The sequence below is a fragment of the Pelagerythrobacter aerophilus genome, assembly GCF_003581645.1.
GTDB classification, from domain to species: domain Bacteria; phylum Pseudomonadota; class Alphaproteobacteria; order Sphingomonadales; family Sphingomonadaceae; genus Pelagerythrobacter; species Pelagerythrobacter aerophilus.
Map to the genome: position 1 here is coordinate 1 of NZ_QXFK01000011.1, position 54780 is coordinate 54780.

General features: G+C 64.4%; 59 protein-coding genes and 1 other annotated feature (1 of these 60 only partly in view). Of the genes, 37 read left to right on the forward strand and 22 right to left on the reverse strand.

What is annotated here, in order from left to right; genetic code table 11:
- Window positions 1-39 precede the first annotated feature (39 nt).
- A protein-coding gene (locus D2V04_RS02675) for an IS3 family transposase (protein WP_119511571.1) occupies window positions 40-1268 on the reverse strand; the annotation gives its coding sequence in 2 pieces (ribosomal slippage) (window positions 40-980 and window positions 980-1268; 1230 coding nt in all).
- Window positions 871-987: a sequence feature (AL1L pseudoknot), on the reverse strand. (Overlaps the previous gene by 117 nt.)
- Before the next feature lie 50 nt (window positions 1269-1318).
- Window positions 1319-1972 carry a hypothetical protein gene (locus D2V04_RS02680; protein WP_119511815.1) on the reverse strand — a complete coding sequence of 218 codons (654 nt, stop codon included), beginning with the start codon at window positions 1970-1972 and terminating at the stop codon, window positions 1319-1321.
- A gap of 300 nt (window positions 1973-2272) precedes the next feature.
- Between D2V04_RS02680 and D2V04_RS02685 the strand changes: the two genes are divergently transcribed.
- From D2V04_RS02685 to D2V04_RS02765, 17 genes are all read left to right on the forward strand, one after another.
- Window positions 2273-2881 (forward strand): hypothetical protein, encoded by a 609-nt coding sequence (locus D2V04_RS02685; protein ID WP_119511816.1) that lies wholly within the window; start codon window positions 2273-2275, stop codon window positions 2879-2881.
- Window positions 2874-3929: a phosphoadenosine phosphosulfate reductase domain-containing protein gene (locus D2V04_RS02690; protein WP_119511817.1), complete on the forward strand. Its 1056-nt coding sequence runs from the start codon at window positions 2874-2876 to the stop codon at window positions 3927-3929. Before D2V04_RS02685 ends, D2V04_RS02690 begins: the two co-directional genes overlap by 8 nt.
- Window positions 3930-4175: 246 nt before the next feature.
- Window positions 4176-5192 carry a hypothetical protein gene (locus D2V04_RS02695; RefSeq protein WP_119511818.1) on the forward strand — a complete coding sequence of 339 codons (1017 nt, stop codon included), beginning with the start codon at window positions 4176-4178 and terminating at the stop codon, window positions 5190-5192.
- A 508-nt stretch (window positions 5193-5700) separates the two neighbouring features.
- The gene (gene trbB / locus D2V04_RS02700) at window positions 5701-6681 is read left to right on the forward strand and encodes a P-type conjugative transfer ATPase TrbB (RefSeq protein WP_119511819.1); all 981 of its coding nucleotides are present in this window, start codon (window positions 5701-5703) and stop codon (window positions 6679-6681) included.
- Window positions 6682-6689: 8 nt separating this feature from the next.
- Window positions 6690-7010, forward strand: a complete 321-nt coding sequence (locus D2V04_RS02705) for a TrbC/VirB2 family protein (RefSeq protein ID WP_267463443.1) — start codon at window positions 6690-6692, stop codon at window positions 7008-7010.
- Window positions 7010-7285, forward strand: coding sequence for a VirB3 family type IV secretion system protein (locus D2V04_RS02710; RefSeq protein WP_119511821.1), 276 nt, complete (start codon window positions 7010-7012; stop codon window positions 7283-7285). The genes D2V04_RS02705 and D2V04_RS02710 overlap by 1 nt, the downstream gene beginning before the upstream one ends.
- Before the next feature lies 1 nt (window position 7286).
- Complete coding sequence (gene trbE, locus D2V04_RS02715) at window positions 7287-9767, forward strand: conjugal transfer protein TrbE (RefSeq protein ID WP_119511822.1); 2481 nt, start codon at window positions 7287-7289, stop codon at window positions 9765-9767.
- Window positions 9745-10491: a P-type conjugative transfer protein TrbJ gene (trbJ, locus tag D2V04_RS02720; protein WP_119511823.1), complete on the forward strand. Its 747-nt coding sequence runs from the start codon at window positions 9745-9747 to the stop codon at window positions 10489-10491. Before trbE ends, trbJ begins: the two co-directional genes overlap by 23 nt.
- 6 nt (window positions 10492-10497) lie before the next feature.
- Window positions 10498-10833 (forward strand): putative entry exclusion protein TrbK-alt, encoded by a 336-nt coding sequence (gene trbK-alt / locus D2V04_RS02725; protein ID WP_119511824.1) that lies wholly within the window; start codon window positions 10498-10500, stop codon window positions 10831-10833.
- Window position 10834: 1 nt separating this feature from the next.
- Window positions 10835-12157 carry a P-type conjugative transfer protein TrbL gene (trbL, locus tag D2V04_RS02730; RefSeq protein WP_119511825.1) on the forward strand — a complete coding sequence of 441 codons (1323 nt, stop codon included), beginning with the start codon at window positions 10835-10837 and terminating at the stop codon, window positions 12155-12157.
- Between the two features lie 6 nt (window positions 12158-12163).
- On the forward strand, window positions 12164-12844 hold the full coding sequence (gene trbF, locus D2V04_RS02735; RefSeq protein WP_119511826.1) for a conjugal transfer protein TrbF: 681 nt from the start codon (window positions 12164-12166) through the stop codon (window positions 12842-12844).
- A complete protein-coding gene (trbG, locus tag D2V04_RS02740) occupies window positions 12844-13842 on the forward strand; it encodes a P-type conjugative transfer protein TrbG (protein WP_228766218.1) in 999 nt (332 codons plus the stop codon). Before trbF ends, trbG begins: the two co-directional genes overlap by 1 nt.
- Window positions 13839-15011, forward strand: a complete 1173-nt coding sequence (locus D2V04_RS02745) for a TrbI/VirB10 family protein (protein WP_119511828.1) — start codon at window positions 13839-13841, stop codon at window positions 15009-15011. Before trbG ends, D2V04_RS02745 begins: the two co-directional genes overlap by 4 nt.
- Window positions 15008-15244 carry a DUF2274 domain-containing protein gene (locus tag D2V04_RS02750; RefSeq protein ID WP_119511829.1) on the forward strand — a complete coding sequence of 79 codons (237 nt, stop codon included), beginning with the start codon at window positions 15008-15010 and terminating at the stop codon, window positions 15242-15244. Before D2V04_RS02745 ends, D2V04_RS02750 begins: the two co-directional genes overlap by 4 nt.
- A 317-nt stretch (window positions 15245-15561) precedes the next feature.
- Window positions 15562-15699, forward strand: a complete 138-nt coding sequence (locus tag D2V04_RS02755) for a benenodin family lasso peptide (RefSeq protein WP_119511830.1) — start codon at window positions 15562-15564, stop codon at window positions 15697-15699.
- A 62-nt stretch (window positions 15700-15761) separates the two neighbouring features.
- Window positions 15762-16358, forward strand: coding sequence for a lasso peptide biosynthesis B2 protein (locus tag D2V04_RS02760; protein WP_119511831.1), 597 nt, complete (start codon window positions 15762-15764; stop codon window positions 16356-16358).
- The gene (locus D2V04_RS02765; protein WP_119511832.1) at window positions 16355-18070 is read left to right on the forward strand and encodes an asparagine synthase-related protein; all 1716 of its coding nucleotides are present in this window, start codon (window positions 16355-16357) and stop codon (window positions 18068-18070) included. Before D2V04_RS02760 ends, D2V04_RS02765 begins: the two co-directional genes overlap by 4 nt.
- Here D2V04_RS02765 and D2V04_RS02770 read toward each other — a convergent pair.
- The 3 genes from D2V04_RS02770 to D2V04_RS02780 form a co-directional block, all read right to left on the reverse strand.
- Window positions 18012-20204: an Atxe2 family lasso peptide isopeptidase gene (locus tag D2V04_RS02770; protein WP_182849635.1), complete on the reverse strand. Its 2193-nt coding sequence runs from the start codon at window positions 20202-20204 to the stop codon at window positions 18012-18014. The genes D2V04_RS02765 and D2V04_RS02770 overlap by 59 nt on opposite strands.
- A complete protein-coding gene (locus D2V04_RS02775) occupies window positions 20201-22546 on the reverse strand; it encodes a TonB-dependent receptor domain-containing protein (RefSeq protein ID WP_182849636.1) in 2346 nt (781 codons plus the stop codon). Before D2V04_RS02775 ends, D2V04_RS02770 begins: the two co-directional genes overlap by 4 nt.
- 110 nt (window positions 22547-22656) lie before the next feature.
- Window positions 22657-23241 (reverse strand): sigma-70 family RNA polymerase sigma factor, encoded by a 585-nt coding sequence (locus tag D2V04_RS02780; RefSeq protein WP_082836098.1) that lies wholly within the window; start codon window positions 23239-23241, stop codon window positions 22657-22659.
- Between the two features lie 391 nt (window positions 23242-23632).
- Here D2V04_RS02780 and D2V04_RS18105 point away from each other — a divergent pair, with 391 nt between their 5' ends.
- The 6 genes from D2V04_RS18105 to D2V04_RS02810 all read left to right on the forward strand — a co-directional run bounded on the left by D2V04_RS18105 (window position 23633) and on the right by D2V04_RS02810 (window position 27640).
- Window positions 23633-23959 carry a transcriptional regulator domain-containing protein gene (locus D2V04_RS18105; protein WP_228766219.1) on the forward strand — a complete coding sequence of 109 codons (327 nt, stop codon included), beginning with the start codon at window positions 23633-23635 and terminating at the stop codon, window positions 23957-23959.
- Entirely contained in the window at window positions 23940-24455 is a 516-nt protein-coding gene (locus D2V04_RS18110; protein WP_066558423.1) for a DNA -binding domain-containing protein, read from the forward strand. Before D2V04_RS18105 ends, D2V04_RS18110 begins: the two co-directional genes overlap by 20 nt.
- Before the next feature lie 243 nt (window positions 24456-24698).
- On the forward strand, window positions 24699-25451 hold the full coding sequence (locus D2V04_RS02795) for a LuxR family transcriptional regulator (RefSeq protein ID WP_066558421.1): 753 nt from the start codon (window positions 24699-24701) through the stop codon (window positions 25449-25451).
- Between the two features lie 124 nt (window positions 25452-25575).
- A complete protein-coding gene (locus tag D2V04_RS02800) occupies window positions 25576-26187 on the forward strand; it encodes an acyl-homoserine-lactone synthase (RefSeq protein ID WP_119511835.1) in 612 nt (203 codons plus the stop codon).
- Window positions 26184-27050 carry a phytanoyl-CoA dioxygenase family protein gene (locus D2V04_RS02805; protein WP_066558412.1) on the forward strand — a complete coding sequence of 289 codons (867 nt, stop codon included), beginning with the start codon at window positions 26184-26186 and terminating at the stop codon, window positions 27048-27050. Before D2V04_RS02800 ends, D2V04_RS02805 begins: the two co-directional genes overlap by 4 nt.
- Window positions 27047-27640: a GntR family transcriptional regulator gene (locus D2V04_RS02810; RefSeq protein ID WP_066558410.1), complete on the forward strand. Its 594-nt coding sequence runs from the start codon at window positions 27047-27049 to the stop codon at window positions 27638-27640. Before D2V04_RS02805 ends, D2V04_RS02810 begins: the two co-directional genes overlap by 4 nt.
- Window positions 27641-27668: 28 nt before the next feature.
- Here the strand turns inward: D2V04_RS02810 and D2V04_RS18275 are convergent, their stop codons facing one another.
- Genes D2V04_RS18275 through D2V04_RS02830 form a run of 5 tightly spaced genes read right to left on the reverse strand, consistent with a single transcriptional unit; the run spans window position 27669 to window position 29962 of the window.
- Window positions 27669-27791 (reverse strand): hypothetical protein, encoded by a 123-nt coding sequence (locus tag D2V04_RS18275; RefSeq protein WP_267463441.1) that lies wholly within the window; start codon window positions 27789-27791, stop codon window positions 27669-27671.
- Window positions 27792-27799: 8 nt separating this feature from the next.
- The gene (locus D2V04_RS02815) at window positions 27800-28234 is read right to left on the reverse strand and encodes a DUF6691 family protein (protein WP_119511836.1); all 435 of its coding nucleotides are present in this window, start codon (window positions 28232-28234) and stop codon (window positions 27800-27802) included.
- On the reverse strand, window positions 28231-28677 hold the full coding sequence (locus D2V04_RS02820) for a YeeE/YedE family protein (protein WP_066558405.1): 447 nt from the start codon (window positions 28675-28677) through the stop codon (window positions 28231-28233). Before D2V04_RS02820 ends, D2V04_RS02815 begins: the two co-directional genes overlap by 4 nt.
- Window positions 28677-29606 carry an MBL fold metallo-hydrolase gene (locus D2V04_RS02825; RefSeq protein ID WP_066558403.1) on the reverse strand — a complete coding sequence of 310 codons (930 nt, stop codon included), beginning with the start codon at window positions 29604-29606 and terminating at the stop codon, window positions 28677-28679. Before D2V04_RS02825 ends, D2V04_RS02820 begins: the two co-directional genes overlap by 1 nt.
- Window positions 29603-29962 (reverse strand): ArsR/SmtB family transcription factor, encoded by a 360-nt coding sequence (locus D2V04_RS02830; RefSeq protein WP_066558399.1) that lies wholly within the window; start codon window positions 29960-29962, stop codon window positions 29603-29605. Before D2V04_RS02830 ends, D2V04_RS02825 begins: the two co-directional genes overlap by 4 nt.
- A gap of 204 nt (window positions 29963-30166) precedes the next feature.
- Between D2V04_RS02830 and D2V04_RS02835 the strand changes: the two genes are divergently transcribed.
- The gene (locus D2V04_RS02835; RefSeq protein ID WP_324186838.1) at window positions 30167-31507 is read left to right on the forward strand and encodes a dihydrolipoyl dehydrogenase family protein; all 1341 of its coding nucleotides are present in this window, start codon (window positions 30167-30169) and stop codon (window positions 31505-31507) included.
- Here the strand turns inward: D2V04_RS02835 and D2V04_RS02840 are convergent.
- Entirely contained in the window at window positions 31504-31908 is a 405-nt protein-coding gene (locus D2V04_RS02840; protein ID WP_119082088.1) for a MerR family transcriptional regulator, read from the reverse strand. The two genes, D2V04_RS02835 and D2V04_RS02840, sit on opposite strands and share 4 nt — an antisense overlap.
- A gap of 67 nt (window positions 31909-31975) precedes the next feature.
- Between D2V04_RS02840 and D2V04_RS02845 the strand changes: the two genes are divergently transcribed.
- Both D2V04_RS02845 and D2V04_RS18340 read left to right on the forward strand, forming a co-directional pair.
- Window positions 31976-32371, forward strand: coding sequence for a hypothetical protein (locus D2V04_RS02845; protein WP_119511837.1), 396 nt, complete (start codon window positions 31976-31978; stop codon window positions 32369-32371).
- Window positions 32371-32598: a GDCCVxC domain-containing (seleno)protein gene (locus D2V04_RS18340; RefSeq protein WP_119511838.1), complete on the forward strand. Its 228-nt coding sequence runs from the start codon at window positions 32371-32373 to the stop codon at window positions 32596-32598. Before D2V04_RS02845 ends, D2V04_RS18340 begins: the two co-directional genes overlap by 1 nt.
- On the opposite strand, the gene D2V04_RS02855 is transcribed toward D2V04_RS18340, so the two are convergent.
- The 3 genes from D2V04_RS02855 to D2V04_RS02865 all read right to left on the reverse strand — a co-directional run bounded on the left by D2V04_RS02855 (window position 32576) and on the right by D2V04_RS02865 (window position 35439).
- Window positions 32576-33805 carry a tyrosine-type recombinase/integrase gene (locus D2V04_RS02855; RefSeq protein WP_066558389.1) on the reverse strand — a complete coding sequence of 410 codons (1230 nt, stop codon included), beginning with the start codon at window positions 33803-33805 and terminating at the stop codon, window positions 32576-32578. The genes D2V04_RS18340 and D2V04_RS02855 overlap by 23 nt on opposite strands.
- 127 nt (window positions 33806-33932) lie before the next feature.
- Window positions 33933-34634, reverse strand: coding sequence for a tRNA (guanine(46)-N(7))-methyltransferase TrmB (gene trmB / locus D2V04_RS02860; protein ID WP_119511839.1), 702 nt, complete (start codon window positions 34632-34634; stop codon window positions 33933-33935).
- Between the two features lie 40 nt (window positions 34635-34674).
- Entirely contained in the window at window positions 34675-35439 is a 765-nt protein-coding gene (locus tag D2V04_RS02865) for a sulfite exporter TauE/SafE family protein (protein WP_119511840.1), read from the reverse strand.
- Window positions 35440-35726: 287 nt separating this feature from the next.
- On the opposite strand from D2V04_RS02865, the gene D2V04_RS02870 reads away from it, so the two are divergent.
- The gene (locus D2V04_RS02870) at window positions 35727-36551 is read left to right on the forward strand and encodes a helix-turn-helix domain-containing protein (RefSeq protein ID WP_119511841.1); all 825 of its coding nucleotides are present in this window, start codon (window positions 35727-35729) and stop codon (window positions 36549-36551) included.
- A 134-nt stretch (window positions 36552-36685) separates the two neighbouring features.
- Here D2V04_RS02870 and ctrA read toward each other — a convergent pair whose 3' ends face one another.
- The 3 genes from ctrA to lptB all read right to left on the reverse strand — a co-directional run bounded on the left by ctrA (window position 36686) and on the right by lptB (window position 39787).
- Complete coding sequence (ctrA, locus tag D2V04_RS02875; protein WP_119511842.1) at window positions 36686-37381, reverse strand: response regulator transcription factor CtrA; 696 nt, start codon at window positions 37379-37381, stop codon at window positions 36686-36688.
- 127 nt (window positions 37382-37508) lie between these two features.
- A complete protein-coding gene (gene rpoN / locus D2V04_RS02880; protein ID WP_119511843.1) occupies window positions 37509-38972 on the reverse strand; it encodes an RNA polymerase factor sigma-54 in 1464 nt (487 codons plus the stop codon).
- A 26-nt stretch (window positions 38973-38998) separates the two neighbouring features.
- On the reverse strand, window positions 38999-39787 hold the full coding sequence (gene lptB, locus D2V04_RS02885; RefSeq protein WP_119511844.1) for an LPS export ABC transporter ATP-binding protein: 789 nt from the start codon (window positions 39785-39787) through the stop codon (window positions 38999-39001).
- A gap of 173 nt (window positions 39788-39960) precedes the next feature.
- Between lptB and D2V04_RS02890 the strand changes: the two genes are divergently transcribed.
- From D2V04_RS02890 to D2V04_RS02900, 3 genes are all read left to right on the forward strand, one after another.
- Complete coding sequence (locus D2V04_RS02890; protein WP_324186839.1) at window positions 39961-40356, forward strand: hypothetical protein; 396 nt, start codon at window positions 39961-39963, stop codon at window positions 40354-40356.
- Between the two features lie 66 nt (window positions 40357-40422).
- Window positions 40423-41766, forward strand: a complete 1344-nt coding sequence (locus D2V04_RS02895) for a TldD/PmbA family protein (protein ID WP_119511845.1) — start codon at window positions 40423-40425, stop codon at window positions 41764-41766.
- Window positions 41767-41771: 5 nt separating this feature from the next.
- A complete protein-coding gene (locus D2V04_RS02900; RefSeq protein WP_119511846.1) occupies window positions 41772-43148 on the forward strand; it encodes a mechanosensitive ion channel family protein in 1377 nt (458 codons plus the stop codon).
- Window positions 43149-43242: 94 nt separating this feature from the next.
- Here the strand turns inward: D2V04_RS02900 and ppa are convergent, their stop codons facing one another.
- Entirely contained in the window at window positions 43243-43770 is a 528-nt protein-coding gene (gene ppa, locus D2V04_RS02905) for an inorganic diphosphatase (protein ID WP_119511847.1), read from the reverse strand.
- Window positions 43771-43879: 109 nt separating this feature from the next.
- Here ppa and hisS point away from each other — a divergent pair, with 109 nt between their 5' ends.
- From hisS to metK, 6 genes are all read left to right on the forward strand, one after another.
- Complete coding sequence (hisS, locus tag D2V04_RS02910) at window positions 43880-45202, forward strand: histidine--tRNA ligase (protein WP_119511848.1); 1323 nt, start codon at window positions 43880-43882, stop codon at window positions 45200-45202.
- Entirely contained in the window at window positions 45199-46269 is a 1071-nt protein-coding gene (gene prfA, locus D2V04_RS02915; protein ID WP_119511849.1) for a peptide chain release factor 1, read from the forward strand. The genes hisS and prfA overlap by 4 nt, the downstream gene beginning before the upstream one ends.
- The gene (prmC, locus tag D2V04_RS02920) at window positions 46262-47098 is read left to right on the forward strand and encodes a peptide chain release factor N(5)-glutamine methyltransferase (protein ID WP_119511850.1); all 837 of its coding nucleotides are present in this window, start codon (window positions 46262-46264) and stop codon (window positions 47096-47098) included. Before prfA ends, prmC begins: the two co-directional genes overlap by 8 nt.
- A 234-nt stretch (window positions 47099-47332) precedes the next feature.
- Window positions 47333-48001 carry a DUF4167 domain-containing protein gene (locus D2V04_RS02925; protein WP_119511851.1) on the forward strand — a complete coding sequence of 223 codons (669 nt, stop codon included), beginning with the start codon at window positions 47333-47335 and terminating at the stop codon, window positions 47999-48001.
- A gap of 48 nt (window positions 48002-48049) precedes the next feature.
- The gene (gene lnt / locus D2V04_RS02930; protein WP_119511852.1) at window positions 48050-49624 is read left to right on the forward strand and encodes an apolipoprotein N-acyltransferase; all 1575 of its coding nucleotides are present in this window, start codon (window positions 48050-48052) and stop codon (window positions 49622-49624) included.
- Window positions 49625-49673: 49 nt separating this feature from the next.
- The gene (gene metK, locus D2V04_RS02935) at window positions 49674-50882 is read left to right on the forward strand and encodes a methionine adenosyltransferase (RefSeq protein WP_119511853.1); all 1209 of its coding nucleotides are present in this window, start codon (window positions 49674-49676) and stop codon (window positions 50880-50882) included.
- On the opposite strand, the gene D2V04_RS02940 is transcribed toward metK, so the two are convergent.
- Genes D2V04_RS02940 through D2V04_RS02955 form a run of 4 tightly spaced genes read right to left on the reverse strand, consistent with a single transcriptional unit; the run spans window position 50863 to window position 53754 of the window.
- Complete coding sequence (locus D2V04_RS02940) at window positions 50863-51567, reverse strand: ferritin-like domain-containing protein (protein ID WP_119511854.1); 705 nt, start codon at window positions 51565-51567, stop codon at window positions 50863-50865. The genes metK and D2V04_RS02940 overlap by 20 nt on opposite strands.
- A gap of 41 nt (window positions 51568-51608) precedes the next feature.
- Window positions 51609-52244: a CoA transferase subunit B gene (locus D2V04_RS02945; RefSeq protein WP_119511855.1), complete on the reverse strand. Its 636-nt coding sequence runs from the start codon at window positions 52242-52244 to the stop codon at window positions 51609-51611.
- Window positions 52245-52246: 2 nt separating this feature from the next.
- The gene (locus D2V04_RS02950; RefSeq protein ID WP_119511856.1) at window positions 52247-53050 is read right to left on the reverse strand and encodes an HAD family hydrolase; all 804 of its coding nucleotides are present in this window, start codon (window positions 53048-53050) and stop codon (window positions 52247-52249) included.
- A complete protein-coding gene (locus D2V04_RS02955; protein ID WP_119511857.1) occupies window positions 53047-53754 on the reverse strand; it encodes a CoA transferase subunit A in 708 nt (235 codons plus the stop codon). The genes D2V04_RS02950 and D2V04_RS02955 overlap by 4 nt, the downstream gene beginning before the upstream one ends.
- 408 nt (window positions 53755-54162) lie before the next feature.
- On the opposite strand from D2V04_RS02955, the gene D2V04_RS02960 reads away from it, so the two are divergent.
- A protein-coding gene (locus D2V04_RS02960) for a CDC48 family AAA ATPase (protein ID WP_119511858.1) crosses the window boundary here: on the forward strand, window positions 54163-54780 show its 5' portion. 1689 nt of this gene lie beyond the right edge of the window; 618 of the gene's 2307 nt are visible here — the first part of the coding sequence; its start codon is at window positions 54163-54165; the stop codon falls past the right edge of the window.

Genomic DNA, 54780 nt, shown 5'->3' on the forward strand with positions numbered 1-54780 from the left:
TGAACCGCCCCGGGATTGCCGGAGGCCATTCGGTTTAAATTATGCCGCCATGGGCGTGTCGTCCAGCATGGCGTAGTATCGTGCTTCAGCTTCGGCAGGCGGGATATTGCCGATGGGCGCGAGCAGGCGCCGGTTGTTGAACCAGTCGACCCATTCGAGCGTGGCGTATTCCACGGCTTCAAATGATCGCCACGGACCTCGGCGGTGGATGACCTCGGCCTTGTAAAGGCCGTTGATCGTTTCGGCCAAGGCGTTGTCGTAGCTGTCGCCAACACTGCCGACCGATGGTTCGATCCCGGCTTCGGCAAGACGCTCGGTATACTTGATCGAGACATATTGGCTGCCACGATCACTGTGGTGGATCAGGCCGCCACGGTGAACAGGCCGTCGGTCATGGATCGCCTGCTCCAGGGCATCGAGTACAAAGCTGGCATGCGCCGTTCTGCTCACCCGCCAGCCCACGATATAGCGGGCGTAAACGTCGATCACGAAGGCGACATAGACGAACCCGGACCACGTCGCGACGTAGGTGAAGTCCGAGACCCACAGCATGTTGGGTGCCGGTGCATGGAACTGGCGGTTGACCTGATCGAGCGGACATGGCGCTGCCTTGTCGCTCATCGTCGTCTTCACCGGCTTCCCCCGGATCACGCCCTGCAGGCCCAGCTCACGCATCAGCCGTTCCACCGTGCAGCGGGCAATATCGAAGCCCTCGCGCTGCATCTGCCGCCACACCTTGCGATACCCGTAGACCTTGAAGTTGGCATCGAACACGCGCTGAACCTCGGGCTTCATTGCTTCGTCGCGCTGGGCGCGTGGTGACAGGCGCGACGGATCGCGGCGCTGTGCGACACGCTCGTGGTAGGTTGATGGGGCGATCGGCAGAACCCGGCAGATCGGCTCGACCCCATACTCACCCCGATGCTCATCAATGAAGCTGGTCATCGCTTGAACGGGCGGTCGAGCTCCGCCTGGGCAAAATATGCAGAGGCCTTGCGCAGGATCTCGTTGGCCTGGCGCAGCTCGCGGTTCTCGCGTTCCAGCGCCTTCAGCTTGTCTGCAACCTCCACCGGTACGCCGGCACGCTTGCCGCTGTTCACCTCGGCTTTCTTCACCCACTCCAGCAACGTGTGCCCTGAACAGCCAATCATCGCCGCTATGGATGTGATCGCTGCCCACCGGGATGGATGCTCGCTCTCTTGGTCCAGAACCAGGCGGACTGCCCGCTCGCGAACTTCCGGTGCAAACTTGTTCGTCGTCTTGCTCATCGTAGACCCCTCCTCTCAGGAGTTAGGGCCTCCGACAATCCCGGGGCGGTTCACCCGTCTGGATGTGGCCAGTTCTTCTGAGTAGCCCATAACTGGAGCTGCTTCTGAAACAGTGCCCAGCCAGCGCGGTCTGTGTCAGATGAGATGCGCGTCCATAGGATGGCGTCGAGATCCTCAAGAACGGGCTGGGAATGAACAAAGTCAAAGTTGGAAAAGAACTTTTGAGCTGTGCCCGTCGATCCAAGCTGCGAGACGATCCGCTTGCGGATGTTCGCTGGGATTTTTGAGTAGCTGACGCGGCTACCCTTCAACGCTTTAGAAAACTCCGCATCGGGCTTCCGGTCAGTTTTTAGACTGGCACTCGCTAGCAATCCGGAATTCGCATGCGCAGTGACTGGCCCAGCCCAGTGCTGAAGGAGAGACTTACCCTTGGGCTTTTTGGCGAGAAGCCAATCCCAATCGAGGGCTGTCGTGGGGTTGTCCGGATCGACAGCAAATTTGACTTGGGTAAGTTCGAAGCGCCCGTCGGCCCGGCACGCAACCACGTCATCCACGGCACGAAAAGACGGGTCGGATGCTTCCACCTGAACCCACTGATATTTGTTCGGGTATCGATAGAATTCGAGAAGCGTCTCGGCGGCGACTAAGTCCTGATAGGCGAAGCCAACCCGTGTGATCGCTTTTGGTTTGTAGTTGTGCCTCATGCGTCGCTTACCTCCGAAGCGAGGCTTCTCTCCGACACTCGCGCAAGTTGGAACTATGGCATCGATCTTGCTCGGATTCCAAGCGATTTGGTTTTTCTATCGGCCTTAACATTGTAGAGGCTGAACACGACGGCCTCCTTGACCAGTGGCCCGTGGGCAAAAGCTTCGCCGCGACCGAAGTGGGCGATTGCCTTGTACCATCGTCATTCTGGACGAGGCCCACTTATCAAGTCGCTTCGGAAAAAACTCGAGTTCGCTTATAGATCGTCGGATGGGGAGGTCATCGTGTCGCGATCTACATTGCGCTTCATTCGCTTCTTCGCGCCCGCCGTCATTCTGGTGGTGCTCGCTTATGCGACAGCCAAGATTTTGAGGCTTACATCGGAAGACGTGCCGTTCAGCGTCAACGATCTCGGCTACAATCTCAGCTATCTCATCATCGCCGCGATCTATCAGTATCTTCCGGTCCGCGACTGGGCCTACCGACCGTTCCGCGAAGATATCGACGAACGCATTCGTACTCGGCTCGTCGCCATCTCAGGACTGCCCGACGACCTGACGAAATTTTCGTGGAAGCGGGTGGGGAACGTCTTCTACGCTTTGGTCGATAACGACAAATCGCTCGAAAAGCGCTCCGAGGACGTAATGTTCAACGGAGCGATGATGACATCGTTCGCTGACCTGACAGCCATCTCGGCGATTTTCCTCGCGGGCAACCTGATCGCTTGGATTTGCGGCGTAGGAGCCTGGCGCGCCGTGGCGATCCTTGCCAGCCTGCTTATCGTTTCGATTGGTATGCAGTGGGCCGCGAAAGTGCGGCACATCAGCCTCGGCACCTACCAACTCGACTACATCGAGCAGCAGCTCAAACAGCAGGTTGTCGACAAGATGACAGCTCTCAATGCGTGATGCGGTCCTCCACGCGATCGACATGTGCGTCAAAGCGCTCGAGCAGCGTGCCGATGCACATTGGGTCATCGCCTTTTCCGGCGGCAAGGACTCGTCTGCGGTCCTGAAGATTTTTCTATCGGCCTATCGCCGCGCCAGAGTGCGCCCGAGGGCCGCGACGCTAATCTACTGCGATACCGGCGTCGAAAATCCGATCCTCGATGCCTACGTCAAGACCCTGCTCATGCGCATGCGTGCCGAGTTCGAATCCGCCGAGCTACCAATCGGTGTCCGTATTTTGAAAGCGCCGGTCCAAGACCGCTTTTTTGTTCGGCTCATTGGTCGAGGCTATCCGCCACCGACCAACTCGTTCCGTTGGTGCACGACAGGCCTGCGCATCCGGCCCGTATCTCAATTCATCCGAGGACATCGGCCCGAGGACACCGTCCTAGCGCTCGGGCTGCGCCGGTCAGAAAGTCGCCAACGCGATCGCTCGCTGCAGCGCTCAGCCGATCTCTATTGGCAGAAGCAGCGCGAGGGCGTCGGCGAATATGATTTGTTCCTGCCGATAGTCGAAATGGACGTGCCCGAAGTTTGGGACGCCGTGTTTGGCTTGTCTGAACCGCGCTGCTTGAAGCCGCAGGCGCTCGAGGACTTGTACCGCGACGCTTCGGGCGAGTGTCCTGTCATCAAGGCGCCAGAGGCGCCGCCATGCGCCTCGGGTAGGTTCGGTTGTTGGACGTGCACGGTCGTGCGCAAGGACCGGTCAGGCGCCGAGCTTATCCGGTCAGGGCATCACGAACTGATCCCCTATTTTAAGTTTCGACAGTGGCTGACCGAGATACGCAACGATCCGTCGCGGCGCTGGCCCAGACGACGGAGCGGTCAGGAGGGCATGGGGCCACTGACGATCGAGGCGCGCCGCGAGGTACTCGAACGGATCGAGGAGCTGGAATTTGCAACTTCGAGCGAAATTCTCGACGCGGATGAGCGCGGGCTGATCGCCAGCTTGTGGCGCATCGACGACATCCCGCGCCTAAGCTTTCCGCTAAATGGGCCACGTGCCTGAATCCGAGTTGTTCCCAAAGTCAGCCGTCCAGGGCCGCGCGGCGAGCGAAATGAACGAATCGCCGCTTTGGGGGGCGGTGATCTAAGCGGTGAATGGCGGCTTTGTCGGCGAAATGCGTCGGCACTGACATCCTGGTCACTCCAGGACTGACTTAATTTACTACCTCTTGGCTCTCTCGCTGGACCGTTCCACTCAAGGCAGACCGGTGGTATATCCGCAGAACACTCGCGGTCGCTGGGGAACGTCATGCGTGACTGGCGGAAGATTTCGATTGCATCGTTGCTGGGCGCGGTCGCTTGCATCGGGTCTTCGACCCTAGCGCAGACGGCGACCCCGCGTCCGGCGCTTACGAACGAACAAGCAATCCAGCTGTTCGAGGAAGCAGGTTTCAGCGTCACATCAGGGCGGCCAGTAAACCGCTGCGGCGGCGCATCCAATCCGCGGATCGCCTTTGTCGATCTGAACGGCGATGGTCGCGCCGAGGTGCACTTGGCTGACGTCGATCCCCGATGTTACAGAAAGCCGGGCGCCTACTTCGCAATCATGGCCCAGCAGCCCGATGGAAGCTGGAAGCGGTTGATCGCTGAGGATGGTATTGTTGGCTTCGACGCCGCACGCACGTCCGGATGGAACAACCTGCTTCTGGCGGATCCCGATTCCGCCTGTCCCGGCGTACGTCGCTTCGCGGGTACGGACTATGGCCCGCCAAACCGGTGCAGCCCGTTTGCCGCGAGTGAACTGACGGCCGCATCACCGCCTTCGCCGCGCGGCATGGCCGGCACTCCCATATCGCAAACGAAACTGTTTGACTGGACGGAGGATCAAACTTCCGACGCAAGGAATCTGCCTGCCTTGAAACGTGCAGCCATATTCCAGGCGGCAGGCGTCCAGGCGGTTGGCGGAGGACGATGGACTAGCTGCACCGATGATGCATCTGGCCGTTCGGAAGCACAATTGGCGATGATCGAAGACATCAACGGCGATGGCCGCCCCGAAGCGATGATCCGCGACAGCGGCTCTTACTGCAACGGCTCCGTGGGCGTAGCTTCGAGCGTCTTGACGCAAACCTCCACGGGAGCGTGGTCCGTGATGCTCTCCACACAAGGCTTCATCAACTTCCTCGAAAGCCGGGGCGCGGACAACTATCCGGACATCGAGGTGGGTCTGCCGGGCTTCTGCTTTCCTTATCGGAGATGGGACGGCACCGAATACGCCATCGCGGCGCGTTGGGACCGTGAGGGCAAGCCCTGCCACCCGGGCTGACCGCAGCGGTTAGCTGATCCGCCTTGGCGGCTTCGATCTCGCCGATCGTTTCGTGCGAGGCCCCGTGTGGGTGCATTGTCGCCAACGGCGACTCCAAGCCCCAGGTCCAATCCGCCTAGTCGGAATAGCCGCTACTGCTTCTGCTTGGTCAGCAATTGCCGGGGCCGTTTACGGGCCCCTCCTCGCCACTGACTCATCATCATGAATGTGGGGCAGCTTTTGGCGTGTTCATTTGTGCCGGCGAGTGTCAACTATGTCGGCGGCAGCCGACCGTGTCATTGTCTTCCCGGACGTCAGCTTCTCAACTGCGCCTAGAACTCCGCACCCGGGCCCCGACCGGTTGACCACTTGTCTTGGGATCGCCACGCTCCGCCTTCTACGCCCGGCCTCCCTTTTCTGCGCCATCATTCGACGCCTGCCAGTTCCTGTTGCCGGGCTTTAAAATCATGTCTTCTTGATGTGCCTCAGAACGCGACCGGACGTCGGCCGCGGTGGTCCGAGGCAAGGCATGAGCGTGGTCCCGATCCGGTCAGAAGCATCGTCGCGCGGCGCGCGCATGCTGCGCACAGCTCTGGGGCGGGAGATCGCGTCCTGGCTTGAAGACCCGTCGGTGATCGAGGTCATGCTCAACCCGGACGGGCGCCTCTGGATCGATCGGTTGGGAGAAGGTCTTGGAGCAACCGGGCGGACAATGACTGCCGCCGATGGCGAGCGGATTATTCGGCTGGTCGCGCACCATGTAGGGGCCGAGGTGCATGGCGGAGCGCCACGCGTGTCCGCTGAGCTGCCCGAAGGCGGCGAACGCTTCGAGGGTTTGCTGCCACCGGTGGTGTCGTCGCCGAGCTTCGCCATTCGCAAGCCCGCCGTCGCCGTGTTCACGCTCGATGATTATGTGGTGGCCGGCGTCATGGCTCCCTGGCAAGCCGAGGCGCTTGCCACTGCGGTTGCCGAGCGCAAGAATATCCTTGTCGCGGGCGGCACTTCGACCGGCAAGACGACGCTCACCAACGCCCTGCTTGCCGAAGTCGCGTCGTCGGCCGACCGCGTGGTCCTGATCGAGGACACGCGCGAGTTGCAGTGCGCTGCACCCAATCTCGTGTCACTGCGGACCAAGGACGGCGTGGCTTCGCTGTCCGATCTCGTCCGTTCGGCACTCCGGCTGCGGCCCGATCGCATTCCGATCGGCGAGGTCCGCGGCGCAGAAGCGCTCGATCTGCTGAAGGCCTGGGGAACCGGACATCCGGGCGGGATCGGTACGATCCATGCCGGGACCGCGCTCGGCACACTGCGGCGGCTCGAGCAGCTGATCCAGGAGAGCGTGGTCACCGTACCGCGCGCGCTCATCGCCGAGACCATCGACGTGATCGCGGTGCTGGTCCGCGACGCAGCGGGCCGACGCCTCGCCGAACTGGTCGAGGTCCGTCCGCTCGATGCGCGAGGCGAGTACGTTCTCGTACCCCTCTGCCCAACCCAAGGAGATTCCCTGTGACCTACGCCTTGTTTCGGGCGCGTTCGCGCCTGCCTGCCTTTGTCGCGGTTGGTTGTGCCGCGCTGGCGCTCGCAGCCCCCGCTCATGCTGCCGGCTCTTCGATGCCCTGGGAAGCGCCGTTGCAGGCGATCCTTGAATCGATCCAGGGGCCGGTCGCCAAGATCGTCGCTGTGATTATCATCATCGCGACTGGCCTTGCGCTGGCCTTCGGCGACACCTCGGGCGGCTTCCGGCGGCTGATCCAGATCGTCTTCGGCCTCTCCATCGCCTTCGCCGCATCCTCCTTCTTCCTATCGTTCTTTTCCTTCGGCGGCGGAGCGCTGGTCTGATGGAAAGCAGTGCATCCGGCCTGCCGCCCGGCTTCGCCGTTCCCGTTCACCGGGCATTGACCGAGCATATCCTGCTTGGCGGCGCGCCGCGCGGGCTCGCCATCGCCAATGCGACGCTGGCAGGCGCCATCGGGCTCGGCCTGCAATTGTGGGTTACTGGTCTCGCAGTCTTCGGTGTGGGCCACTTGATCGCGGTCTGGGCGGCGCGGCGCGATCCGCAGTTCGTCGATGTCGCGCGGCGGCACCTGCGCTTTCCCGCCTGTTTCGGGGTCTGAGATGCTCTCGCTTCGCGAATACCGGAACAAGGCCGACCGGCTCAGCGATTTCCTGCCCTGGGCGGCGCTGGTTGCGCCGGGCATCGTCCTCAACAAGGACGGCAGCTTCCAGCGCACGGCACGCTTTCGGGGCCCGGACCTCGACAGCGCAACCCCGGCCGAGCTCGTTGCCACGACGGCGCGGCTCAATAGCGCGCTGCGCCGGCTGGGCTCGGGCTGGGCCATCTTCGTCGAAGCGGTGCGCCGTCCCGCGCTCGGCTATCCGGTGTGCGATTTTCCCGATGCGGCATCCGCCCTGGTCGAGCGCGAGCGGGCGGCTCAGTTCGCCGAGGAAGGCGCGCATTTCGAAAGCCGCTATTTCCTGACCTTCGTGTGGCTGCCGCCCCCCGAAGACGCGGCGCGCGCCGAAAGCTGGCTCTACGAAGGCAAGACGGAGAAGGGTATTGATCCGCGCGAACTACGCGATGGATTTGCCGATCGCACCGACCGCCTGCTCCGGCTGTTTGAGGGATTCTTCCCCGAGATCGCCTGGCTCGATGATGGCGAGACGCTGAGCTACCTGCATGGCTGTATCTCGACGCGCAGGCAGGAAGTGCGCGTCCCTGAGACCCCGATGCATCTCGACGCGCTGCTCGCCGACGAGCCGCTTGTTGGCGGTCTCGAGCCGCGCCTCGGCAGGGCGCATCTCCGCACCCTGACCGTAATCGGCTTCCCGAGCGCCACCTTTCCCGGCCTGCTGGACGAACTCAACGCGCAGGGCTTTGCCTATCGCTGGTCGACGCGCGCGATCATGCTCGACAAGACCGACGCGACCAGGTTGCTCGGCAAGATCCGCCGCCAGTGGTTCGCCAAGCGCAAGTCGGTCGCCGCCATCCTCAAGGAGGTGATGACCAACGAGGCCTCGGTGCTGGTCGACAGCGATGCGGCCAACAAGGCCGAGGATGCCGATTCGGCATTGCAGGAACTGGGCGCCGACCATGTCGGCATGGCGCTGGTCACCGCGACGGTCACGGTGTGGGACGAGGAGGCGGCACTCGCCGCGGAAAAGCTGCGCCTGGCCGAGAAGGTCATCCAGGGCCGGGACTTCACCTGCGTCACCGAGGGCATGAATGCGATCGAGGCGTGGCTCGGCTCGCTCCCGGGACATGTCTACGCGAACGTCCGGCAACCGCCGCTCTCGACGCTCAATCTGGCGCACATGATCCCGCTGTCCGCCACCTGGGCGGGGCCGGAGCGTGACGACCACTTCGATGCGCCGCCGCTGTTCTACGCCAGGACCGAGGGCACGACCCCGTTCCGCTTTGCGCTCCATGTCGGCGATGTCGGCCACAGTCTCGTCGTCGGACCGACCGGTGCGGGCAAGTCGGTGTTGCTCGCCTTCATGGCGATGCAGTTCCGCCGCTATGCCGGGGCGCAGATATTCGCGTTCGATTTCGGCGGTTCGATTCGCGCCGCTGCGCTCGCCTGCGGCGGCGACTGGCAGGATCTCGGTTCCAGCCTTTCCCAAGACAGCGACGAAGGCGTGTCGCTGCAGCCGCTGGCCCGCATCGACGAGCCCGCGGAGCTGGGCTGGGCAGCGCAGTGGCTACAGGCGATCCTTGCCTCCGAAGGTGTCCCGGTCGATCCCGCCACCAAGGAGCATCTCTGGTCGGCGCTGACCTCGCTTGGCACGGCGCCGGTGGCCGAGCGCACGCTGACCGGCCTCGCCGTCCTGCTGCAGTCGCAGCCGCTCAAGCAGGCACTCTCGCCCTATTGCATTGGTGGCCCGTTCGGGCGGCTGCTCGATGCGGAATGCGAGCGGCTCGGCGACGCGCGCTTTCAGGCCTTCGAGACCGAAGGCCTGACCGGCTCGGCCGCTGCGGCGGCAGTGCTCCCCTATCTCTTTCACCGCATCGAGGGACGGCTCGACGGTTCGCCGACGCTGATCATCATCGACGAGGGTTGGCTGGTGCTCGACAGTCCCGGCTTCGCCGGCCAGCTGCGCGAGTGGCTCAAGACCCTGCGCAAGAAGAACGCCAGCGTCGTCTTCGCCACCCAGAGCCTCGCCGATATCGAGAGCTCGGCGATCGCGCCCGCGATCATCGAGAGCTGTCCGACCCGCATCTTCCTGCCCAACGAGCGCGCGATCGAGCCGCAGATCCTGAGCATCTACCGGCGGTTCGGATTGAACGACCGCCAGATCGAGATCCTCAGCCGGGCAACGCCCAAGCGTGACTATTACTGCCAGTCCGCGAGGGGCAACCGGCTGTTCGAACTCGGCATGGGCGAGGTCGCACTCGCTTTTGCCGGAGCGTCCTCGAAGAGCGACCAGCTCGCCATCGCCCGCATCGCCCAAAGCGCTGGTCGCTCCGGCTTTGCCGCCGCCTGGCTACGGCATCGCGGCCTCGACTGGGCTGCCGAGCTGCTCGCGGGCGACGTCTCCCGAACCTTGCAACCCGGCGACCCGAAGGAGCCTTCCCATGATCGTGTCCAGGTACCTTAGAACCCTTGCCGCAAGCACGGCGCTCGCTGCCGCCGGTTGCGCAGCGGTCATATCGGCGCCGGCGCAGGCGCAGTTCGGCGGGATCGTCTACGATCCGTCCAACTACGCCCAGAACGTGCTCACCGCAGCGCGGACGCTCGAGCAGATCAACAACCAGATCCGCATGCTGCAGAACCAGGCGACGTCGCTGATCAACCAGGCAAAGAATCTTCAGCGTCTGCCGACGAGCATCCTCCAGCCATTGCAGGACCAGATCCGGCAGACGCAGCGATTGCTGAGTCAGGCCCAGCGCATCGCCTATGACGTGCGCGAGATCGAGACGGCCTTTGCATCACAATATAGGAATGTGCCGCTGAACGCTTCCCAGGAGGCGATGGTCGCAGGTGCCGAGGCGCGCTGGCAGAACAGCATTGCCGGCTTCGAGGACGCGCTGAAGGTGCAGGCGGGCGCGGTCGCCAACATCGAAGGCTCGCGCGAAGCGATCGGCCGTCTCGTCGGGGCGAGCCAATCCGCTACCGGCGCACTGCAGGCGGTCCAGGCGGGCAACCAGTTGCTCGCGCTGCAGGCACGCCAGCTTGCCGATCTGACGGCGACGCTTGCAGCCTCGAACCGCGCGCAGGCGCTCGACGCCGCCGACCGCGCGGCGGCAAAGCGCCAGGCGCGTGAGCAGCTCGGCCGTTTTCTCGCTGACCGCCCCCGCTATGTGCCCGGCGGATCGGACTGATCCGTGATGGACGGCAAGCTCCTTGCGCGGATCGGTGCTGCCGCTTTTGTCGGCATCGCGATCGCCATGACGCTCGTGCAGCTGCGCGAGGAGCCCGAGCCGCGCGTCGAGCCGGCCGCGCCCGCTCGGATTCCCGAGGGCGATTCACTGCCCGCCCGGCTCAGGGCATGTTCGCAAATGGGCGAGCTGGCGCTGTCTTCGTCCGACTGCCGGGAGGCCTGGGCCGAGAAGCGGCGACGCTTCTTCGGCGTCGAGCATTCCGATGCCTATTCGGAGCTGAACAAGGGATCGGTCTCGTCCGCTCCCGTCATTCCTTCGCCCCCCATGCGCGGGGAGCGCTGACATGGGCGGGACCGGCGTCGTCGATCGCTTCCTGGCGATATTTTCCCGCTACATCGACAGCGGCTTCGGCCTGCTTTCGGGCGAGGTTGCCTTCATCGCGACCACGCTGATCGTGATCGATGTGACGCTGGCTGCCCTGTTCTGGAGCTGGGGCGAACAGGACGACATCATCGCCCGCCTGGTCAAGAAGACGCTCTTCGTCGGGATCTTCGCCTACATCATCGGCAACTGGAGCGCGCTGGCCAACGTCGTCTTCAACAGCTTTGCCGGGCTCGGTCTCAAGGCCAGCGGCTCCGGGCTCGGCGCTGCCGACCTCCTGCAGCCGGGCCGGGTCGCGCAGGTCGGCATCGATGCCGCCTGGCCGCTGCTCGAATCCATGGAAGATCTGCTCGGCTATGTGAGCTTCTTCGAAAACTTTCTGCAGATCGTCATCCTGCTCGTCGCCTGGGCGGTGGTCATCATCGCCTTCTTCATCCTCGCAATCCAGCTCTTCGTCACCCTGATCGAGTTCAAGCTGACGACGCTTGCGGGTTTCGTGCTCATTCCTTTCGGCCTGTTCGGCAAGACAGCATTCATGGCCGAGCGCGTGCTCGGCAACGTGGTCTCCTCAGGCATCAAGGTGCTCGTCCTGGCCGTTATCATCGGCATCGGCTCGACCCTCTTTGCCGAATTTACCGGTGCCATTCCGGGCGAGCCGACGATCGAGGATGCCCTGGCCATTGTCCTTGCCAGCCTGACGCTGCTGGGACTGGGCATCTTCGGCCCCGGTATTGCCAACGGGATCGTCGCAGGCGGGCCGCAACTGGGCGCCGGCGCTGCCGCAGGCACCGCGCTTCTGGCAGGCGGGGCTGCGGTCGGCGGTGTCGCCGGCGCCAGGCTGGCGAGCGGCGCGGTCGCGAGCGCCGCGTCTTCGGTCGCTCGCGGCACGTCGCGCGCCGCCGGCGGTGCGACCATGGCCTATGCCGCGGGTTCAGCGGGCAAGAGCGGCGGTGCAGCCGTCGCAGGCGGCATGGCCGGTGTCGGCCGCGCTGCGGGAGGCGCGGCGATATCCCCGCTGCGCGCGGCAACCGACAGCGCCCGCGGCAACTTCCGCGAGGGTGCGCGCTCGGCGGTCGCTCACATGGGCGGACGTATCAAGCCGGGCCCCGGACCCTCGACCTCCGATAACGGACAGGCAGTGGCTTCTGACGGCCCGCCATCCTGGGCGAGATCCATGAAGCAGCGCCAGAGCCTCGGCCATTCGGCCTCGCTCGCCGCCCACACCGTGCGGGCCGGCGACGGACACGGCGCAGGCGCGTCGATCGACACACGAGAAAAGGACTGACGGCAAATGTTCAAGCGCCCTTCGATCCGGTACGGCAAGACGCCGCAGCCCGAGACCCCTTATCAGCGCGCGGCGCAGGCCTGGGACGAACGTATCGGCTCGGCGCGGGTCCAGGCGAAGAGTTGGCGTTACGCGTTTTTTGGAGCGCTCGGCCTTTCGGCGATCCTGACAGGCGGTCTGCTGTGGCAGAATGCGCGCGGGACGATCGTTCCCTGGGTCGTCGAGGTCGACAAGCTGGGCGAAGCGCGCAGCGTTGCTCCCGCCGATGCCGACTTTTCTCCCGGCGATACCCAGATCGCTTTCCATCTCGCGCGCTTCATCGAGCACGTCCGGTCCATTCCCGACGACGCGATCGTCGTGCGCGAGAACTGGCTGCGGGCGTACGATTTTGCGAGCGATCGCGGTGCGCTGACGCTCAATGAATATGCCCGCGCCAACGATCCGTTCGCCGTGGTCGGCCGCGAACAGGTGGCGGTCGAGGTCACCAGCGTCATCCGCGCTTCGCCGAAGAGTTTCCGCGTCGCCTGGGTCGAGCGGCGTTACCGCGATGGCGCGCTTGCCGAGACGAGCCGCTGGACCGCGATCCTCGGCATCGCCGTGCAGCCACCGCACGATCCCGATGCGCTGACCCGCAATCCGCTCGGAATTTTCGTCACCTCCATCAACTGGTCAAAGGAGCTCGGCTGATGTCGTTCTCGCAAGTCACGCCTCGTTCGTGCCTCGTCGCCCTCTGCGCGCTTGGTCTCGCCTCGCCGGTCGTCGCCACGCCCGTTCCCCAGGCACGGGCCGCATTGGCGGCGCTGAACGCCATCCTTCAAGCACCTCCTCACGTGAGCCACCATCTCCCCGGCGCACGCGTCCTTCTTTCGCGGCAGGCTTCCCCCGCTGCCGCGCGCCGCTCCCCTGCCTCTGAGCCTGCCCCTGATCCCCAGCGGCAAGTGGGAGCGGCGAACGATGCTGCCCGGGTCCAGCCCCGTGATGCCGCGTTCCAGAACGCCATCCAGCGCTATGCCTATAGCGAAGGCGCCCTGTTCCAGGTCTACACCAAGCCCGGGCAGGTGACCGACATCGCATTGCAGGAGGGCGAGACTCTGGTCGGGCCAGGGCCGGTTGCGGCGGGCGATACGGTGCGCTGGATGATCGGCGATACGATCAGCGGCAGCGGTGCAAATGCGCGCGTGCACATTCTCGTCAAACCGACCCGTCCCGATATTACGACCAATCTCGTGATCAATACCGACCGGCGCACCTACCACCTCGAGTTGCGCGCCAATCCGCGGATCTACATGGCCTCGGTGAGCTGGATCTATCCGCAGGACGAGCTGATCGCGTTGCGCAAGGCCGAGGCTGAAGCTGCACGGGTCGCGCCGGTCGCCGATGGATTTGCGCTCGAAGACCTGAACTTCGCCTATCGCTTGTCCGGCGATCATCCAGACTGGCGACCGGTGCGCGTCTTCGACGACGGACGGCGCACGCTGATCGAGTTTCCGCCCGACATCGCGCAGGGGGAAATGCCGCCCTTCTTCATTGTCGGCGAAGACGACGAGGCCGAGCTCGCCAACTACCGGGTCTCGGGCCGATACATCATCGTCGATCGCCTGTTCGACAAGGCCGAATTGCGTCTGGGCGCCGGTCGCAAACAGGTGCGGGTCAAGATCACCAACCGTGCGCGGAAGCCGTCATGAGCGAGGATGCTCCCGACCGGAAGCCGCAAGATGCGGAGTCGATCGTGAGGCTTCGCGGGGAAGGGCCGCGTGTAGTGCGGCTGTCACGCAAGGCGATCGGCATCGCCAGCGCCGCCGGTCTGGCCCTCGTGGGCGGCGCCTTCCTCTTTGCGCTCCGGCCGGCGTCGCACGAACAAGACGAGGAATTGGTGAATACTGAAAGCACGGCTGTCGCAGACGGCCTCGCGTCGGCGCCCCGGGACTACACGCAGGTGCCCAGGCTCGGGCGGCCGTTGCCCGGCGATCTCGGCAAGCCAATCCTCGATGCGCAGGACCGCGGCGCTGTCGCCGCGCTTCCGCCGGTAGGCGTTCAGCCCGCTTCCCGATCGCAAGCGATCAGCGCACGGGAGGCAGCGCGTCAGCGCATCGCGCAGGAGCGCGAAGCGGCACGAGGCAGCCGCCTGTTCTTCGGCGGCGGGGCGCAGCCCGCCAGCGTGACGGAACCGGGAGCCGCCACCGGGTTGGGAGCTGTTCCGGGAACCAGTATAACCGCGCCACCGGCCCAGACCGCGTTTCTCGACCGGCCGGCCGAACGAAGGACGGCTTCCACCCAGCGGCTCGAAGAGGCACCGTCGAGCGCTGTCCTGCAGGCGGGTTCGATCATTCCCGCGGCGCTCATTACCGGCATCCGGTCCGACCAGCCCGGGCTCGTGACCGCGCAGGTGACGCAGAATGTCTATGACAGCGTCACGGGGCGGCGCTTGCTCATTGAGCAGGGCGCGCGGTTGATCGGAGATTACCAATCCGAGGTCGGCTTTGGCCAGCGCCGGGTGCTGCTGGCCTGGAACCGCCTGATCCTCTCCGATGGCCGCTCGATCGTGCTCGAACGCCAGCCTGCCGCCGATCCCGCCGGCTACGCCGGGCTCGAAGACGAGGTGGATTACCACTGGGGCGGAGTGGTGAAAGCCGCATTGGTCTCGACCCTGCTCGGTATTGGCAGCGAACTGGGCGGCGGCGGGGACAGTAGGCTGGTTCGCGCGCTGCGCCGCGGAAGCCAGGACAGCATAGACCGGGCTGGCGAACAGGTCGTATCTCGCGAACTCAACGTTCGCCCGACACTCACCATCCGGCCTGGCTACCCGGTGAGTGTGCTGGTGACGCGCGACATCGTTCTGGAGAGCGGATCGTGACCCGTCTGAAGCTGTCCGACATCACCGACGAGAAGCCTGTCCGCTTGTCGATCGAGATCCCTGCCCGCCTCCATCGCCGGCTGGTCGATTACGCCATCGTGCTCAACGGCGGAGTCTCCAAGGACGCGCCGAAGCCAGGTGAACTCGTTGCCCCCATGCTCGAGCGCTTCATCGCCAGCGACCGCGATTTTTCCAGAGCCCGGCGACGCGTCGCCGACCGCGAGGGAGAATAGAAGGCTCACCAGCATTCACCTGCGGTTTCTCGATACTGCACATACACCTCTTGTGAACAAGTTCGTTGCTTTGGCGGTTGTTTCGCTCATATATCTCTACCGGGAATCGAAATTCCCTGCGACCGGGCGTCGATACGTATGTCCAGGCATCACGCTAAAGGTATCGCGGCATTCGCCAACGAGTGTTTCCATCGCCCGGTCGCGCTTCTGGATCGGGCATAGATTATAATTACATTATAAGTTGGCGTGATTGTCTTCGCCATTCCAGTCTTGGTCTGCGGCAAGTGGAGTCGCGAACCAACTGACAGGAGAGCGTGATGAAGGACTTCGAAACCATCGACAGCGAGGTCATCGACCTCGGACAGGCTTCCGTCGAGACGAAGGGTGACGCGATTTTCGAGATCGACGTCGATGCCGGGCAGCTCCGGTACGTCCCCGGCCTCATCGAAGAGTGAGACCATCGGGGGCGCGGAGCTTCTGGCTCCGCGCCCTCGTGTCGTCTGAGGTTAAAATCCGCATGGAAGACAGCCTCGCCTGGTGCGAATGCGATGGCCGCCTGGTATTTCTCGACGTGAGAGCCGATCGATATTTGCAGCTTTCGTCCGACAGAGAAATGGCATTTCGCCAAGCTCTCGATAGCCCCGAAGAGCAGCGTCGCCACCAGCCGTCGATGTTTCCCCTCAGGGCCGCCTGGCGTACGCCAAGGCACGCTTCCCGGGCTATCGGCGCTTTCAATCTGGCGGACATCGCGGCGGCGATCTGGTGGCAAAGGAGGGTCGAGCGCCGTCTGATCAGCGGATCCCTTTATCAAACGCTGCTGGCGCTACGGGATGCGCAGCGCAGAGTCGCAACCGGGGTGCAAAGCTCTGAAAAACGCGATCGCACCCTGAGAGCATTCCAGCACGCCCGCGTGCTGCGCACCGCCGCGGACCGCTGCCTGCCCCGATCCATCGCATTGGCACTGCGACTTGCCCGAGACGGCCTGGCAGCGCAGCTCGTCATAGGGGTGAGGACCAATCCGTTCGGCGCGCACAGTTGGGCCCAACACGAGGACGAAGTCCTCAACGACAGTGTGGAGGAAGTTCTGCGCTTCACGCCGATCCTGATCGTATGACGGGAGCTCAATTCATTCTGGCGCTGCCGTGCGGAAGCTTGGCGGTACCTGGCCGCGCGCTACGGATTGAACCCGAACCGTGCCGGCTTCTGGCCGACGGTCCGCGGCTCTGGATCGGCGAGGACACGCCCACGGTGGACCTGGGCGAAGCCGGTCACGCTATCGGCATTCTCTTTCGGCGGGATGGCGCCCAGCAGGTGAGGGATGGGCTTGAAACCGTGGCCTGCTCGGGACTCGAGGCCGCCTCTCAGCTCGTTGGGGAGTTCTGGGGCGCCTATGTCGCCATCCTTCGAATGCCCGGCGATGAACTTGCCCTTCTGAGCGATCCGAGCGGACTTTTCCCCGTCTATTACAGCCGATCCCCGACTCACTTTGTTGCGACCTCCGACCCGCGCCTCTTCGAGCGTGTAACGGGCAAATCGAGCTCCATAGCGTGGAGCGCGCTCCGGCGCTTCCTTGCCCATCCGGAGCTGCGAACGCAGGAAACCTGTCTTTCCGGCGTCGAGGAACTCGTCCCCGGAACATTGCACTTCCCGCATGAGAATCGAACTCAGCAGATCTGGCGTCCATCCACATTTATTTCGCGCGCACCATACCCCCGCCTTGAAGATGCTGCTCATGAATTGCGCGAAATCGCGATCGAAGTAACGGGTGCCTGGGCGGATGCGCTTGGTTCCGTTGCCGTGGCCGCGTCGGGAGGCGTCGATTCCTCTCTCATCTGCGCAGCGCTGTCCGAGGGCGCGAAGGACTTCAGCTGCGCAACGCTCTCGACTGCCGACCGCAGCGGGGACGAGCGCGCCTATGTCGCGCTGCTAGCAAACAGCTTGGGTGTGAACTGGACCGAACGTATTTACGATCCGACCGGCTTCGATCCGATATCGCCTGCATCGCAAGGCTTGCCACGCCCCAGCCGCAGATCGTTCGTCCGCAGCATCGATGCCTTGCTTGCCGACTGCGCGCATGAGCTGGGAGCCGATTTCGTCTTCGATGGAAACGGGGGCGACAACATGTTCTGCTTCCTGCACTCGGCCGCCCCGGTTGTCGATCGGCTGTACGCCGAGGGGCCCGGGCGGGGCGTTCTCGAGACGCTCGTCGCCATGTGCCGGGCTACCGAGGCCGATCTCTCGACTATGGTGCGCGCAAGCATACGGCGCCTGCGCCGCGGTGTGGGGGGCGAGCGTCCGGCTGACACCCGCCTCCTCCTCGCGGACGGATCCGCGCATGCCGGTTCAGATCTCATGCTTTCCTGGCGCGAGCTCGATTTCGGCCGGCAGTCCGGTAAGCGTGATCACTTCGAGCTGATCATGCGCACCCGGAATCGCATCCATGGGTTGGGAATGGGACCGCGTCGCTTTTCGCCGCTCATGAGTCAGCCGATCCTCGAATTCTGTCTCGGCATGCCGACCTGGCTGTGGTTCGAAGGGGGAATCAACCGCGCGATCGTCCGGACCGCACTCTCAGGCGTCCTGCCGCCGGAACTGCTTGCCCGCACGTCCAAAGCCGGACCGGACAGCTTCATCCGGCGCGCGTTCGATTACCATCGAACCATACTTCGCGAACGCCTCCTGGACGGCCTTCTCGAGCGCCACGGCATCATCGACAGGAAGGAGGTGGAGCAGGCTCTCGCAACCGATATCGCCTCCAGAGATTCGATCATCTACCGCCTGCTCGATCTCGCCGAGGCCGAGAACTGGGCGCGATCGTGGACCTGAGCGGGCGTCGACATACAAGGTTCTCGGGCGCCGGTGCGCCCGCCATGGCCTTCCAGCGCCGGTACTGCTCTTCCTTCCCGGGGTCGCAGTCCATTCTGTGCATCAGCCAGAATTCGAACCAGTCCACCGAGCGCAGGTAGATGGCCTGCCTGTGGGCGGGCTGCCACTTGACGTGAGTTTCGTCGTTCAGCACGAAGAGCTCCATCGGGCGCCCCCGCAGCGCGTATGTCGTTACTACGTCGAGACCGCTCTGGTATTCACTGTCGGCAGCCTGGATCAGGATCGGCGTATGGATCTTGTCGACGTTCAGGATGAGCGACATCGGTTTCCAATCCTTTTTCGAGCCGGTCTCGAAGAACCGGTAGCCGGGAGTACGGATCAGCTGTCCGAAGCGCGGGCCGGCGGCATAGGCGAAAGAGAACAGGTCTTCACAGCACGATCCCATGGTGGCGGCCTTGAACAGCGATGAATTGATCAGTGCCCACTGGACTGTCGACGAGCCATCGCTGAAGCCACTGATGCCCATCCTTTCGGGATCGACCGCACCGGATCGGACCGCAAGGTCGACTGCCGCCTCCAGGGATGCCTGCACCACCCGTCGCGATAGCCAGTCCACGCGACTGGTCCTGACGAGTTCCTCGTTGGTCTTGGCCGTTGCCGCGGGCTGCCGAGGATAGGGTCTGGCGAAACTCAGGACCGCGAATCCGCGGTTCGCCAATACGTGGATCGGGACTTCATCCCCGGTGCCGCCACGCAGGAACCCGTCGGACCGGTACTGGACCACGACCAGCGGGTGCTTTTCGCCAGGCCGGTGATCGGGCGGAAGCACGAGGTCGGCCAGGCCTTCGAGGCCATTAGGGTCGGTGAAGCGCAGCCGCTGCACCTGCCCGAAGGTCTTTCCAAGCAGCTGCGGGTTGGGATCGAAGACCACGCGATCGGCTCCCGAGCCGGCATCGATCGCGACGAGGCGTCTCGGCCGGTCGGCACCTTCGCGCGCGCAGAGGATTTCAACGCCCGCAGGCATGCACCCGATGAGCATGTCGTCGGTCAGGAGAATTCGGTGGGGCCGGGGCTCGGTAACATCCCACCGCAGGAGCGCGGTCTGGCTCGTCGCCCATCCGGTCCATTGCATGCCGAGCAGGGATTGGCCGTCTGCCGACCACCACAGACTCCGTATTCCTTCGCAGTCTTTGGCATCGCACGCCATGCGACCGCCGTCTGGCTTGGCAATCACCAGCCGCGTCGTGCTCAGCAGTTGCTCGGAATTTTTCGGTTCGATCCACGCACCGTAGCCGTCCTGGCTCTCGGCATAGACACGGGCGTCGCGGGGTGCGCTGGCCGGTAGTTCCGGATGGAGACGAGCAGCCTCTTCAGGTGTCGCCGACCGCGGGCGCCCGTCTGCAAGCGAAACCACCTGGTACTCGGTCGCGATGTCGCCGGTCGGGATCGGTCGGCGGGCCAGATTCGGCGAGAAACGCTCGTCGAAGAGGAACCCGTCCGGCGCCTCTCTTGCAATCGCTTCCGCCTTGAGCCGGATGCCCGGGCGCGTTCCGACCACCAGCCCGTTGCCGTCCGATGTCCAGGCGACACTGTCGACGTCGTCGGGAAGGAAGGACACTTGGCGCGCGGGTGTCTTGCCATCTGCCGCCACCATCCAGGCCTGCGTGGAACCGTCTATCCGCTTGAGGAAGGCGATACGCGTTCCATCGGGAGACCAGCGTGGAGGATTGGACCGGTCGTAGCCCGCCTTGACGTAGGAGAAGTCGCGCAGCTTGAAATCGCCGCGGATGAATTCTCCGCCGCGATCGAGCTCGCGCAAAATTCCGCTGCCATCCATCCCTACGACGACCAGCCTGAGACAATAGCGGTTGGTCTCCGGATCGGCGCTCTTCAGATTCACCGCTACGCTTGTCCCGTCCGGAGAGAGAGTGAAATGCGCACGGGCCCCGCGCGGATCCTGCCGGCCGATGTCGACTAGCCGGACCTGGTCATCGAGCGTGAATCGCGCGTCTTCTGTCTCACCTCTGTCTTGGGCCGCATCGACGAAGGCACACGGATCGCCCGCCACCGGCGGCAGGTCTACCACCGGGACGATGCCGCTGGCGAGCGCGGCCGCCGCGAACAGCGCGCTCACCATTGCCTCCGGATGCCGAAGGACACGAACCGCCCGATTGGCGAATAATTGGTGGAGTCGTAGGGCGTATCGGTGGGACCGGTCTGCCCGATGAGCGGCGGTTCGTCGTTGAACAGGTTCTGGATGTTGACCGCGATACTCAAGCGCGGATCCCTGCCGTCGCCCCTGATGATGTCGTAGCTGAGACCCAAGTCGAAGGTGGCGCCCGGCTCGACACGCTGCTCGGCAGCAAAGCGGCGATCGACCAAGGCTCCGGAGTAGTTCGCGGCCAGGGTGGCGGTGAAGCCGCCCGCAACGATCCGACCCGATGCCCGGGCACGAAATTCGGGCGGATTGAAGACCACTCCTGCGAGCTGGACGTCGGGCAGGTCCGCGGTCAGCTGCTGCTTGCTGTCGAGCCAGCTAGCCGAAACCTCGACACCCCATGATCGGTCTTTGTCCAGCGGCTGGTTCCATGAGAGACGCGCGTCGATCCCCTCGACCGCCCAGACGGCCACGTTGATGTTCCGGTTGTCGATGAACGCGATCACGCTTGCAGGATTGTATGGGCCACCCGAGAAGTTCTCGAGCCCGAATAACGATCCCGCGATCAGCCCCTCGAGGTGTGCCGGGTCGGGCGAGAAGTCGATGAGATCCGCGAACCCGGGGTCTTGGAATGCGGCGGCAATCGATCCGGCGATCGGAGAAACCACCCGATCCTTGTAGCGGATATCGTACCACGTCGCCGACATCGTCAGTTCGGGAAGCGCCGGTGGCCCGATGTCGAGTCCCGCCGTCCAGCTGCGCGCGCGTTCGGACGTCACGTCAGGATTGCCGCCGCTGGTGAAGAGAACGGTTCCAGGGCCGGCGCCGAACGCGGCGGCCGGAAGCAGGATCGTCTGGTAGGGAATGAACCGCTGGTAAAGCGTCGGGGTCTTGAAAGACCGCGCCCAGGTGGCACGCAATTTGAAACCGTCCAAGGGCGCGTAGACCAACCCCAGCCGCGGGGTTGTGAGCCGGTCGAGCCCTGGGTAGTCCTCGTAGCGCGCGGCCGCGGACAGGCTCAGCTCTTCGACGCCTGCCATGGCATTGGTCGGCGACACGACGGGCACGAATAGCTCGCCATAGGCGAATCTGGCGCGCTGCACTTCGTCGAAGGCGAGGATCACATCGCCCCCCGAGACGCGGGTGAAATCGAGCCTGTTGCTTCGCAGCCCCACGCCTACCGCAAGTCGGACCTGGCCGCCCGGTAGGTCGAGGAGCGGGCCTTCGGCGCCGGCCTCGAGCGAATACATTTCGTTGCAGAAACAGCCTTCGGTGACGCTGACTGGCACGCCCGGTCGAGTAAAGGCAGTGCGGTAATTCGTGCGATCACGCCCGAACACGCCGACCACCGACGCACGCCAACCCGACCACAGATCGAACTTGACCGAGGGCGCGAGCGTGTAGGACTCGACCTTCGGCTCGCCGACCGACCGCAATGTAGGGCTCGCGGCAACCTGGGTCGAGCGCCGGTTGGAATAAAGCGCGTCGAGCGCGATCTCGACCCCGTTGGCGAATACGTGATGACCCGAGATCGTGACTGCGTGTCGGCGCTGGGCCGGGTAGAGCGTCGTATCGGGATCCAGCGAAGCGGCATATGACCGGTCGGCGGCCTCAATCCCGGAGTTGCTGGCGAAATCGTACGCGATGAAAGCGCCGCCACTCGACCACCGCGTTCCACCGATGATGTCGGCCTGCTGGCGAAAATTGCCGCCAGAGGTGCTTGCGCCAAGTTGCCCCGACGTCACTATGCCTTCGAAGTCACGGCGCAGGACGACGTTGACCACGCCGGCGACAGCGTCAGAACCGTAAAGCGCCGAGGCGCCGTCGGGCACGACTTCGATCCGGTCGACCGCGGCAAGCGGAATGGCCGAGATATCGACGCCCGCAAAAGCGGAATCGTAGGGCAGGCGGTGACCATTAAGCAGAGTCAGAGTCGCATCGGCCCCGAGACCGCGCAGATTTGCGCTGGATGCGGAATTGACGTTGCTGTTGGCGAGGCCGGCGCCCGAGCCTACCCCGGGATTCTGACCGCCCGAGAAATTCTGCGGCAGCGAGCGGATCGCTTCGCCTAGATCGATCTGGCCGGCTTCCACTATCGCCTCCCGATCAACGGACACGGCCTCGCCGACCACCCGCGCACCGCGAATGCGGGTACCCGTGACGACTATGGTGTTTCCTTCATTCTCGCCTTGCGAGGCTTCCGCGTCGTCGGGCGCGGGGCCGGGCTGTTCGCCCGCCTGTGCACGAAGCGGTGTGGCAAATACGACGAGAGCCGTCCCCGCGAGGAGGGCTGGCAGCCCTCTTGATTTCAGCATCATCCTGATCTCCCTGTTCAATCGCGACATGCCGTTCTGGCTTCGCCGTTGCAGGGGTTGACGCATGGGTGGGCTGGCACCCTAGTTGCACATGAAATTAAATTGACCGGGACTCAGACGTCCTCGGCGGCCAGCTCGCGCCGCAGGTGAGCGAGAGCTCTCGTCATGTGGTATTCGACCGTCGACAACCCGACACCGAGTTCGAGATGAATTTCCCTGTAGGATTTCTTCTCGAAGCGGCTCATCGCGAACACCCGGGCGGTCTTCGCCGGGAGTTCGGCCAGCGCTTCCTCGAGAAGCTGTTTGGTCTCCGCCGCGTGTAACCGGTCTTCCTGGCAAGGTAGACTGGTGCCATCGCCATTCTCGGTGAGCGACAGGGTTACGATCCGGCACCGACTCCTCCGGGCGAAGTCGATTGCCAGGTTCCTCGCGATACAATGCAGGAAACCGCCCGGATTGCGCAGTTCATTCAGTTGCGCGCTCCCAGCGGCACGCAGGAAGACCTCCTGCGCAAGATCGCTGGCGTGCTCGTGACCGACCTTGCGCTTCAGGTAAGCCAGCACTCCGGCACGCTCATCCCGGTAGAGAGCTTCGAGCAGGCGGCTGCGCGGAAGCGATGCCCGCGTGGTTTGCGGTGACGAGGGCGAGGAAAGCGATTGTGTAGCGTGGTGCCGGGATCCGGCAGCGAAATCGGTCATGCTCAGGGGGAGCAGGCGACCGCACTCGTCGGCTCGTCAGCATGAGCCGGATGCGGAGTCCAGGTCTTTGCCGCCGTTCGGGACGCCGCGACGTCCCTTGACCGGATCGGCCGCCGGGCCTTGGCCGGACCGGCGTGCATGATGTCTGGCGGAACTGTCCACGCGTCCGTTGCCAGCAATTCGGTGCGCGCCAACCAATCGTGCCCAAACGCGATTGATCATGCAAGGCGCAACTACTCCATACCGGAGGTGTCCGCAGGCAAGCTCTGCGCGTCCGACCTTCCTCAAACGTCGTGCCCGCATCACCATTTCTGGGGAGGCGGCTGCCCGGATAGGAGAATGCCGGGCGCAAAACCGTTGCGGTAGCAGGACCATCGAAAGGAGGGGCTCCATGGTCCGCATCCCCGAATGGCAAAGGCGCTTCGACGGTTTCGATTTTTCGGACTTCGCGCAGGAATTCCTGCGGCGCAATCCGGACTATCGTGCCCAGTTCGCCCGCTTCCGCCGTGCGGGTGACGGCAAAACGCAAGCTCTCGCCGGCCGGCGAAGCGCGCGTTCATGGGGCCTCGAATTTCCTCGTGGATCCCGCATCCGGAGCCGATGTCTGTCCGGCATTATGGCGCCCCGAAGACAATCCGAGCGTCGTTGTGGTCGCATCTTCAGCCGTGTGTCGGACGGAGCTCGCGTCCGCGTTTCACATGCGATCGCTGCTGGTTGAAGCGGAAGCCGGCGCAGATCGGCACCTGGTGCTGGCGGGAAAACACACGCGCCACCGTCTCGTGGTGACCCCGCCGGCCGCTCGCGATGGCTATATCGTCCCGGCCGATCACTCGATGTCCGTTCGACTGGCGGCGCTCAGCGCGCTTCATGAGCATCCGCGCAGTCGGCAGGCCATTGCAGCTCGCGCTGCGCTGACACCCTCACCCTATCTCAGACATCGGCTGGTTCTCCTGCTCGCGATTCTCGACAGGCTCGACCCAGCTTCAGGTGAACCCGCAACGGTTCGGCAGATCGCGCGCGATCTGACCTTTCCCGGTCGGGATTACGATCGCGCGATTGAATGGAAGTCATCTTCCGACCGGCGCCAGACCCAGCGTCTTGTCGCCGAAGCGCGGCGCATGACAACGACGGGCTATCGTGATCTCCTGAGCGGCTCCACGCGGCTGGCCTCGCGCACTGAGCGCTGCGACGGAAGCGATGAGGGCCGCGATTAGCAATCGACCGGAGGCCCTTTCGAAGGGCGTGGGCATTCCCGCTACTTTCCAATCTTACTGTTTAAGCTATCGTTTTCTGCGGTGCCGGGTCTTGTGTTCGGTATCGCCACAAACCGAACCTTCAGGGGGGCGCGCAACAGCAACTGCCGGTGCCGATGGCATGGAACCATTGGTGAGGCATACAGCAGGCGATCGAGCGGCGGTGTGTTGGATTGCACCCTCGTCGGTCGAACAGGCCGGACTATGTATGCCTACTTCGCAGAGGAGTTCGCTACTGAACTCATAAATGTACAATCGGACACCGAACTGAGTGGGGCTCTTGCCGAGGTATCGCGGCGCCTCGGTTTCGACCATTTTGCCCTTAGTCTCGAATTGCGCTCGGGATCGCGCGAGGCGCCGGGCTTGCTTCTGCACGATTATCCCGATGAGTGGGCAAAGGTCTATGTGGCGTTTGATCTGGCGGGCCAGGATCCCGTCCGGCGCGCTTGCGACAAGAGTTTTATCGGCTTTGCATGGGATATGCTGGAGGAGATGATTCCGCTTACCCGCGGGGACCGGCAGATGCTCGCCGTCGGGAAGGAATGCGGAATCGGCGACGGCTATACAGTGCCACGACACCTGCCCGGGCTCGCGCGCGGAACTTGCACCTTTGCCGTGTGTCCGGACAGGGATCTGCCCCGTTGTCGCCTGGCCCTTGCCGAGATCGTCGGCACGCTCGCGCTCAGTTGCGCCCTTGCCCTTGGTCCCTCTCGTAGCACGGAAACCGTTCCCGTGCTTAGCGATCGCCAGCGCGAGTGTCTGTTGTGGACCGCGCGCGGCAAGACCGCCGCCGAGACCGCGATCATACTGGGTATCGGCACCGAAACCGTCATCCAGCATCTCAAAATGGCCCGCGAACGCTATCAGGTTCATTGCAAGCAGTCGCTCGTGGTCGCAGCTCTTTTCGATGGGCTGATCGGATTTGCCGACATTATCCGGTGGCGAGACACGGGCTGAATTCCGCCCATGCAGTTGGGACGCTTCGCAATTCCGCGGAAGCTTACATCCCCTGTTCTTGGTATGTCGAAGCGGAACCAGATCGATCAGTTGCTACCTGTCTTTTCAATCACAGGCAGCAACAATGCAGAACCATACCAGTCCCGCCGATCCGGTGCTCCGGACCATGTTCGCGGCCCGTAAGCGGGTCTTCGTCGATCTCCTCAAATGGGATGTCCCCGTGCTCGAAGGAGTCTACGAAATCGACCAGTTCGATACGAGCGAAGCGTCCTATGTCATTCTCACCGATGACAAGGACAGTCACCGCGCATCTGCGCGGCTGCTCAAGACCGACAGGGCGCATATTCTCGGCGAGCTGTTTCCATCTCTTTGCGATGGCCCCGTCCCGGTGCGCGAGGACTTTCGCGAGATCACCCGCTTCTGCATCGAGCCGACACTCTCGCGTCTGGAACGCCGGGCCGCGCGGGACGAACTTGTAACCGCGCTCGCGGATCACGCGCTGATCGCCGGAATCGCCGCGTATACCGCGGTCGCTACGCTGAACTGGTTCCGCCAGATTGCGAAATTTGGCTGGCGATGCCGAGCACTCGGCCCCGGCAGCCGAATCGGCGGTGAAAACCTTATCGCGCTCCAGATCGATATCGATGCGCAAACGCCTGCGGATCTCGCCTGCGGTGGTATCTACCGCCAGGGATCCTATCGCGTGGCCGACTACGAGCTGGAGATCGCGGCATGACTGGCGCAGCGCATTCGCCCTGGCTCGACCAGATCAGAAAGCAGGGTTATTGCATCATCCCCAACGCTCTGCCGAGTGCAATCCTCGCAGCGCTCGATACGGACCTCCAGCAGACCTACGCAAAGACGCCTTTCGGTGATGGCGAGTTCTATGGCTACAAGACGAAGCGGTTTGGGAGTTTGCTGCGCCGATCGCGCTGGGCGGGAGACCTGGTCCTTCAACCGCTCATCCTCGCGCTTGCCCGTGAAATTCTGGGCAAAGCCTGCGAACGCATCCAGCTAAATGTCGCGCAGGCGATTGCAGTCCATCCCGGCGAGATCGAGCAGTTCCCGCATTGCGACCACGACATGTGGGCAGGGGAGAAGGGCACGCATGAATATCTGCTCAATGTCATGTGGCCCCTGACCGAATTTACGGCGTCCAACGGCGCGACGCGAATATATCCCGGCACCCACAGGCAGAAAATTGAATCGCTAGACCAGCTCGGCACGCCAATCGCGGCCGAGTGTCAGCCTGGCGATGCCATTTGCTTTCTCGGATCGACGGTGCACGGAGCGGGACCTAATCTGACCAGGCACGTGCGCCGTGCGGTGGTGATCGGTTACAGTCTTGGCTGGCTCAAGCCCTACGAGAATCTTTGGCTCGCCTATCCGCCAGAAGTCGCGCGGGAATTTCCCGCAGAACTTGCCGAGCTTGCGGGCTATTGTCAGCACCGGCCCAATCTTGGCAATTACGAAGGCCAGTGCCCATCTATCTTGCTGCGCGACGATATTGCCGAGTTTCCGCGGGCGACCGATGCGCTTCGCGACGACCAGAAAGCCGCGGTGCGCGAATTTGCCGAGGCGCAGCGCGGCGAAAAGTGAGCCCTGCCCACGTCCTTGAGCCCACCTATCAACGCCTCAAGCGTGCGCTGATGGAGGGAACCTGGGCCAATGGGGCCAAGCTCGAGGCAATGCGGCTTGCCGACGATTTCGGCGTCAGCATGACACCGGTGAGGGACAGCCTGAACCAGCTGGTTGGCGAGGGGCTGGTCGACCTCACCCCTGGCGACGGCTTTCGGGTGCCGGTTCTGACCGAACAGGGTTTGCGGGATGTCCTCCGCGTAAATGCGGTTTTGCTTGAAACAGCGAGCGATGAAGTTTGGCGAATCCCGAACGCGCGCGATCTCGAAGACTGGCCTGACGATTATGCTGGCCGCATGGCAGCGGTGTTTTTGGTACTTGCAGCCGGGTCGGGCAACCGGTGCCTGGCGGTCCTGATCGATCGGATCAGTGATCGGCTGCACCGGGTCCGGATCCATGAACCCGACGTATTGCCCGACGCTGCAGAAATCCTCGCTGAAATCGAGGCGAGTCTGCGAGGCTCGCGTAACGAACGGCTGCGCGCCTTGCGGCGTTACCATCGCAGATGCGAGGAGCGGGTTCCGCAATTGGTCAGTCGCCTGTCGGGATAGTTTTCCGAAACTCAATTCTGTGCCGCTTTCAACGTGCCCATCGAACCGAATGCACCGCCGCCCCGAGATCGTTCGTCAGAACCGAGCCATTGTAGGTTCGTCCCCATCCGAGAATGGGAAGATAGCGCGCAAGCAGGCTGGGCTCGGCCATAGCTTCGACTACTCCTGCAGCGCTTTATGACTGGGGTCCATCAAGCGAAAGATCAGCATTCCGGCCAGCATAGCCATCACGAAGACTGCTGCCTTTGCAGGCTCGATGACGAGCGCTGCAAAGCCCGGCCCGGGACACAGGCCTGCAATCCCCCAACCGGTGCCGAACAGCGCCGCGCCGCCGATCAGGCGGGGGGTCAGGTCGGTCCGGTCGGGAAGAGCGAATGTCGTGCCAATCAAAGGCTGCGCCATGCGCGCCTGAATCCGCCAGGCGATCGCCATCACGATAACCGCGCCGCCCATCACAAACGCGAGGGTGGGGTCCCAGTCCCCGAATATGTCGAGAAAGCCGCGCACACGCGCTGGGTCGACCATGCCGCCCAGTGCCAGCCCGGCACCGAACAGGCTGCCTGACAGGAGAGCCACTAGCCACGAGCGGGTCATGACAGCACTTCCAGCCCCAATGCATTCATGATGGCGACGGTTGCGATACCAGCTGCCATGAAGGTTGCCGTGGCGACGATCGAGCGCTGCGAAAGCCGGCTGACACCGCATACGCCGTGGCCGCTGGTGCAGCCGCTGCCGATGCGCGTGCCGATGCCGACCAGGAGGCCCGCCGCCACAAGTGGAAGGTACCCGGCAAAGCTGGCCTCGATACCGCCGGTAGTCCAGGCAACCAGCAAGGCGCCGAGTGGCAGGCCTACAACAAACGCCCACGCACCGGACCGGGGCATACCGTCGCCGCTGATACCGAAGGCGCGCGCGGCGATGCCGGACACGCCGGCAATTCGTCCTGCACCCAGCAACATCAGCGCGGCGGCCAGGCCGATCAGCACTCCACCAAGCAATCCGGCGAGCGGGGCGGCATCGGGAAATCCGGGAAGCATCACAGCTTGTTGACCGGCATCTTGAGGTAAGACGTGCCGTCGCTTTCGGGCGGCGGCAGATGGCCGCCGCGCATATTCACCTGGATGGCGGGCAGGATCAGGCGCGGCATTTCCAATGTCGCATCGCGCTGGGTGCGCATCTCGACGAACTGGTCCTCATCCACATCTTCGTGAAGATGCACATTGGCTGTGCGCTGCGCGAGCATGGTGGTCTCCCATACGAATTCCGTGCGATTGGGCGCCTTGTAATCATGGCACAGGAACACCCGCGTCTTGTCCGGCAGGCGCATCAGCCGGCGGACCGAGCGGTACAGCTTGCGCGCATTGCCGCCCGGAAAATCGGCCCGGGCGGAGCCATAATCGGGCATGAACATCGTATCGCCGATAAAGGCCGCATCGCCGATGATATAGGCCATGTCCGCTGGGGTATGGCCGGGCACGTGAAGAGCGATCAGCGGAATATCGCCGATCATCAACGCGTCGCCATCTTCCATCAGCCGGTCGAATTGCGATCCGTCACGCTCGAAATCGGTGCCTTCGTTGAACACCTTGCCGAACACGCCCTGCACGGTCACAATTTCGCGGCCGATGGCCAGTTCGCCGCCCAGCTTTTCCTGCAGATAGGGCGCGGCGGAAAGGTGATCGGCATGGGCGTGAGTTTCCAGGACCCAGTCGACGGTCAGACCTGCATCGCGCGCATAGTCGATAATTTCGTCCGCCGCTTCCAGGCTGGTGCGGCCCGAAGGCTGATCGAAATCCCAGACGCTGTCGATAATGGCCGCGCGCTTGGTCTGATCGTCGCTGACCACATAGGTCGCGGTAAAGGTCGGCTCGTGGAAGAAAGCCTTGACGTGCGGTGCTCGCAGATCGCCCGCAAGCACATCGTTCACCTGTTCGATGGCCTTTTCGATATTCGTGTCGTCGCTCATAGTGTTTCTCCGGCGTCGCCGCTCGGCTGGGGGGATTGGCCAAGCTCGGGGCAAAAGATGTCGTGCAGCAATTCGAGAACCCGCTGCGCATTCGGGTCGCACACACGGTAGAACACCGATTGGGCATCCTTGCGTGTCGCGACGAGATCGTCTTCGCGCAATTTTGCGAGGTGTTGCGACAGGGCGGACTGGCTCAGCCCGACGCTCTGCGCCAGATCGCCGACGGACAGCTCGCCAGCCTCTGCAAGGAAGCAAAGAACGAGCAGGCGCGACTCGTTGGCCATCAATTTCAGCAGGCGGCTGGCCTCGCCGGCCTGCCGCGTGAAATCCGTATCTGGAGACCCATTGTGGCTCATGATTTGCTCCGTTAGTATTCACTAATTTAGAATAATCTAATGTATTTTCAAGAGGGAGGGGTATCCGCCTCGCTTCGGTAGGGAAGTCATTTTCTGCAACCGACCATCTGTGTTCACGGGGGCGCTTCGTGCGACACGATTTTTCGATGGCGGCGTCGGAACCCGTAGCCACTCCAGCTTCATTGACCGGGCAGGAGAATCGATATGAACTACGATTTGATGGTAATCGGTACGGGGACGGCAGCCATGGTTTGCGCCCTGCGCGTTGCGAAGGCGGGTTGGAAAGTCGCGGTTATCGACGAGAAGCCATTCGGTGGCACCTGCGCGCTACGCGGCTGCGATCCCAAGAAAATGCTGGTGGCCGACGCAGAAGTGATCGACGCGAAACAGCGCATGACAGGTCACGGGGTGAAGGGGGATCTGCGCATCGATTGGCCCGACCTTATCCGGTTCAAACGCAGCTTTACCGACCCTGTGCCTGAAAAGCACGAGCGGCGGTATGAAGAGGCCGGCATCGTGACCTTGCATGGTACGGCAAAATTCACCGGGCCAAATCATCTCTCCGTAGGCGACCATGAAATCGAATACCGCAAAATCCTGATCGCGTCGGGAGCCAGACCGATACCTCTAGCCATCCCAGGCGAAGAGCACCTGATCGACAATGAGGGCTTTCTCGAACTGCCTTCGCTGCCGAAGCGCATCGTTCTGGTCGGGGGCGGATATATCGCTGCCGAGTTTTCCCATATCGCTGCCCGTGCGGGAGCCGAGGTCACGATCCTTCAGCGGGGACCGCGCATGTTGACGCAGTTCGAACCCGAACTTGTGAACTGGCTCATGGATGCGTTCGACCGGATCGGTGTGCGAGTGATTACCGATACGGCGGTCGATGCCATTCGAAGATCGGGCGGAAAATATGTGGTTCATGCGAATGGCAAGGGCGGCCCGATCGAAGTCGTCGCCGATCTTGTCGTTCATGCGGCAGGACGGGCTCCCGCCATCGAGCGGCTCGATCTCGAAAAGGCCGGGATCGCAGCCGAACATGGAAAGCCGAAGCTGAACAAATTTCTGCAGAGCGTAAGCAATCCGGCCGTCTACGCTGCCGGAGATGCTGCCTCGAACGGGCCGCCACTCACCCCCGTTTCCAGCCATGATGCAAAAGTTGTCGCGGCCAATCTAGTCGAAGGCAATCACCGCGAACCCGATTACAAAGGGGTGCCGAGCGTGGCCTTCACTCTTCCGCCTATCGCCCGCGTTGGCCTCACCGAGGCAGAGGCGAATGAGGCGGGGCTGAGATTCCGGACAAAGTACGAGCGGACCTCTCAATGGTTCACCGCCAGGCGGGTCGCCGAACCTGTCTACGGACACAAGACACTAATCGAAGAGGAGACAGGGACAATACTGGGCGCGCACCTCGTCGGACCCGGCGCAGACCAGGCCATCAATATTTTCGGACTGGCGATCCGCCATGGGCTCACCGCGGACGATCTGAAGACTACAATGTTCGCCTATCCAACCGGCGCGTCTGACATCGGATACATGGTCTAGGGCCGAGCGGTCTCCAGCATGTCGATGACTGCACAGTCGGGCACATGACCGCCCGAACACTGCTCGACGGTAGCGGTAAGATGCCGTTCCAGGCGAGTGAGATCGTCGATCTTGCGCCGTACTTCTTCGAGGTGATGAATTGCAATCTCGCGCACTTCGTCGCAGCATGCTTCGGCAGGACCGCCCAGGTCCAGAAGTGTCCGCACCTCCTTCGGCGCAAAGCCTAGCTCGCGCGCCCGCTTGATGAATTTGAGCGTGCGGAGGTGCCCATCGTCGAAAACCCGGTGTCCGCCTGCTGTACGAGCCGGCGCACCGAGCATTCCGATCTTCTCGAAATACCGGATCGTCTCGATATGGACGCCCGTCTTGCGCGCCAATTCACCTATCGACAGGCGGCCCACGCCGAATCTCCTTGAACCTATATCTACTACAGGACGTACATACAGTTCGAATCGAGCGGAGGCAAAGATGACCGAGCAGGCTGTCCAATACGGTGAGGCGAAAAGCGTAAGCGATCGCGGGGTTGCTGGCGTTGGAATGCTGGCGAGTGCAGGGGCGCTTCTCTCTGCGGCTGCCTGCTGCGTCCTGCCGTTGGTCCTCGTTGCTGTCGGGCTCGGTGCTGGCGGGCTCGCATGGTTTGTTCCCTACCACTTGCCGCTCACAATCGCAGCCTTCCTAATCGTGGCCTTTGGGTGGTTCCTTCACGTGCGCCAACTGCGCATCTGCAGTGCTGATGGCTGTGAGAAACCTGCTCGCAGCAGCGTTGCGCGACTGACATTGCTGATTGCCACCGCGATGATCGTCCTGTCTGCGCTATGGGGCTTTATTGAACAACCGCTGATGCGTGCGCTTGGAGGAGCCTGATGCAGATTGTTTCGACGATCACGTGCCCCCATTGCCAAGCGGCCACCACCGAAACCATGCCGACCAACGCATGCTGGTTCTTTTATGAATGCCAGCATTGCCGGAAAAGACTGCAGCCATTGGCAGGAGACTGTTGTGTATTCTGCTCTTATGGCGATGCCCCATGCCCCCCGATTCAGGAAGCGCGGGAAGATGGTGACGGTGCTACCTGCTGTCTACCGCAGTAGTGGTGGTCGCATCACGCAAGACACACACGAGATGCTTGTTCCAGTCATTAAGGGCATTGCGTTTTTCGTCTTTCCAATCGTGGCGCTGGTAAACTCCCGCCACGCCCGCACGTGAACCGCTTACATGGTTCAATACCGCCTCGGTAACCTCGAACCTTACACCTAAGCGCTGGAAATTCGTTGCGAGCGTCCGCCGCAAGTCATGAAGGCGCCAGGGAGGCAAAGGTTCGCCTTCGGCTTCCTCGATGGCGCTATCCAGCTTCATCTTGCCTTTATGGTAGCCGGTGAAGCCCGCTCCACTTGCAGTCGCAAACACTCTGCCCTTGCGCGGCCATTTCCCTCCACCTGCCAACCGATCGAGCTCGATCATGGCGAGTTCGTTCAATGGAATGGTGTTGAACTCTCTGTTTTTCGTGCGCCGGCCGGGCAGGGTCCATAGTCTTTCTGCTCTGTCGAGCTCCTGCCAGTGCATCCCGCAAACCTCTTCGCGGCGCTGTCCGGTCAAAATCAATAAGCGGACAATCGGCCCGAAACAGGGATGGCATTCGGGCGTGGCATACCAGATCATGCGCAGCTCCTTGTCAGAAAGCCAGCGATCCCGCGGCCTTACCGGCGGCGGCGTCTCCATGCCCTCAATCGGACTGCGATCGAGATCGCCGCGACTGATAGCCCAGCGGAACAGACGGCGCATCACTGCAAATACGTTCCGGCGATTGGCGACCTGCTCTTCCGGCATCTGGTCGAGAACGGATACGATATCTGCCCTGGTGATCGAAGGCAGCGGCTTCTTGCGTAGAACCGGCTCAAGATGAAGCCTGACCACTCGTTCGACCAGACGTCTCCATCCCTCGCCTTTGCAGGAATGGGTGAAATGCCGCGCGTAATTGTCGAAGGCGAGATCGACGGCCTCACGGCGCCTCTGCTTTTCAGCCTCCACTGGATCGACGCCTTGGCCGACGAGCAGGAGAAGGCGTTCGGCTTCCGAGCGGGCCGTCGTAGGTGTCCACGGAGACCCATGTGCGCCGATCGTATAACGCCGTGCGATTGTCTCGCGCCCGCCCATCCTGAATTGAAGGACGTAAGAGATATTTCCTGAAGGCGTAATCTTGGCGCCAAAACCTTTGAGATCAGTGTCCCAAACGAATTGGCTCGAGCTGCTAGCCTCGAGCGCATCTATCGATTTTTTCGTGATTTTTCCTGTTGCCATCCGGAACCTCGTGTCCTTCTTCTGGCAATCACCGGGTAATCACGCAAGCGGAAAAAGGAGCGAAATGGAGGCAATTCTAGCGTAGGAGGATTCAGCTAAGTACATTGTTTTACAAGGATTTCGCACTTTAGCGTCGTCTAAATCTAAAGTACCAGACCTCGTGGCCGTAGACGGTGCGGGCCTTGGTTTCGTAGCGGGTTTCGCACCAGCCGGACGGGCGGTTCTGCCAGCTTTCGGGGCCGTCCACGAGCCACTCGAACGCGTCGGTATGGCGGCGCATGACCATCAGCGCGTGGCGCAGATAGACCGGGTGATCGGTGCCGAAGCGGAACTCGCCGCCCGGTTTCAGCTTGGCGGCGATCATCTCGACCGGGCCGTCGTTCATCATCCGCCGCTTGGCGTGGCGCGCCTTGGGCCAGGGATCGGGGTGAAGCAGGTAGAGCATCGTCAGCGAGCCATCGGGGATGCGCGAGAGCACTTCCAGCGCGTCGCCGTGGTGCAGCCGCACGTTGGCGAGGCCGCCGTCGCGCACGTGGACGAGCGCCTGCGCGACACCGTTGATGAACGGTTCGGCACCGATGAAGCCGTGGTCGGGCAGCAGGTCGGCACGGTAGGCGAGATGTTCGCCGCCGCCGAAGCCGATCTCGAAGTGGAGCGGGCGGTCATGACCGAACAGCCGCTCCGCCGTCACCGGGCCCTCGGCCGGTACGGCGATCTGCGGCAGCAGGTTCTCGACCAGTTCCGCCTGCCCCTTGCGCAGCGGCTTGCCCTGGCTGCGGCCGTAGAGCCGGTTGAGGGTGGTCGGATCGCCGGGCTTGTTCGCAGTCATGCAGCGCCCGATAGCGGTGTGCGGTGACGAGGGAAAGGCGTCAGGAAAGCGCCGTGTAGATCCCGTAGGCGCTGGTCGCCGTCAGCGCGGCGCCGACCATGATCAGCATGAGCTTGGGACTGAAATGCTTGGCTGCGAGAGCGCCGAACGGGGCGGCGGCAATGCCACCGATCAGGAGGCCGAGCGTGGCCCCCGCCAGGTCGGCGATGCCGAGGTGGACGATGAACGTCGCCGAGATCGTCAGCGTCAGGAAGAATTCGACCGCGCTCACCGTGCCGACGACCTTGCGCGGCTCGGCGCCCTGGATCAGCAGGTTGGAGGTCACGACCGGTCCCCAGCCGCCACCCCCGGCCGCGTCGAGAAAGCCGCCGATCAGGCCGAGCGGCGCGACTCGCTTCGCCTCGCGCACTTTCGGTGGATAGAGCAGCCCGCGCACCAGCAGGTAGAGGCCCATACCGGCGAGATAGGCGAGCACGAAAGGCTTGATTACCGAGGCGTCGATCGAGGTCAGCAGGTAGGCGCCGGTCACGCCGCCGATCACGCCCGGGATTAGCAGGCGGAAGAACAGCTTCTTGTCGATATTGCCGTGGAGCAGGTGGCTGATCCCGCTGGTCGCGGTGGTGAAGCATTCGACCACGTGGACCCGCTGCGAGGCCTGCGCCGGCGGCAGGCCGAGCACGCCGACCAGCATCGTATTGGTGATGACCCCGAACGCCATGCCGAGCGCGCCGTCGATGAGCTGCGCGGCAAAGCCGATCGCGATAAAGGGCAGAAGCCCGGTGAGGTCGATCCCGAACAGTTCCATCGCGAGCGCCCTTCATGTCGACGTTCTCGCCGCGCAATTAGGGCGTACCGGGCCAACGGGCGAGCCGTAAAACGCTACGCGTGCTGAAAGAAAAGGGCTTGAGACAGTACCTAGCGTCGGCCGCGGAAGGGGGCAGGGCGTTTTGGGGGCGCCAAACGCGACTAACCCGTGACGGCAGAGCGGCATCAATTCGGATTCCGCTTCGCATTGAAAGCGGGACGAGCGACCGCTGCCTTTCCAAAAAAATCGTTCTGGACCCTCGCTTGGCCGTGTGGTGAGCAAGAGCCATGTCAGCTCCGCAACTTTCGGGCCGTTCGTTCGCAGCTCTTACTGACAAGGAACTGGAAATCCTGCGGCTGCTGGCGGCTGGACATACCGTTAAGTCCATCGCTGCCGAGCTAGGTCGTTCAGAAAGCTCGATAAACGAGCGACTGCGCGACGCGCGGCGCAAGACGGGTGTCAGCAGCAGCCGCGAACTCGCTCGCCTGTTGGATGCCCAGAAAATCTGGGCCAAGAAAACTGATCTATCATCGCAGGGCTCCAGGACCGACCCCTTCGAACAGCCCCGGACTATGGGGTTCGAATGGTCGAAAGGAACGATTGCCATGCTAGTATCATTGCCTCTCGCCGCCGCCGGACTCATCTTTGCGGCATCGACTTCGGTCCATCAGACCGAACCAACGCAAGGCGTTCAGGTCGAAGTCTCCCGCCAATCGCCGCTGTTCGGGAGCTGGTCGCTCGACACGGATCGCATTCCCGCAGAAGAACGACCGCAGCGGGTGACCATCGATTTCAGCGTTTCGCCTGACCGGAAATGGACAACCCATGTCGAGATCGTTCATCCCGACGGCTCGATCCGCCGGGCGGAGTCGACAGCGGCGCTGGACGGTGTCCCTGCGCCCGTCACCGGCAATATGCAATTCGTCGACAGTGTTTCGCTGCGCCAGCCCGTGCCGGGCACACTGGTGATGTCGCTCGCGAAAGATGGCGCACCGGTATCGACCCGCGTGTACACCGTCGCGAAGGATCGGCAGTCCATGACGGAAACGATTATCTGGGCGGGAGAGGGCATCCCGAAATTGCCGACGACCCATTTCAACCGGATCGGTTGACCGAATCATTTCTGCGCCGGTTCACCCTGCCTGACTTTGGTGTGCCGGGAAAAAGGCGGGAATGGATTCCCTTGCACGGAAAAAGGGGCCGGGGCGTCGCCGCGCCGGCCCTCTTCTACCGCTCTTGCAGGAGATCAGGCAGCTTCGGCCTGGCTCTCGGGATCGCGCAGCACGTAGCCGCGACCCCAGACGGTTTCGATGTAGTTCTCGCCGCCGCAGGCGTGGCTGAGCTTCTTGCGCAGCTTGCAGATGAACACGTCGATGATCTTGAGCTCTGGCTCGTCCATTCCGCCGTAGAGGTGGTTGAGGAACATTTCCTTGGTCAGCGTGGTGCCCTTGCGCAGCGAAAGCAGCTCGAGCATCGCGTATTCCTTGCCCGTCAGGTGCACGCGGGCGCCGTCGACCTCGACCGTCTTGGCGTCGAGGTTGACCGCCAGCTTGCCGGTGCGGATGACCGACTGGCTGTGGCCCTTGCTGCGGCGGACGACCGCATGGATGCGCGCGATCAGCTCTTCGCGGTGGAAGGGCTTGGTCACGTAGTCGTCGGCGCCGAAGCCGAAGCTGCGGATCTTGCTGTCCATCTCCGAAATGCCCGAGAGGATCAGAACCGGCGTCTGCACTTTGGCGACGCGCAGTTTCTTCAGCACGTCGTACCCGTGCATGTCGGGCAGGTTCAGGTCGAGCAGAATGATGTCGTAATCGTAGAGCTTGCCGAGATCCAAGCCCTCTTCGCCGAGATCGGTCGAATAGACGTTGAACCCCTCGGTCGTCAGCATCAGCTCGATGGCCTTCGCCGTGGTCGGCTCGTCCTCGATCAACAGTACGCGCATGGGTATCCCCCCTTTTACCCTCGCCCCGTGCGGCAAAGCCGCTCCCCGAAGGTCTAGCCCGATATTAACCACAAGAGATATGAATGGAAAAGGTTAACACGTTCTAAACCAAGTGGCACCAATCGTTTCATCCGCCGGCGGCAAGCTTTTTCTGGCGCCGGCGCTGGACGGAACTGCCGATTCCCATGGCCTCGCGGTACTTGGCGACGGTGCGGCGGGCGATGTCGAACCCTTCGGCCTTGAGCAGGTCGACCAGCGTGTCGTCGGAAAGAATCTTCTTCGCCTCTTCGGCATCGATCAGCGCCTTGATTCGCGCCTTGACCGCCTGCGAGCTCGCCCCTTCGCCGTCGGCGCTGCCGACGCCGCTGGTGAAGAAGTACTTCAGCTCGAACGTGCCGCGGTCGCAGTGCAGATACTTGTTGCTGGTCACCCGGCTGACCGTGCTTTCGTGCATCTCGATCGATTCGGCCACTTCGCGCAGAGTGAGCGGCCGCAGCTCGGAAACGCCGCGGCGGAAGAAGCCTTCCTGCTTCTTCACGATCTCGGCGGCGGTCTTGAGAATCGTCTTCTGCCGCTGGTCGAGCGCGCGAATCAGCCAGTTGGCATCGGCAAGCTTTTCCCCCAGCCACGACTGCGCGGCCTTGCCCGGGCAGTCCTCCCGCAGTTCGAGGTAATAGGCGCGATTGACCACCAGTCGCGGCAGCGTCTCCTCGTTGAGCGCGATATCCCAGCCGCCGTCCTTGGCCCGGGTGACGAGAATGTCGGGCACGACAGCGCTTTCCGCGGCGCCGCCGAAGCGGCAGCCGGGCTTGGGGTCGTAGCCGCGCAATTCGGCGAGCATTTCGGCGAAGTCCTCGTCGTCGACGTCGCACATGCGCTTGAGCCGCGCGAACTCGCCGCGCGCGACCAGATCGAGGTTGTCGATCAGCCGCGCCATGCACGGGTCGTAGCGGTCGGCTTCCTGTGCCTGGAGAGCGAGGCATTCGCCCAGCGACCGCGCGCCGACGCCGGTCGGGTCGAGCGACTGCACGACGGCGAGCGCGCGCTCGGCCTCCGCCAGCGGAACGCCGAGCTCGTCTGCGACCTCGCGCAAGTCGGCCGCGAGATAGCCGGCTTCGTCGAGCAGCCCGATCAGGTGCCGCGCGACGAAAGCCTCGCGCGCATCCCCCGCGGCCGCACCGACCTGCTCCTCGAGATGTTCGGCGAGCGTCGGGCCGCCGCTGCCGCGCTCGTCGATGCCGGGCAGGTCTTCGGAAGGCGCGGAGCCTTGTGCGGCACCCCATTCGCCGTCGCCGGTGTCGCGGTCGCGGTCGAGCGCCGAAGGATCGATGTCGAGCGCGCTCTCTCCGTCCACAGGGCTGCCGTCCATCGCGGCGTCGGCCCCGGGTTCCTCTCCCGACAGCTCGATCCTCTCGCCGTCCTCGCGCTGGACCTCGCCCGCTTCGAGCAGCGGATTCGCCTCCAGTGCCTCGCCGATGAAAGTCTCGATCTCGAGGTTCGACAGCGCCAGCAGCTTGATCGCCTGCTGGAGCTGCGGCGTCATCACCAGCGACTGCGTCTGCCGGAGATCGAGGCGCGGCCCCAAAGCCATAAATCAGCTCGCGACGTGCCGGGGGATCACAGGCTGAAGCTCTCGCCCAGATAGAGCCGGCGTACGTTTTCGTCGGCGACGAGATCTTCCGGCGTGCCGGCGAACAGCACCTGGCCGCCGTAGATGATGCAGGCGCGGTCGACGATGTCGAGCGTCTCGCGCACGTTGTGGTCGGTGATCAGCACGCCGATTCCGCGCTGCTTGAGGTCGAGCACGAGATGGCGGATGTCGCTGATCGAGAGCGGGTCGATGCCCGCGAACGGCTCGTCGAGCAGCATGATCGAGGGCTTGGCCGCCAGCGCGCGGGCGATCTCGCAGCGCCGACGCTCGCCGCCCGAAAGCGCCATCGCGGCGCTTTCGCGCAGCTTGGTCAGGCCGAATTCGTCGAGCAGCCGCTCCAGCTCCTGCGCCCGGGTCTCCTTGTCGGGCTCGACCATCTCCAGCACGCAGTTGATGTTCTGCTCGACCGTCATCCCGCGGAAGATGCTGGTTTCCTGCGGCAGATAGCCAAGGCCGAGGATCGCGCGGCGGTACATCGGCAGGCTGGTGACGTCGTCGCCGTCCATCAGGATCCGGCCCGCGTCGGGCTTCACCAGGCCCATGATCGAATAGAAGCAGGTCGTCTTGCCCGCGCCGTTGGGACCGAGCAGACCGAGCACTTCGCCCTTGCCGACCGTGAGCGAGATATCGGTCAGCACCGCGCGCTTGTCGTAGCTCTTGGCGATCGAGATCACCTCCAGCCCGCCTTCCTGGGGCAGCGGGGCGGTGGCGTCCGCGCGCTGCGCGGTCCCGGCGATCGGCTCTGGCGTGTCCATCGATCGGCCATGTAGCATCGCAGAGCGCGCAGGAAACCCCTGCGCGCGCAGGAACCGTTCGAAACTGGCAGGATTCGTGCATGACCCGCGGTGGAACGGATGGTTATGGCGCTTGCTTGCGAGGTCAGCCTCTGAAATACTCCGATTCGGACGAGGACATTGGGAGAAAGCGCATGGTGAAGGCGCTGCACCGGACTGACGAAGGCGGAGGGCGCAATCACGCGGTCGGCCGCCATGAGGCACGCGACTGGCGCAAGGGTATGAGCGACAACGTCGCCTACGCGCTGCTCGTCTACACCGCGCTGCAGATTTTCGTCACCGTCCATGCGATCAAGGAGGTTGGATCCTCGATCCTGCCCTATCTCGCACTCGTCGTGCTGGTCGCGGGCATCATCCCGGCGTGCCGCTGGTTCGAAAAGCGCTGGCGCGACCTTTCGGACGAAGAAGCGGCCGATCCCGCGCTCGCGGGGGCCTATCGCCGCGATCAGATACTGCTCTGGGGGCTGGCGATCTTCCTGCCGCTGGTCCTTACCGGCTTGTTCAAGGGTGTAGCGGCGCTCTTCGCCTGAACCTCGCCTTGCGGCTGGACCGCGCCGCCCCTAGCTGGGGCGCATGACATTTCCCGAGACCATTCGATGATCGACGGCGAGACCGCGCTCGCCCGCTGTGCGCAGCTGATCGAGGCGGCGCGCCGCCACGGCGCAGATGCGGCCGATGCCGCCGCTCGCGCACAATCGTCCGAAGGCGTGTCTGTCCGCCTCGGCCAGCTCGAGGAAGTCGAGCGGTCGGAGAGCGAGGAGATCGCGCTGCGGGTCTTCGTCGGCAAGCGATCGGCCTCGATCGAGACGAGCGACTTCACCCCCGCCGCGCTCGACGACCTCGCCGAACGGGCCGTCGCCATGGCCCGCGTCGCGCCGGAGGACCAGCACGCCGGCCTCGCCCCGCAGGACCTGCTCGACCGCGGCACGGCGCCTCCGCTCGATCTGGAGGACGCGGGCGAACCCGGCCCCGAGCTACTGCGCGAACGCGCGCTGGCGGCAGAGGACGCCGCCCGCGCGGTGGAGGGCGTGACCAACAGCGAAGGCGGCGGCGCCTCGTTCGGGCGCTCGCTCTTCGCGCTGGCGACGAGCGAGGGGTTTGGCCGCGCCTACGGGGCGACGCATCACTCGCTCAGCGCCGTTGTGATCGGCGGGCAGGGCTTGGCCATGCAACGCGACTACGCGATGCGCACGGCGCGCCACTTCGCCGATCTGCCTTCGCCCGCGGAGATCGGCCGGCTGGCCGGTGAGCGGACCGTCGCCCGGCTGAATCCCGAAATCCCCAAAGGCGGACGCATGCCGGTGTTGTTCGACCCGCGCGTCGGCGCTTCGCTGGTCGGCCATCTGGTCGGTGCGATGGCCGGTCCCGCGATTGCCAGCGGATCGAGTTTCCTGCTCGGCCGCGAAGGCGAGACGATCTTCCCGGAGGCAATCGAGGTGATCGAGGATCCGCACTGTCCGCGGGGCCTGCGTTCGCGCCCATTCGACGGCGAAGGCCTGGGATGCGTGCCGCGCAAGCTGGTCGAACGCGGCGTTCTCGGCGGCTGGTTGCTCGATATCGCGAGCGCGAACAAGCTTGGCCTCACGCCTACAGGCCACGCCTCGCGCGGCGGCGGCACGCCGGGCGTCTCGGCCAGCAACCTGCACATTCCCGCTGGCTCCGTCTCGCGCGCCGAGCTGATGGCGGACGTTGCCGAGGGCGTGCTCGTCACCGAACTCGCCGGGCAGGGCGTCAACCCGGTGACCGGCGACTACAGCCGCGGTGCCTCGGGCTTCCGGATCGTGAACGGCGAGATCGCGGGGCCAATCGCCGAGTTCACCATTGCCGGCAACCTGCTCGCCATGTTCGCCGCCCTGCGCGCGGCCGACGACCTGGAGATGCACCGCGCGGTCAATGTCCCGACCCTGCGGGTGGACGGCATGACGGTCGCGGGGAGCTGAGCCCGATGCGCGGCGCGATCAGAGCTCTGGCGCTGCCGCTCCTGCTGATCGCGGTTCCCGCTGGCGCCGCGATCGTCCCCGCCGCACCCGCGACCACCGCCGCGCCGGCTGCCGAGCCCGCGATTGCCGATCGCCAGGACGCCGGAGCGGATACACGCATCGCCGGGCGCATCCGGGCGATCTTCGGCGAGATCGAGGCGCTCTCGGATGTCGAGGTGGCGGCGCGGGAAGGCGTCGTCACGTTGTCGGGCACGGTGCGGACGGCGGAGGACATCGACCGCGCCGAACGCATCGCCGGCCGGGTCGCCGGTGTGGCCACCGTCGAGAACCAGATCACGCGCGACGTTTCGGTCGGCCGGAACCTGTCGGCACTGGGCAAGGTGTCGAAGCGGTTCGGCGATCTTGTCGCGATGCTTCCGCTGATCGGACTGGCGCTTGCGATCGCGCTCGCCATCGCCCTGATCGGATACCTGATCGCGGGCCTGCACGGCCTCTGGCGACGCCTTCTGCCCAACGTGTTCCTGGCCGACCTTGCCGCCAGCGCGATCCGCTTCGTGTTCATCGTGATCGGGCTGGTCGTCGCGCTCGACATGCTCGGCGCCGGAGCGTTGATGGGGGCGGTGCTCGGCGGGGCGGGCGTGATCGGCATCGCGCTCGGCTTCGCCATGCGCGACACGATCGAGAACTACGTCGCCTCGCTGATGCTGAGCCTGCGCCAGCCGTTCCGCGCCAACGATCACGTCCGGATCGATCAGATGGAAGGCCGCGTGATCCGCCTCACCAGCCGTGCGACGGTATTGATGACGCTGGATGGCAATCACCTGCGCATTCCCAATTCGACCGTCTTCAAGGCGGTGATCCTCAACTACACGCGCAATCCGCAGCGGCGCTTCGACTTCGATCTCGGCATCGACGCGGGCGACGATGCGGACGCGGGGCGCGGCGTGGGGCGCGATGCGCTGGCCGCGTTGCCGTTCGTCCTTGCCGAGCCGGCCCCCGACGCGGGTGTGGTCGAAGTCGGCGATTCGAACATCGTACTGAGGTTTTTCGGCTGGATCGATCAGCGGGAGACCGACTGGTACAAGGCACGCAGCCGCGCGATCGCGGCGGTGAAGGCGAAGCTGGAGGCGGAAGGCTTCGCGCTGCCCGAGCCGATCTACCGCCTGCGCTTCGATCCGCGCACGATGCCTTTGCCACCGGAGAATGGCGCGGAGACGCAAGGCACGGACGCTCCGCCCGCGCCCGTGGCGCCAGCTCAGTCAGCGCGAGAGGACGAGCCGCAAGATATCGCGCCCGACGAAGAGATCGCCAGAATGGTCGAAGCCGAGCGCGCGCAGGAGGGCGACCGGGATCTGCTCGATCCGAAACGGCCGGTGGAATAGCGAGCCGGTTCGTGTCCCCGCGAAGGCTGGGACCTCAGGCTGCCAGGCCGTCCTTCAACCGCCAGAGGCCCCCGCCTTCGCGGAGGCTCGGTTCTCAGCCCTTCGCCCGCTCGATCGCTTCCAGGATGATCCGCTTGGCTTCCGCCGCGTCGCCCCACTGGCCGACGCGGACCCACTTCTCCTTCTCCAGGTCCTTGTAGTGGGTGAAGAAGTGCTCGATCTGCTGGAAGATGATCGAGGGCAGGTCCTTGGTCTCGGCGACGTCCGAATAATACGGGAAGGTCGTGTCGATCGGTACGCAGATCAGCTTCTCGTCGCCGCCGTGCTCGTCCTCGAGGTTGAGCACGCCGATCGGGCGGGCGCGCACGACGCAGCCGGGGATGAACGGGCTGCGCGAGATCACCAGCGCGTCGAGCGGGTCGCCGTCCGGGCTCAGCGTGTGCGGCACGAAGCCGTAGTTCGCCGGATAGCGCATCGGCGTGTGCAGGATGCGGTCGACGAACAGCGCGCCGCTATCCTTGTCGAATTCGTACTTCACCGGCTCGCCGCCGGTCGGGACTTCGATGATGACGTTCAGGCTTTCGGGCGGGTTGTCGCCCACGGGGACCATGTCGATGCGCATGCGTTCTCTCGTTCTTGTGGTCGGCCCCTCTCCCAGGACTTCGCGCCGGCGCCTCTAGCGAAGGCGAGAGGATTGCGGAAGGGGGCGCATGGCCCTAATCGCGCGGACCATGTCGAAGACACCGCAAGCAATCCGTGGAACGCAGGATATTTTCGGAGCCGAGGCCGAGGCCTTTGCCCATGTCGTCGAGACGTTCGAGCGCGTGCGGCGGCTCTATCGCTTCCGCCGGGTCGAGATGCCGGTGTTCGAGAGGACGGAGGTCTTCGCCCGCTCGCTCGGCGAGACGACCGACGTGGTTTCGAAGGAAATGTATTCGTTCGAAGATCGCGGCGGCGAATCGCTGACCCTGCGGCCCGAATTCACCGCCGGGATCGCGCGTGCCTATCTGACCGACGGTTGGCGGCAATACGCGCCGCTCAAGCTGGCGACGGACGGCCCGATCTTCCGCTACGAGCGGCCCCAAAAGGGGCGCTACCGCCAGTTCCACCAGATCGACGCCGAAGTGATCGGCGCGGCCGAGCCGCAGGCCGACGTCGAGCTGCTGGCGATGGCCGACCAGCTTCTGAAGGAGCTCGGCATCGCGGACGGGGTGACGCTGCAGCTCAACACGCTGGGCGACGGCGATAGCCGCGAAGCCTGGCGCGCGGCGCTGGTCGACTACTTCGCAGCCCACCGTGCGGAACTGAGCGAGGATTCGCAGGACCGGCTGGAGCGCAACCCGCTGCGCATCCTCGACAGCAAGGACCCGCGCGATCGCGCGTTCGTCGCCGATGCGCCGAAGATCGACGATTACCTGAGCGGCGAGGCGCAGAACTTCTTCGGCGCGGTCACCGCCGGGCTCGATGCCGCGGGCGTGGCGTGGACCCGCGAACCCTCGCTGGTGCGCGGGCTCGACTACTACCGCCACACCGCCTTCGAGTTCGTCACCGACCGCCTCGGCGCGCAGGGGACGGTGATCGGCGGCGGCCGCTACGATGGCCTGATGGAAAGCCTTGGTGGCCCCGCGACCCCGGCGGTCGGCTGGGCTGCGGGGATCGAGCGGCTGGCGATGCTGGTGGGCCATGGGCGGAAAGATCGCACAGACTTCGTTTTGATCCCGATCGGCGCAGAGGCGGAAGCGTATTGCTCCGGACTAATCGCCATCCTGCGGCGGAAAGGTCTCTTCTGCGACATGGCTTTCCGCGGAAACGCCAAAAAACGCCTTCAGAAAGCTGATGCCGCAGGCGCGAAAGCCGTGCTTATCGTTGGTGAGGATGAACTCAGGTCCGGTAAGATTGCCGTTAAGCATCTTCAATCTGGCGATCAGGCATTGCGGGATCGTCTCCAGATCGAAAATCCAAATCATGGAGCTGCATACACCGAGGCCTGTTTGCTGCATGGGCTCGGCGGCATCAAGTATTCGCAGGGCGGCGAGGACTTCCAGGCCGAATGACCATTCCCGCCGAACGCCTCCAACAGATCGCGCACCGCTTCGCCGAGCTCGAAGCGCGGCTGGCGTCGGGCACGCTCGAGGGTGAGGCGTTTGTCGCCGCGAGCCGCGACTATGCCGAGCTCGAGCCGGTCGCGCGGGCGGCGGAGGACGTGCGGACGATGCGCGCCGAGCTCGCCGAGCTGGAGAAGCTCGACGACGCCGATCCCGACATGAAAGCGCTCGCCGAGGAAGAGATCATGCGCCTGCGCAGCGCCTTGCCCGAGGCCGAACGCGCGCTCTCCGTCGCCATGCTGCCGCGCGATGCCGCCGATGCGCGGCCGGCGATGCTCGAAATCCGCGCCGGCACCGGCGGAGACGAAGCGGCGCTGTTCGCCGCCGACCTGTTCCGCATGTACGAGCGCTTCGCCGCCGAGAACGGCTGGCGGGTCGAGACGATCTCCATGAACGCCTCCGACATCGGCGGGTTCAAGGAGATCGTCGCCCACGTCTCCGGCCAAGGGGTGTTCGCGAAGCTCAAGTTCGAAAGCGGCGTCCACCGCGTCCAGCGCGTGCCGGTGACCGAGAGCGGTGGCCGCATCCATACTTCGGCGGCGACCGTCGCCGTCCTGCCCGAGCCGAGCGAGGTCGACGTCGAAATCGAGGACAAGGACCTCAAGATTGACATCTACCGCGCGAGCGGGGCGGGCGGGCAGCACGTCAATACGACCGATTCGGCGGTGCGCATCACCCACCTGCCGACCGGCCTCGTCGTCATCCAGCAGGACGAGCGCAGCCAGCACAAGAACCGCGCCAAGGCCATGCAGGTCCTGCGCACCCGCCTCTACGACCTGAAGCGCGCCGAGGCGCAGGGAGCCGAGGCGGAGGCGCGCAAGGCGATGGTCGGCAGCGGCGACCGCTCCGAACGCATCCGCACCTACAACTTCCCGCAAGGCCGCGTGACCGATCACCGCATCGGCCTCACCCTGCACAAGCTCGACGAAGTCCTCGCCGGCCCCGGCCTCGCCGAACTGATCGACGCTCTGATTGCGGAAGACGAGGCGAAGCGCCTCGCCGCGATGGATGGGTGAGGAAAGCGCGACGGCCGCCGAAGCTCTGCGCAAGGCGGCGGAACGGCTGTCCGCAACCTCCGACACCGCGCGGCTCGATGCGGAGGTGTTGATGGCGCATGCGCTCGGCGTGTCGCGGTCGGAGCTGTTGCTGCGGCATATGCGCGATGCGGCGCCGGAAGGTTTCGCGGCGCTGGTCGAGCGGCGCGCGGCGCATGAGCCGGTGGCCTATATCGTCGGCGAGCAGGAGTTTTACGGCCGGTCATTCGGTGTCACGCCCGATGTCCTGATCCCGCGCAGCGACAGCGAGGCGACGCTTGCCGCGGCGCTGGAGGGCGCAGGAGAGACCGGCCGCGTGCTCGATCTCGGCGTGGGCTCGGGTGCGCTTCTGCTGAGCTTTCTGGCGGAGAAGCCGGGCTGGGACGGGATCGGAGTCGACCGCTCTGCCGGCGCTCTCGGGGTCGCCGGGGACAATGCCGCGCGTATCGGGGTGGAGAGCCGGGCGCAGCTGCTGCGCTCCGACTGGCATGCGGCTGGCTGGTGCGATCCGCTCGGCGCGTTCCATCGCGTGATCGCCAATCCGCCCTATGTCGAAGAGGCGGCCGATATCGCCCTCTCGGTGCGCCGCTATGAGCCGGCCGGCGCACTCTTCGCCGGCGCGGACGGGCTCGACGACTACCGCGTGCTGATTCCCCAGTTGCGCAGCCTGTTGGTCCCGGAAGGCGTCGCGGTGCTCGAGATCGGTGCATCGCAGGCGGAGTCGGTCGGGGAAATCGCGCGAGAGGCCGGATTCTCCACCGATCTGCGCCGTGATCTCGCCGGACGGCCGCGTGCGTTGATTTTGCGCTAGGGGGGTTGGCAAAAGGCGCCGCGATAGCTAACTCTACTGCAAGGCCTCCGGTTCGCGACGTGTTCGCCTCCCGGTCGGGCTTCGTTCCGACATTTGCAACCGACCGGGCAACGAGACCTGTAGAGGTGCAGACGGGACACCCGCGATTCGCTCGGGAGCGGACGCGGGGAGGGGTCATGCGACCGCGCGGGCAATGGTGCCGTAAGGGCGGTCCCGAATGAGGAAGAGATTTCCTTGAACAATCATCGTAATAACAATCGCCGCCGTGGCCGCGGCAATCGCCCGCAGGGCGGCGGCAACCAGTCAAATCGGATCGACAGCAGGGCCCGCGGCAACGCGCCCCAGTTGCTCGACAAGTACAAGAAGCTGGCGCAGGACGCCCAGCACAACGGCGACCGCGTGCAGGCCGAATACTACCTGCAGTTCGCCGATCACTATTTCCGCGTCCTCGCCGACAACAAGGCGCGTCAGGACGAGCAGCGCGGCAAGCGCTTCGACGAACGCGACCAGGACGACGAGGATAGCGACGAGGATGGGGGCGAGAGCCGCCGTCGTCAGCCGCGCAACGTGCGCGGTCGCCGCGAGGATGCGAACGACCGTGCGAACGCCGGCGAGCGCGAGGACAGCGAAGCGCAGGGCGATCAGGATTCGGAGTACGAACCGGTCGAAAACCCGTTCAAGCGCACCAGCAAGCCCCGGAGCGAGGGGCGCAAGCCGCGCAAGTCGCGCAGCGAATCTCCCACCACCGACGGCGGCGAGATCGACGCCTCGGCGCTTCCGCCGGCCATCGGCGAATCGTCCGAAGGTGAAGCGCCCAAGAAGAAGCGTGCACCGCGCGCCCGCAAGGCCGCCGAGCCGGCCGAACCGACCGGCGATGGCGAAACGGTGCAGGCGGTCGGCTGATCGCAGCGCACGGGAACCGGTAGTCGGGGCGGCACGGGCATGAGCCGTATGGGCCGGATCGGCAACTGGTTCGCCGCGCGCCCAAAGCTGTCGGCCGCCTTGTGCGGACTGGTGGCGGCAACCGGCTTTCCGCCGCTCCAGCTCTGGCCGCTGGCGCTGATCGCGATCGGCGGTTTCGCCATGCTCGTGCTGGCGGCGCCGACCTGGCGCGCGGCTCTGCTGCGCGGCTGGATCTTCGGCCTCGCGCACTTCACCCTCGCGAACAACTGGATCGCGACGGCCTTCACCTATCAATCCGAAATGCCCGCCTGGCTCGGCTGGTTCGCCGTTCCGCTGGTCTCGCTATACCTCGCCGTCTATCCGGCGATCGCGGGGCTGTTCGCCTGGTGGCTCGGCCGCCGGCTCGGCGCAGGCGCCACGGCCTGCCTGTTCGCGGGGGCCTGGACGGTGTCCGAATGGCTGCGGAGCTGGGTCTTCACCGGCTACGCGTGGGACCCACTGGGGCTGATCTTTCTCGGCCCGTTCGAGCGCCCGGGGCTCGCCGCGCTGCTGCCGTGGATGGGAACTTACGCGCTCTCGGGCCTTGCCGCGCTGATCGGCTTCCTCCTCGTCGTGCTGCTGCGCGAGCGCCGGTGGATGCCGTTTGGAGCGGTCTCGATACTCCTCGCCGTGGGAATGTACTGGCCCGCGCCGCCGGCCGGGCAGGGCACGCTGCGCTACACGCTGATCCAGCCCGACATTCGCCAGCAGGATCTCGACAACCCTGCCAAGTTCGAGGAGCAGTTCGCGCGCATCGCCAGCCTCACCGCGCGCCGCGGGCCGGGCCTGGAGGGTGAGCGGCGCCTGGTGCTGTGGCCCGAATCGGGCGTGCCCGACTACCTGCGCGACGGCTATCCCCAGCGCTACTACGACCAGATGACCGCCGCGGGCGATCCGGCGTATGCGCGCTGGCGGATCGGGCGGGTGATCGGCGAGGGGAGCGTTCTGCTGACCGGTGCGGTCGATCTCGAGATCGTGGACGGCCGCGCCGCCGGCGCGCGCAACGCCGTCACCGCGCTCGATGCGCGGGGGCAGATCGTCGGCGGCTACGACAAGGCGCATCTCGTGCCGTTCGGCGAATACCTGGCGCTGCGCTGGCTGCTCGAGCCGCTCGGCGCGACGCGGCTGGTGGCCGGGACGATCGACTTCTGGCCCGGGCCGGGGCCGCGCACGCTCGATCTCGGCGAATGGGGCCGGGCTGGCGTCCAGATCTGCTACGAGATCGTCTTCTCCGGCCAGGTCGCCGATCGGGGCGATCGGCCCGATTACATCTTCAATCCCTCGAACGATGGCTGGTTCGGCGCCTGGGGCCCTCCGCAGCATCTGGCGCAGGCACGGATGCGCGCGATCGAAGAAGGGCTGCCGGTGCTGCGCTCTACCACCACCGGGATCAGCGCGGTGATCGACGCGCGCGGCGTCGTTCGCCAGCACATCGGCATGCATCGCGCCGACCGGATCGACGGCGTGATTCCGCCGGCCTACGCGCCGACCTGGTTCGCGCAGCTCGGCAACTGGCTGCCGCTTGGCTGGGCGGTGTTGCTGATCGCCGGATCGCTGGTTGCCACGCGGCTGCGGCGCGGCTAGGACGCTGCTTCGGACATAAAGTTATCTTTATATCGGAAACATTTCGCCCATGCGCAGCACTTACCTCTTCACTTCCGAAAGCGTTTCCGAAGGTCATCCCGACAAGGTTTCGGACCAGATTTCCGATGCGATCGTGGATCTGCTCCTGGCGAAAGATCCAGAAGCCCGCGTGGCGTGCGAGACGCTGACGACCACGCAGCGCGTGGTGCTGGCGGGCGAGCTCCGTTGCAAGGGTGTCTATGAGAACGGCCATTGGGTCGACGGCGCGCTGGAGGAGATCGAGGCCGCGGTGCGCAACACCGTGCGCGAGATCGGCTACGAGCAGGACGGCTTTCACTGGCAGACGCTGACGTTCGACAACTATCTGCACGGGCAGAGCGTGCATATCGCGCAGGGCGTCGACGCCAGCGGCAACAAGGACGAAGGCGCGGGCGACCAAGGCATCATGTTCGGCTTCGCCTGCGACGAGACGCCCGACCTGATGCCGGCGGCGATCGACTACAGCCACAAGATCCTCCAGCGTCTGGCAGAGGACCGCAAGAGCGGCGCCGCGCCGTTCCTCGAACCCGACGCCAAGAGCCAGGTCACGCTGCGCTACCGCGACGGCAAGCCCGAAGCGGCCACCGCGATCGTGGTCTCGACCCAGCACGCCGAAGGGTACGACGAAGGCGAGAAGGAAGCCGAGCTCAAGGCCTACGTGAAAAAGGTCGTCGGGGAGATTCTGCCCGAAGGCTTTCTGTCCGATGAGACCAAGTGGCACATCAACCCGACCGGTACGTTCGTGATCGGCGGGCCCGACGGCGATGCCGGCCTGACCGGCCGCAAGATCATCGTCGACACCTATGGCGGTGCGGCGCCCCACGGCGGCGGTGCCTTCAGCGGCAAGGACCCGACCAAGGTCGACCGCTCGGCCGCCTACGTCAGCCGCTATCTGGCCAAGAACATCGTTGCGGCGGGCCTTGCCACGCGCTGCACGATCCAGCTCGCCTATGCCATCGGCGTGTCGGAGCCGCTCTCGCTCTACGTCGACACGCACGGTACCGGCACGGTCGCGGACGACCGGATCGAGGTCGCGATCCGCGGCATCGGCAAGCTTGGCGGTCTAACCCCCCGCGGCATTCGCACGCATCTGGGGCTCAACAAGCCGATCTACCGCAAGAGCGCAGCCTACGGCCACTTCGGCCGCGCGGCCGAGGGCGACCACTTCCCGTGGGAGCGCACCGATCTGGCGGACGACCTCAAAGCGGCGCTGGCGTAGCTCCGCCACCGGCCGGACCGTGCTCGGCGGCATCGGGCCAGGCAGTGAGGCGGCGGCGGTTGCGGTCGATAAAGATCGCCGGTAATTTCACCAACATCAGCGACTTGTGGATCCAGTAGTCGGCCCATAGCTCGCGCCAGCGCGGCTTCGGGCGGCGGCCGTTGGCGCGCAGCCAGCGATCGTAGGGCATCCAGTGATCGGGCTCGTCCTTCTCGACCACCTGGAAAATGCGTGTCAGCGCCTTGTCGGACCGGATGTGGGCGTTTTCGAGCAGGATCTCGACCTGCCGCATGCCGCGCTGCTCCGTAATCATGATGACCCGGCACAGCTTTTCGAACTGATCGCCGTCCACGACGATCTTCGCCGTGTCGAGTTCGTCGATGGTGCAGCCGAACACCGTCTCGATGAAATGGTCGATATGGCCGCAGGTACGATCGACCTCGAGCGGCATCGTCCCGCGCAGCTCGAACCACCGCTTGAACATGCGGTAGTGCTTTTCCTCGTCGGAGCGGTGCTTTTCCACCTCGGCGATGAATTCGGCGTCATCGGGGCAGCGCGCGCGCACTGCCTCGAGCACCCGGTCGAGCGAGGTGTAGCCGCGATGCTCGTTGTAGATGTAGATCGACGCGAGAACGTCGAGGAAACGAGCACGGAAGGCCGACGCCAGGAAGTGCCCTGGATTCATAGCGGCCCGATTGTCTCACATCGGGCCGCCTGTGGGAAGCGTCAGGAGAGGTAGTGCGCGGTCGTCTTCTCGGCGACGTCCTCGGCGCTCACGCCGGGGGCCAGTTCGATCAGCTTGAACGGGCTGTCGTGATCGGGGCGCTGGAACACGGCGAGATCGGTCACGATCATGTCGACCACGTTGGTCCCGGTCAGCGGCAGCGTGCATTCGGGAATGAACTTGGGGCTGCCGTCCTTGGCGGTGTGTTCCATCACCACGATGATCTTCTTGACGCCGGCGACGAGGTCCATCGCGCCGCCCATGCCCTTGATCATCTTGCCCGGGATCATCCAGTTGGCGATGTCGCCGTTCTCGGCCACTTCCATCGCGCCGAGCACGGTCAGGTCGATATGCCCGCCGCGGATCATGCCGAAGCTCGTCGCGCTGTCGAAATAGGCGCTGTGGGGCAGTTCGCTGATCGTCTGCTTGCCGGCGTTGATCAGGTCCGGATCGATCTCGTCCTCGTAGGGGAAGGGGCCGATGCCGAGCATGCCGTTCTCGCTCTGCAGCGTAACGTGCATGCCCGCCGGGATATGGTTCGCCACCAGCGTCGGAATGCCGATGCCGAGGTTCACGTAGTATCCGTCTTGCAGCTCCTGCGCCGCGCGTGCGGCCATCTGGTTGCGGTCCCAGGGCATGGTCAGCCTTCCTTGGTGCTTAGAAGTGTGGGGGTGTCTAGAAGTGTGGGGACGAGGAACCAGCCGTTGCCGATCAGCGCTTCGAGCGGGGAAGCGGCAGCGGGGTCCTTGAGGTAGTCGTAGAGCTCGTCGAAATCGCTGCGTTCGTCGCCGAGGATAGCGATCAGGCAGTGGGTCTGCGACAGTTCCTTGCGGCGGAGCTGCTTGCGGTCTTCGGCCCGGCGCATCAGCAGGATGCCGTCGTCGGTCGTGGGATCGAGCCCTGTCTCGGTCAGGCGCTTGCGCAGCGTACCGGCTTCCGCCGCCGAGGCGTCGCTGATCCAGAAGACGAACACGCCTTCCAGCCGCAGAGCTTGGAGACCCCGGGCCAGCGCCGGATCGGGGGGAAGCTCGGCGAAATCGCGCGCACCGGAAGCCGGGTCGAGGTCGACCAGAACGGCGGAAGGGCGGACGGAGCATTCCACCGTCTCGGGCTGCAGCGAACCGGGTGTCGCGAGGATCGCCGAGCGGCGCGGTTCGGCAACTGGGTCGAGCGCGGCCTGTTCGCTCGAATAGGTGAGAAAGGCCTGGTAGGGGCCGGGCGCGGCGAGGGTGGGTGTGAAGGGTTCGCCCTCGGTCGCGTCGGCCGGATCGGTTTCGCCACGCTCGTCCTCGGCCGTGTCGGAGGCGGGTTCGTCGTCGCCCAGCGCCTCGTTCCGCAGGACGACGCCCCCCGCAGCGAGCGGAATCGCTGCGGCGACGCAGCCGCCGAGAACGAGGGCGAGCGCCGATGCCGCGAGGGCGGCCCGGAGCCGCCGCACGATCATGCAGCCTCGCGCTCCCGCACGGTGCGGAATTCGATCTTCTTGTCGTAAGGCGCGCCCACGATGATCCGCTGGACGAAGACTCCCGGGAGATGGATGCAGTCCGGATCGAGGCTGCCCGTCGGCACGACTTCCTCCACCTCGACCACGCAGATCTTGCCGCAGGTCGCGGCGGGCAGGTTGAAGTTGCGCGCGGTCTTGCGGAACATGAGATTGCCGGTCTCGTCCGCCTTCCACGCCTTGACGATCGAGAGATCCGCGAAGATCCCGCGCTCGAGGATGTAGTCCTCTCCGTCGAAGGTCTTCACTTCCTTCCCCTCGGCCACTTTCGTGCCGACGCCGGTCTTGGTGTAGAACCCCGGAATGCCCGCGCCGCCGGCGCGCATGCGCTCGGCCAGGGTGCCCTGCGGGCAGAACTCGACCTCGAGCTCGCCGGCGAGGAATTGCCGTTCGAATTCCTTGTTCTCGCCGACGTAGGAGGAGATCATCTTCTTGACCTGCCGCGTGCGCAGCAGCTTGCCGATCCCCTCGTTGTCGATCCCCGCGTTGTTGCTGCAGAAAGTCAGCCCCTTGACCCCGCTGTCGCGGATCGCGTCGATCAGCCGCTCGGGAATACCGCACAGGCCGAAGCCCCCCGCGGCGATGAGCATGTCGTCCTTCAGCACCCCTTCCAGGGCGGCGGTGGCATCGGGATAGAGCTTGTTCATCGGGCCTCCTTGTCGTGCAAAGCTGTTAGGCATGGCGGGGTCCACTGTCACCCCCGGTTACGCTGCACCTGCGATTCGCGCCTGCTTGCGGATAGCGGTTTCGTGACAGGGGCATGACAAGAATGGAATGAAATCGAACAAGTTAGCTTTCTGAGTTGCGCATTTTGCAACTTGAAATGAGCTTTTCGCACTTGCACAAAAGTGTGCTGCAGTGCACATAGGGCGGGCCTTTACAGGCATCCTCTCCCAAGACTTTCAAGGCCCGGTCCTCGCGACCGGGCCTTTTTTCTTGGCGCTTCCCGGAGCCGCATTCGGCAACCGATGAGCTTCTCGTTCATTTGACTCGCAGTGATCCGTCCCTAGCTAGGAGCGGTAACCCTCATTGGACGAGCAGGGAGAAGTGGACGGATGGCCGATCTCGACGCGGCGGTAGAAGACAAGGCGGTCAGACTTCAGGTCGCGGCGGCTCGGCAAGAGGAAAGTGGGCGGGGAATCGCCCGCCTGCCCCGGTCCGCATTCCAGGCTCTAGGCATCACCGAAGGCGATACCGTGGAAATTCACGGCAAGCGCACGACCGCGGCGATCGCCATGGCCGCATACGACGAGGACCAGTCGCTCGACGTGGTCCGGCTCGACGGGCTCCAGCGCAACAACGCCGAGTGCGGATCGGGCGAGCACGTGCGCGTGACCGCCGCGGAATCGCGCCCGGCCTCGCGCGTGATCTTCGCCCCCGCGAGCCGCGAGATGCGCCTGCAGGGGCCGACGCAGGCGCTGAAGCGCAACTTCTTTCGCAGACCCCTCGTCGCAGGTGATCTGGTGGCCACGACCGGCCAGCAGCCGGTGCAGAACATGCCGGCCGAGGTCCAGCGCATGTTCAACGCCCCCGCCTACGCGCTCACCCAGATCCGGCTGACGGTCGTCTCGACCGCGCCCAAGGGCATCGTGCACATCGACGAGAACACCGAAGTGGAGCTGCGCGCCGAGTTCGAGGAGGCGCCGACCGGCCGCGCGGTGGTCAACTACGAC

Bases quoted from the DNA above. Each gene is read 5' to 3' on its own strand.
- D2V04_RS02680 (WP_119511815.1), bottom strand. From the start codon at position 1,972: ATGAGGCACAACTACAAACCAAAAGCGATCACACGGGTTGGCTTCGCC.
- D2V04_RS02690 (WP_119511817.1), top strand. From the start codon at position 2,874: ATGCGTGATGCGGTCCTCCACGCGATCGACATGTGCGTCAAAGCGCTC.
- D2V04_RS02695 (WP_119511818.1), top strand. From the start codon at position 4,176: ATGCGTGACTGGCGGAAGATTTCGATTGCATCGTTGCTGGGCGCGGTC.
- trbB (WP_119511819.1), top strand. From the start codon at position 5,701: ATGAGCGTGGTCCCGATCCGGTCAGAAGCATCGTCGCGCGGCGCGCGC.
- D2V04_RS02710 (WP_119511821.1), top strand. From the start codon at position 7,010: ATGGAAAGCAGTGCATCCGGCCTGCCGCCCGGCTTCGCCGTTCCCGTT.
- trbE (WP_119511822.1), top strand. From the start codon at position 7,287: ATGCTCTCGCTTCGCGAATACCGGAACAAGGCCGACCGGCTCAGCGAT.
- trbJ (WP_119511823.1), top strand. From the start codon at position 9,745: ATGATCGTGTCCAGGTACCTTAGAACCCTTGCCGCAAGCACGGCGCTC.
- trbK-alt (WP_119511824.1), top strand. From the start codon at position 10,498: ATGGACGGCAAGCTCCTTGCGCGGATCGGTGCTGCCGCTTTTGTCGGC.
- trbL (WP_119511825.1), top strand. From the start codon at position 10,835: ATGGGCGGGACCGGCGTCGTCGATCGCTTCCTGGCGATATTTTCCCGC.
- trbF (WP_119511826.1), top strand. From the start codon at position 12,164: ATGTTCAAGCGCCCTTCGATCCGGTACGGCAAGACGCCGCAGCCCGAG.
- trbG (WP_228766218.1), top strand. From the start codon at position 12,844: ATGTCGTTCTCGCAAGTCACGCCTCGTTCGTGCCTCGTCGCCCTCTGC.
- D2V04_RS02745 (WP_119511828.1), top strand. From the start codon at position 13,839: ATGAGCGAGGATGCTCCCGACCGGAAGCCGCAAGATGCGGAGTCGATC.
- D2V04_RS02755 (WP_119511830.1), top strand. From the start codon at position 15,562: ATGAAGGACTTCGAAACCATCGACAGCGAGGTCATCGACCTCGGACAG.
- D2V04_RS02760 (WP_119511831.1), top strand. From the start codon at position 15,762: ATGGAAGACAGCCTCGCCTGGTGCGAATGCGATGGCCGCCTGGTATTT.
- D2V04_RS02765 (WP_119511832.1), top strand. From the start codon at position 16,355: ATGACGGGAGCTCAATTCATTCTGGCGCTGCCGTGCGGAAGCTTGGCG.
- D2V04_RS02775 (WP_182849636.1), bottom strand. From the start codon at position 22,546: ATGATGCTGAAATCAAGAGGGCTGCCAGCCCTCCTCGCGGGGACGGCT.
- D2V04_RS02780 (WP_082836098.1), bottom strand. From the start codon at position 23,241: ATGACCGATTTCGCTGCCGGATCCCGGCACCACGCTACACAATCGCTT.
- D2V04_RS18105 (WP_228766219.1), top strand. From the start codon at position 23,633: ATGGTCCGCATCCCCGAATGGCAAAGGCGCTTCGACGGTTTCGATTTT.
- D2V04_RS18110 (WP_066558423.1), top strand. From the start codon at position 23,940: ATGCGATCGCTGCTGGTTGAAGCGGAAGCCGGCGCAGATCGGCACCTG.
- D2V04_RS02795 (WP_066558421.1), top strand. From the start codon at position 24,699: ATGTATGCCTACTTCGCAGAGGAGTTCGCTACTGAACTCATAAATGTA.
- D2V04_RS02800 (WP_119511835.1), top strand. From the start codon at position 25,576: ATGCAGAACCATACCAGTCCCGCCGATCCGGTGCTCCGGACCATGTTC.
- D2V04_RS02805 (WP_066558412.1), top strand. From the start codon at position 26,184: ATGACTGGCGCAGCGCATTCGCCCTGGCTCGACCAGATCAGAAAGCAG.
- D2V04_RS18275 (WP_267463441.1), bottom strand. From the start codon at position 27,791: ATGGCCGAGCCCAGCCTGCTTGCGCGCTATCTTCCCATTCTCGGATGG.
- D2V04_RS02815 (WP_119511836.1), bottom strand. From the start codon at position 28,234: ATGACCCGCTCGTGGCTAGTGGCTCTCCTGTCAGGCAGCCTGTTCGGT.
- D2V04_RS02820 (WP_066558405.1), bottom strand. From the start codon at position 28,677: ATGCTTCCCGGATTTCCCGATGCCGCCCCGCTCGCCGGATTGCTTGGT.
- D2V04_RS02825 (WP_066558403.1), bottom strand. From the start codon at position 29,606: ATGAGCGACGACACGAATATCGAAAAGGCCATCGAACAGGTGAACGAT.
- D2V04_RS02830 (WP_066558399.1), bottom strand. From the start codon at position 29,962: ATGAGCCACAATGGGTCTCCAGATACGGATTTCACGCGGCAGGCCGGC.
- D2V04_RS02835 (WP_324186838.1), top strand. From the start codon at position 30,167: ATGAACTACGATTTGATGGTAATCGGTACGGGGACGGCAGCCATGGTT.
- D2V04_RS02845 (WP_119511837.1), top strand. From the start codon at position 31,976: ATGACCGAGCAGGCTGTCCAATACGGTGAGGCGAAAAGCGTAAGCGAT.
- D2V04_RS18340 (WP_119511838.1), top strand. From the start codon at position 32,371: ATGCAGATTGTTTCGACGATCACGTGCCCCCATTGCCAAGCGGCCACC.
- D2V04_RS02855 (WP_066558389.1), bottom strand. From the start codon at position 33,805: ATGGCAACAGGAAAAATCACGAAAAAATCGATAGATGCGCTCGAGGCT.
- trmB (WP_119511839.1), bottom strand. From the start codon at position 34,634: ATGACTGCGAACAAGCCCGGCGATCCGACCACCCTCAACCGGCTCTAC.
- D2V04_RS02865 (WP_119511840.1), bottom strand. From the start codon at position 35,439: ATGGAACTGTTCGGGATCGACCTCACCGGGCTTCTGCCCTTTATCGCG.
- D2V04_RS02870 (WP_119511841.1), top strand. From the start codon at position 35,727: ATGTCAGCTCCGCAACTTTCGGGCCGTTCGTTCGCAGCTCTTACTGAC.
- ctrA (WP_119511842.1), bottom strand. From the start codon at position 37,381: ATGCGCGTACTGTTGATCGAGGACGAGCCGACCACGGCGAAGGCCATC.
- rpoN (WP_119511843.1), bottom strand. From the start codon at position 38,972: ATGGCTTTGGGGCCGCGCCTCGATCTCCGGCAGACGCAGTCGCTGGTG.
- lptB (WP_119511844.1), bottom strand. From the start codon at position 39,787: ATGGACACGCCAGAGCCGATCGCCGGGACCGCGCAGCGCGCGGACGCC.
- D2V04_RS02890 (WP_324186839.1), top strand. From the start codon at position 39,961: ATGGTGAAGGCGCTGCACCGGACTGACGAAGGCGGAGGGCGCAATCAC.
- D2V04_RS02895 (WP_119511845.1), top strand. From the start codon at position 40,423: ATGATCGACGGCGAGACCGCGCTCGCCCGCTGTGCGCAGCTGATCGAG.
- D2V04_RS02900 (WP_119511846.1), top strand. From the start codon at position 41,772: ATGCGCGGCGCGATCAGAGCTCTGGCGCTGCCGCTCCTGCTGATCGCG.
- ppa (WP_119511847.1), bottom strand. From the start codon at position 43,770: ATGCGCATCGACATGGTCCCCGTGGGCGACAACCCGCCCGAAAGCCTG.
- hisS (WP_119511848.1), top strand. From the start codon at position 43,880: ATGTCGAAGACACCGCAAGCAATCCGTGGAACGCAGGATATTTTCGGA.
- prfA (WP_119511849.1), top strand. From the start codon at position 45,199: ATGACCATTCCCGCCGAACGCCTCCAACAGATCGCGCACCGCTTCGCC.
- prmC (WP_119511850.1), top strand. From the start codon at position 46,262: ATGGGTGAGGAAAGCGCGACGGCCGCCGAAGCTCTGCGCAAGGCGGCG.
- lnt (WP_119511852.1), top strand. From the start codon at position 48,050: ATGGGCCGGATCGGCAACTGGTTCGCCGCGCGCCCAAAGCTGTCGGCC.
- metK (WP_119511853.1), top strand. From the start codon at position 49,674: ATGCGCAGCACTTACCTCTTCACTTCCGAAAGCGTTTCCGAAGGTCAT.
- D2V04_RS02940 (WP_119511854.1), bottom strand. From the start codon at position 51,567: ATGAATCCAGGGCACTTCCTGGCGTCGGCCTTCCGTGCTCGTTTCCTC.
- D2V04_RS02945 (WP_119511855.1), bottom strand. From the start codon at position 52,244: ATGCCCTGGGACCGCAACCAGATGGCCGCACGCGCGGCGCAGGAGCTG.
- D2V04_RS02950 (WP_119511856.1), bottom strand. From the start codon at position 53,050: ATGATCGTGCGGCGGCTCCGGGCCGCCCTCGCGGCATCGGCGCTCGCC.
- D2V04_RS02955 (WP_119511857.1), bottom strand. From the start codon at position 53,754: ATGAACAAGCTCTATCCCGATGCCACCGCCGCCCTGGAAGGGGTGCTG.